General features: G+C 70.0%; 31 protein-coding genes (1 of these 31 running past the window's edge). 14 read left to right on the top strand and 17 right to left on the bottom strand.

Annotated elements, in window-relative coordinates:
• Together ACFXJL_RS26140 and ACFXJL_RS26135 are read left to right on the top strand one after the other, a co-directional pair.
• Positions 1-1,388: the 3' portion of an amino acid adenylation domain-containing protein gene (locus ACFXJL_RS26140; RefSeq protein ID WP_384696237.1), read on the top strand. The gene continues 3,223 nt to the left of window position 1, outside the view; only the last 1,388 of its 4,611 coding nucleotides appear in the window; the start codon falls outside the window, past its left edge; it ends in the stop codon at positions 1,386-1,388.
• On the top strand, positions 1,385-2,200 hold the full coding sequence (locus ACFXJL_RS26135; protein ID WP_384635401.1) for an alpha/beta fold hydrolase: 816 nt from the start codon (positions 1,385-1,387) through the stop codon (positions 2,198-2,200). The genes ACFXJL_RS26140 and ACFXJL_RS26135 overlap by 4 nt, the downstream gene beginning before the upstream one ends.
• A gap of 369 nt (positions 2,201-2,569) precedes the next feature.
• Here the strand turns inward: ACFXJL_RS26135 and ACFXJL_RS26130 are convergent, their stop codons facing one another.
• Together ACFXJL_RS26130 and ACFXJL_RS26125 are read right to left on the bottom strand one after the other, a co-directional pair.
• Positions 2,570-3,085 carry a lytic polysaccharide monooxygenase auxiliary activity family 9 protein gene (locus ACFXJL_RS26130; RefSeq protein ID WP_329026590.1) on the bottom strand — a complete coding sequence of 172 codons (516 nt, stop codon included), beginning with the start codon at positions 3,083-3,085 and terminating at the stop codon, positions 2,570-2,572.
• Between the two features lie 528 nt (positions 3,086-3,613).
• Positions 3,614-4,222, bottom strand: a complete 609-nt coding sequence (locus tag ACFXJL_RS26125; RefSeq protein ID WP_384696234.1) for a TetR/AcrR family transcriptional regulator — start codon at positions 4,220-4,222, stop codon at positions 3,614-3,616.
• A gap of 62 nt (positions 4,223-4,284) precedes the next feature.
• Here ACFXJL_RS26125 and ACFXJL_RS26120 point away from each other — a divergent pair, with 62 nt between their 5' ends.
• Positions 4,285-4,779 (top strand): SRPBCC family protein, encoded by a 495-nt coding sequence (locus tag ACFXJL_RS26120; RefSeq protein WP_384696231.1) that lies wholly within the window; start codon positions 4,285-4,287, stop codon positions 4,777-4,779.
• Positions 4,780-4,816: 37 nt separating this feature from the next.
• Here ACFXJL_RS26120 and ACFXJL_RS26115 read toward each other — a convergent pair whose 3' ends face one another.
• Positions 4,817-5,128 (bottom strand): STAS domain-containing protein, encoded by a 312-nt coding sequence (locus ACFXJL_RS26115; protein WP_358880990.1) that lies wholly within the window; start codon positions 5,126-5,128, stop codon positions 4,817-4,819.
• Positions 5,128-9,297 carry a SpoIIE family protein phosphatase gene (locus ACFXJL_RS26110; RefSeq protein WP_384696228.1) on the bottom strand — a complete coding sequence of 1,390 codons (4,170 nt, stop codon included), beginning with the start codon at positions 9,295-9,297 and terminating at the stop codon, positions 5,128-5,130. The genes ACFXJL_RS26115 and ACFXJL_RS26110 overlap by 1 nt, the downstream gene beginning before the upstream one ends.
• Before the next feature lie 240 nt (positions 9,298-9,537).
• Here ACFXJL_RS26110 and ACFXJL_RS26105 point away from each other — a divergent pair, with 240 nt between their 5' ends.
• On the top strand, positions 9,538-10,854 hold the full coding sequence (locus ACFXJL_RS26105) for a PP2C family protein-serine/threonine phosphatase (RefSeq protein WP_384696291.1): 1,317 nt from the start codon (positions 9,538-9,540) through the stop codon (positions 10,852-10,854).
• Positions 10,851-11,207 carry an STAS domain-containing protein gene (locus ACFXJL_RS26100; protein ID WP_358880987.1) on the top strand — a complete coding sequence of 119 codons (357 nt, stop codon included), beginning with the start codon at positions 10,851-10,853 and terminating at the stop codon, positions 11,205-11,207. The genes ACFXJL_RS26105 and ACFXJL_RS26100 overlap by 4 nt, the downstream gene beginning before the upstream one ends.
• Positions 11,208-11,396: 189 nt before the next feature.
• Here ACFXJL_RS26100 and ACFXJL_RS26095 read toward each other — a convergent pair whose 3' ends face one another.
• Complete coding sequence (locus ACFXJL_RS26095) at positions 11,397-11,993, bottom strand: hypothetical protein (protein WP_384696224.1); 597 nt, start codon at positions 11,991-11,993, stop codon at positions 11,397-11,399.
• A 586-nt stretch (positions 11,994-12,579) separates the two neighbouring features.
• On the opposite strand from ACFXJL_RS26095, the gene ACFXJL_RS26090 reads away from it, so the two are divergent.
• The 3 genes from ACFXJL_RS26090 to ACFXJL_RS26080 all read left to right on the top strand — a co-directional run bounded on the left by ACFXJL_RS26090 (position 12,580) and on the right by ACFXJL_RS26080 (position 14,234).
• The gene (locus tag ACFXJL_RS26090; protein ID WP_384635384.1) at positions 12,580-13,206 is read left to right on the top strand and encodes an STAS domain-containing protein; all 627 of its coding nucleotides are present in this window, start codon (positions 12,580-12,582) and stop codon (positions 13,204-13,206) included.
• A gap of 177 nt (positions 13,207-13,383) precedes the next feature.
• Positions 13,384-13,803 carry a cold shock domain-containing protein gene (locus tag ACFXJL_RS26085; RefSeq protein WP_358880984.1) on the top strand — a complete coding sequence of 140 codons (420 nt, stop codon included), beginning with the start codon at positions 13,384-13,386 and terminating at the stop codon, positions 13,801-13,803.
• A gap of 107 nt (positions 13,804-13,910) precedes the next feature.
• The gene (locus ACFXJL_RS26080) at positions 13,911-14,234 is read left to right on the top strand and encodes a hypothetical protein (RefSeq protein WP_384696220.1); all 324 of its coding nucleotides are present in this window, start codon (positions 13,911-13,913) and stop codon (positions 14,232-14,234) included.
• 179 nt (positions 14,235-14,413) lie between these two features.
• Here ACFXJL_RS26080 and ACFXJL_RS26075 read toward each other — a convergent pair whose 3' ends face one another.
• The 5 genes from ACFXJL_RS26075 to ACFXJL_RS26055 form a co-directional block, all read right to left on the bottom strand.
• The gene (locus ACFXJL_RS26075) at positions 14,414-15,283 is read right to left on the bottom strand and encodes a 3-hydroxybutyryl-CoA dehydrogenase (RefSeq protein WP_384696217.1); all 870 of its coding nucleotides are present in this window, start codon (positions 15,281-15,283) and stop codon (positions 14,414-14,416) included.
• Entirely contained in the window at positions 15,280-16,272 is a 993-nt protein-coding gene (locus tag ACFXJL_RS26070; RefSeq protein WP_384696214.1) for a 3-oxoacyl-ACP synthase III family protein, read from the bottom strand. The genes ACFXJL_RS26075 and ACFXJL_RS26070 overlap by 4 nt, the downstream gene beginning before the upstream one ends.
• A complete protein-coding gene (gene ccrA / locus ACFXJL_RS26065; protein ID WP_384635369.1) occupies positions 16,269-17,630 on the bottom strand; it encodes a crotonyl-CoA carboxylase/reductase in 1,362 nt (453 codons plus the stop codon). The genes ACFXJL_RS26070 and ccrA overlap by 4 nt, the downstream gene beginning before the upstream one ends.
• A gap of 170 nt (positions 17,631-17,800) precedes the next feature.
• Entirely contained in the window at positions 17,801-18,028 is a 228-nt protein-coding gene (locus ACFXJL_RS26060; protein WP_358880979.1) for a ferredoxin, read from the bottom strand.
• The gene (locus ACFXJL_RS26055; protein ID WP_384696209.1) at positions 18,025-19,251 is read right to left on the bottom strand and encodes a cytochrome P450; all 1,227 of its coding nucleotides are present in this window, start codon (positions 19,249-19,251) and stop codon (positions 18,025-18,027) included. Before ACFXJL_RS26055 ends, ACFXJL_RS26060 begins: the two co-directional genes overlap by 4 nt.
• Before the next feature lie 143 nt (positions 19,252-19,394).
• On the opposite strand from ACFXJL_RS26055, the gene ACFXJL_RS26050 reads away from it, so the two are divergent.
• From ACFXJL_RS26050 to ACFXJL_RS26040, 3 genes are read left to right on the top strand one after another with little or no spacing between them, the layout of a single operon-like run.
• Positions 19,395-19,853 (top strand): group II truncated hemoglobin, encoded by a 459-nt coding sequence (locus ACFXJL_RS26050; protein ID WP_358880977.1) that lies wholly within the window; start codon positions 19,395-19,397, stop codon positions 19,851-19,853.
• Positions 19,850-26,578 (top strand): amino acid adenylation domain-containing protein, encoded by a 6,729-nt coding sequence (locus ACFXJL_RS26045; RefSeq protein ID WP_384696206.1) that lies wholly within the window; start codon positions 19,850-19,852, stop codon positions 26,576-26,578. Before ACFXJL_RS26050 ends, ACFXJL_RS26045 begins: the two co-directional genes overlap by 4 nt.
• Positions 26,575-27,321 (top strand): thioesterase II family protein, encoded by a 747-nt coding sequence (locus ACFXJL_RS26040; RefSeq protein ID WP_384635360.1) that lies wholly within the window; start codon positions 26,575-26,577, stop codon positions 27,319-27,321. Before ACFXJL_RS26045 ends, ACFXJL_RS26040 begins: the two co-directional genes overlap by 4 nt.
• On the opposite strand, the gene ACFXJL_RS26035 is transcribed toward ACFXJL_RS26040, so the two are convergent.
• The 6 genes from ACFXJL_RS26035 to ACFXJL_RS26010 all read right to left on the bottom strand — a co-directional run bounded on the left by ACFXJL_RS26035 (position 27,287) and on the right by ACFXJL_RS26010 (position 54,100).
• Entirely contained in the window at positions 27,287-28,513 is a 1,227-nt protein-coding gene (locus tag ACFXJL_RS26035; RefSeq protein WP_384696203.1) for a beta-ketoacyl synthase N-terminal-like domain-containing protein, read from the bottom strand. The two genes, ACFXJL_RS26040 and ACFXJL_RS26035, sit on opposite strands and share 35 nt — an antisense overlap.
• The gene (locus tag ACFXJL_RS26030; RefSeq protein WP_329026546.1) at positions 28,510-28,800 is read right to left on the bottom strand and encodes a phosphopantetheine-binding protein; all 291 of its coding nucleotides are present in this window, start codon (positions 28,798-28,800) and stop codon (positions 28,510-28,512) included. Before ACFXJL_RS26030 ends, ACFXJL_RS26035 begins: the two co-directional genes overlap by 4 nt.
• On the bottom strand, positions 28,787-30,040 hold the full coding sequence (locus ACFXJL_RS26025; RefSeq protein WP_384696199.1) for a hydroxymethylglutaryl-CoA synthase family protein: 1,254 nt from the start codon (positions 30,038-30,040) through the stop codon (positions 28,787-28,789). The genes ACFXJL_RS26030 and ACFXJL_RS26025 overlap by 14 nt, the downstream gene beginning before the upstream one ends.
• Positions 30,037-52,104: an SDR family NAD(P)-dependent oxidoreductase gene (locus tag ACFXJL_RS26020; RefSeq protein WP_384696196.1), complete on the bottom strand. Its 22,068-nt coding sequence runs from the start codon at positions 52,102-52,104 to the stop codon at positions 30,037-30,039. The genes ACFXJL_RS26025 and ACFXJL_RS26020 overlap by 4 nt, the downstream gene beginning before the upstream one ends.
• A gap of 93 nt (positions 52,105-52,197) precedes the next feature.
• Positions 52,198-53,850: an AMP-binding protein gene (locus ACFXJL_RS26015; protein WP_384696192.1), complete on the bottom strand. Its 1,653-nt coding sequence runs from the start codon at positions 53,848-53,850 to the stop codon at positions 52,198-52,200.
• Between the two features lie 4 nt (positions 53,851-53,854).
• The gene (locus ACFXJL_RS26010) at positions 53,855-54,100 is read right to left on the bottom strand and encodes a phosphopantetheine-binding protein (protein ID WP_358880970.1); all 246 of its coding nucleotides are present in this window, start codon (positions 54,098-54,100) and stop codon (positions 53,855-53,857) included.
• A gap of 125 nt (positions 54,101-54,225) precedes the next feature.
• Here ACFXJL_RS26010 and ACFXJL_RS26005 point away from each other — a divergent pair, with 125 nt between their 5' ends.
• The gene (locus ACFXJL_RS26005; protein WP_384696188.1) at positions 54,226-55,551 is read left to right on the top strand and encodes an alpha/beta fold hydrolase; all 1,326 of its coding nucleotides are present in this window, start codon (positions 54,226-54,228) and stop codon (positions 55,549-55,551) included.
• Positions 55,548-56,297, top strand: coding sequence for a methyltransferase domain-containing protein (locus ACFXJL_RS26000; RefSeq protein WP_358880968.1), 750 nt, complete (start codon positions 55,548-55,550; stop codon positions 56,295-56,297). Before ACFXJL_RS26005 ends, ACFXJL_RS26000 begins: the two co-directional genes overlap by 4 nt.
• A 38-nt stretch (positions 56,298-56,335) precedes the next feature.
• Here the strand turns inward: ACFXJL_RS26000 and ACFXJL_RS25995 are convergent, their stop codons facing one another.
• Positions 56,336-57,046 (bottom strand): PIG-L deacetylase family protein, encoded by a 711-nt coding sequence (locus ACFXJL_RS25995; RefSeq protein WP_384635336.1) that lies wholly within the window; start codon positions 57,044-57,046, stop codon positions 56,336-56,338.
• A gap of 159 nt (positions 57,047-57,205) precedes the next feature.
• Between ACFXJL_RS25995 and ACFXJL_RS25990 the strand changes: the two genes are divergently transcribed.
• The gene (locus tag ACFXJL_RS25990; protein WP_358880966.1) at positions 57,206-57,568 is read left to right on the top strand and encodes a VOC family protein; all 363 of its coding nucleotides are present in this window, start codon (positions 57,206-57,208) and stop codon (positions 57,566-57,568) included.
• Positions 57,569-57,671: the final 103 nt, after the last annotated feature.

Raw genomic sequence — 57,671 nt, 5'->3', positions numbered from 1 at the left:
AGCCCGCCCGGGTGCGCACTCCTGCACTGGATTGGATGCAACGGCTGGGCTCCTACCGTCGTTTCGCCCAGTCCCAGTTGATCTCCCTGCCCCAGGGGATCTCCGAGGACGAGCTCACGCGTGTGCTGGAGCGGCTGCGCGCGGCGCATCCGCAACTGTCGGCGCGGACCGTACGGGAAGCGGACGGGCGGCTCGCCCTCGTCGCCACGGCACCGGACGCCGTGCCCGAGGTGCTGGTGGTGGAGGAGCATCCACGACTGACTCCGCAGACCGTCCTGGAGAGCGCGCACCGCGTATGGGACCGGCTCGATCCCGCCACCGGCGCGATGATGGTGGGCGCGTTCCTACGGGAGACGGAGACCGGGGTGGGGCGGTTGTTCCTCGCCGTTCACCACGCGGTGGTGGACATCGTGTCCTGGCACGTCCTGCTGGAGGACCTCGCGGCCTGCCACGGCTCCGACCCGGGCGCACTGCTCACGGAGCACACGACCATGGTGGAGTGGTCCCGGGCGCTGGCCGCCCGGGCAGCCGGGGCCGAGCCGCGCGACCAACTGCCGCACTGGGAAGGCGTGGCACGGGAGTACGAGCGGGCGCCGAGGCTGGCGCGTCGGCTAGCCGAGCCTGGTGTGCACACCCGCGGGCGGTTGGTGTCCCACCGGGTGACGGTGGACGCGACCACGACGGCGGCACTGTTGCGTTCGGCGCTGACCACTCCTGAGGGCGCGCTGCTCTCGGCGTTGGCGCTCGCGGAAGCGGGTTGGCGGGAACGTCACGGACATCGGGTGGACAGTGGACTGACCGTGGTGCGGGAGGGACACGGACGGCGGGACGACCTGGTCGCTCCCTTCGTGGACGGCATGGTCGACAGCTCTCGGACCGTGGGTTGGTTCAATGTGTTCCACCCCGTCGTGCTGGACGCGGGCGCGGACGGGCGGTTGACGCCCGAGGGTGCGCGGGCGGATCGCGGAGCCGCGCTCGCGTTGGTGCGGAAGGTGGCGTGGGAGTTGGCTGCCGTACCGCAGGGCGGGTTCGACCACGGTCTGCTCGGTGCGGCGGTCGCGGTACCGGCCGAGGTGTTCTTCAGCTATCTCGGCCGTTTGGACCAGGTCGTCGCGGCTGATGACGACCGCCCGTGGACGCTGGTGGTCGACGACGCACTGCGGGAGGTCTTCCCGCAGGACAGCGAGCCGGATGCGGCCCAACCGTATCCGCTGGAGCTCATCTGCGCCGTCCATCCAGGGCCGGACGGCCCGGTGGTGGAGGCGTTGTGGCGGTACGACCCCGGCATCTGTGACGCGGGGGACATCCATGATCTGGCCGCTCTGTGGCGAGGGGCGCTCGATGCGCTGGCCGTCGCAGTCGCGGGGAATGAGAGGACGGGCGCATGACGCAGACCATCGACCTCGGTGGAACCACCCTGGCGTACGAGGAGTTCGGCAGCGGGGACCCCGTCGTGCTGGTCATGGGGGCCGGTTCGCCGGGGCGGGTGTGGCGTGCCCATCAGGTGCCCGCGCTGGTCGCCGCCGGGTTGCGGGTGATCGTCTTCGACGCCCGTGGAGTGGGTGGCAGCTCCGCCGGCCCGGAGGGGTTCACCCTGGACGACCTGAGGGACGATCTCGCGGGCCTGCTGGAGAAGGTGGCCGGAGGTCCGGCCCATGTGGTGGGGACCTCCCTGGGTGCACGGGTGGCCCAACATCTGGCGCTGACCCGGCCAGAGCTGGTGAGACGTCTGGCCCTGCTGGCGACCCGCGGACGCACCGACGCGGCACTCTCAGCGTTCTCGCATGCCCAGATCGCCCTGCACGACCATGGCGTGGTCCTCCCCGAGGAGGTACGGGCGGCACTCGGCGCACTGGCGAACCTGTCGCCGGCGAGCCTGCGGGAGGAGATCGAGGCGGAGGACTGGCTCGCCATCCTGGGCATGGCACCGGCGACGCCTTCGGCAGGGGTCCGAGCCCAGTTCGCCGCCGCGCTCACGGGGTTCCCGCCGAGTGTGAGCGCCTTCGCCGCCATCACCGCACCGACCCTGGTGGTCTCGTTCGCGGATGACAGGCTGTCCCCGCCGTACCTGGGTGAGGAGATGGCGCAGGTCATTCCCGGCGCCCGGCTGGAAGTGGTGGCCGACGCCGGTCACTTCGGGTACCTGGAGCGTCCGGCCGAGGTGAACCGACTGCTCGTGGAGTTCTTCACCGCACCGTGAGGGTGCGGGGTGCGATCGCTCGGGCGGACCTTTCCAGGTGCGCCCGAGCGATCGCTTTCCCCCCTCGGGTGACGCCCTGATCCGATGCGACCTGCGGGCGTTTCGGTGCTCTGCACCAAAGCGCCTGCGGGTGGCATCGAGGCGCCCGTCAGGGGGAGCGGACCGGATCCGGCTCGGTGGCCCGGCCGCACCGGAGTCGATCGGTTGGAGCCTTCCATCGGATGCGGTTCCCGAACCTGCGGCTCATCAGGTCCGGGAACCGGGCGGCGAGCTGTCAGCTGGAGCACCTGACCGTGCCGCTTCTCCCTGGAGGGATAGGGGTTTCGGGTGGCGCGGGCGAAGGACGTCCGACGCCACCCGGGACCGGTGTCAGCGCACGTCGACGTCGACGCAGTTGTAGAAGGCCATCGGGGTGTCGGCGATGTTCCACACCGCGAGCACCTTCTGCTTGCCGCTCAGCGAGCCGAAGTTCACCTGGTGGGTGACCGACGCACCGGGCCGTGCACCACCGTCGTTGAACTCCGCGATCTTCCGACCGCCGACGTAGTACTGCCAGGTGCTGGTGGCGTGGCGCGCCGTCAGTCGCCAGGTGAAGCTGGTCGACTTACCGACGGGCGAGACCTTCCATCCCTTGCCGTCGTTGTCGAGCTCGGAGAATCCGGCGTTCCCACCGCTACAGCTGGTGAGCCCCTTGGGTCCTTCCACGCTCTGGGGCTCGTACTTGATGGCACCGCAGGGGACGGTATTCGCGGCACACTGGGCCTGCCGGCTGGCGGGCGAGTTGATGTAGCCGTGCGCGCCCGCATTGCTGGCGGGCAGGCTGAGAGCGAGGAGTGGGGCGATTCCCGCACCGATGGCCACGGCCATCTTCCTCTTTCCGTTCATGTCGGCTCCTTCTGTGGGGGGCCTGCACGTGTGCAGGGCACGGAGGGGACAGGGCAGCGACGTTGAAGCGCGTCCGTCCGAGCCGGTGACGGACCGTGGGGGGTCTGTCGTCCGTGCTCACGACGTCGGCTCGATCCCGTCGTTGCTTGGTCTAGACCGTAGCGTTTGACGGCTCACGGTCAAGAGCAATCCTTGGGCACACCCTCGCCCCAAGCCGTTTCTTGAGCCCCACGCCCCCCAGGGCCAACTGACGAACCGGTAATAGAACATTGAAGGAACGAGCCTGGTTGACCTGGGCAAACATCTAAATCTCCTTGCATTAGCCCGGAATCCTCAACTCCGGCCTCGCGCCCCCACATCTGGCCGAAATTCAACCTTCGATCATCCACTTCGAGTCGCAGCAGGTTTCACCACAGAAGATCACGATCGGCCCATCAGGTACGTCGGCCCATCGGGCGACCCGAACCCACGGAAAGGCCGAACCGGACCTCGCCAGCACCACCCGGAACGGGACTTCGCAGACCCGACCTAGGCAGGGATCTCCCCCGAGAGGAGGCCGGTGAGCAGCACCGTCGCGCACTGCTCGGCGAGCCCCTCGGCATGGACGGGCAGCAGCTCCCCGGCCCTGAGATGGCGACGGACCAGCGAGAGCGGCAGATCGACCAGGGCGAGCGCCACGCACTCGACCGCGCCGGGGCCCTTGGCGCCCAGGGACGCCGCGAGGGCGGCGAGGGCCGTGCGCACGCGCCGATTGCCGAGGTCCGCGCGATCTCCGTGCTCTTCGGACCAGTCGGCCCGCCCGAAGTCCTCCGCGCCGTAGAGAAGGAGGGCGGCCTCTTCGGGATGCGCCCGGCTCCAGGCGACGACATGACGGGCCGCGGCGCGCCCCGCACACCGGGGATCGTCATCTGCTTGCAGGGCCCTGAGGTATCCCTCCTGGAAGCCCTCCACCGTTCGCAGCCACACCTCGGCGAGCAGGGCGGACCGCCCGGGGAAGCGGTGGTAGACCGAACCGCTCGGCGCGCCCACGTCCTTGGCGACGGCCGACATGGTCACCCCTGCCGGACCTGCCATCGCGGCCCTTCGGACGGCGGCGTCGAGCAACTGGTCAACGTCGAAACGGGGTGGCCTGGCCATGGTCGAGAGGCTACCCTCCACCGTATTAGAGAGCAGTCTCTATTAATGCTTCAGGAGGACGAATGGGCGTCTACAACGTGCACGAACGACTGCTGCCCGCCAAGGAGGAGGACGTGGGCGCGCTGATCGACGCCCTGGCGAGCGACGACGACCGGCTCTGGCCGCACGGATCGTGGCCCCGCATGACGCTCGACGGTCCGCTGATGACCGGGGCGACCGGAGGCCATGGGCCGATCCGCTACACGGTCGCCGCCCATGTGCCCACGCTCTGGGTGCGGTTCGCCTTCAGCGCGCCGCGCGGCTTCGACGGCTTCCATGAGTTCACGGTCCTGCCCGCCGACGACGGGAACACCCTGCTGCGGCACACGCTCGCCATGCGGACCCACGGCCCGGCCCGGCTGACGTGGCCGGCCCTATGGCGGCCCCTGCACGACGCACTGCTTGAGGACAGCCTCGATCGCGCCGAACTGGCCTGTACGGACTCGGTGGCGCGCCCGGCCCGCTGGAGTGCGTACGTTCGTCTGCTGCGGCGCCTCGGCCGGGCCCGAGCCCGATGAGCCGGCTGCTACCCCCGTAACCCCGGTCCTGGCCGGCTCAGCTCCCGGCCGAAGGGGGCGCGTCGGGGCCGTGGACGACGGCCAGGTCGGCGAGTCCGGAGAACGTCAGTACGGGATCCAGCAGCGGGCCCGAGATGAGTTCCAGTCGGTGGGCGTGGGCGAACAGGACGCTCAAGCCTGCGCTGTCGAGGTACTCCACCTCGGTCAGATCGACGACCACCCGATCCGGAATGGCGTCGAGCGCGGCGGCGAAGGCGTCGGTGTTGCTCATGTCGATCTCGCCGACAGCCTTGAGGACCGCCGTTCCGTCCGGCCGGTGTCCGGAGGCGAGGGTGAGCGGTGTGGTCATCAGCTGATCCTCGTATGCATGTCGACGATGGTGCCGCTCGGGCCGGGGGTGATGGTGACCTGCTGCATCATCGCGCGCATCAGGGTGACGCCCCGACCGCGGTGAGCGTTGAGTTCGGGCTGCGGTGTCTTCCAGTGCCCGCTGTCGGCGACGGACAGACGCAGATCGTTGACGAGTGCTTCAGCCCGCAGCCGGACCGTCTTCTCCGGACTGTTGCGGTGGCCGTGCTCGATGGCGTTGGCGCACGCCTCGCCGGCGGCGACCAGGACGTTCTGCACGGTCTGGGGCGGCAGGTCGCACTGGTCCAGCCAACTGCGCAGAGCCCTGCGCACGGGCGCCAATTGGCCGGACTCCGCGCGGAAGGTCATTTCGAGCGGAGCGGGGTGACGGTAGAGCAGGAGGGCGACGTCGTCGTCGTAGCCACCGGCCGGCGCAAGCCGCTCCATGACCTGGGTGGCCAGATCCTCGACGGCGGCATCGCGTCCGTCCTGGACCGCTTCACCGGCCTGGTCGATGCCAACGGTCAGTGGCCTGCGTCGGCGTTCGACCAGCCCGTCGGTGTAGAGCAACAGGGTGGCACGGGCGGGCACGGTGCACTCCGCCTCGGGCCGTTCGATGCCCGGCCTGACGGCGAGCGGGGCGAAGCGAGCACTGTCCAGGAGCCTGGTGGTGCCGTCGGAGTACGCGAGGATGCCCGGCGGGTGCCCTGCGCTGGAGTAGGTCAGCCGTCCGGACTCGGGATCGAGCACGCCACAGAACACGGTCGTGCACAGCGCACCGGGGACCCCTGCGGCAAAGTGGTCCAGGGCCATCAGGGCCCGGGCGGGACTGGCGTCCTGGAGGAGCAGGGCGCGGCAGGCACTGCGCAACTGCCCCATGACCGCGGCTGCCGCCAGTCCGCGTCCGACGCAGTCGCCGACGATGATGCCGATGCGGCCGTCGCGCAGCGACACCGTGTCGTACCAGTCACCGCCGACCTCCAGCGGTCGGGTCGCGGGCTCGTAGCGGACGGCGAACCCTTCCGGGAGGCTGGACGGGCCGAGGATGGCGCGCTGGAGTGCGAGGGCGGTCTCGCGTTGCTGGTCGATCTGGTGCGCGCGGTGCAGACCCTGCGCCAGATGGCCCGCCAGCAGGGACAGGAGCAGTTCGTCCTCGCTGGTGAACGGCCGGTGCTCGCCGAGGTCCACCCAGAGCGCCAGCGGACCGTCGGGGTGCTCCAGGAGGATGCCGGCCCCGGTGTGGTCGACGATCTGGGTGAGCAGGGGTCGCTGGCTCAGTTCGTGGAGCGTACGGCGGCGCTCGTCGGACAGTTGCTGCCAGCCGACCGCCGGATCGGTTGCGGTGAGGGTGGGTCGGTCCCCTCGGTCGAAGACCGCGGCCACGACATGGCGGGCACGCCACAGCCCCTTCAGTTCGGTCAGTGCACCAGCGAGCGCATCGGGAAGGTTGGTGGCCCGGGACAGGAGGGTGCTCAGGGAGGCGAGGGCGCTCTCGCGCTGGATGGCGTAGTGCTCGGCGGTGACGTCCCGGAAGGTGCCGACGGTCGCGCGCCGCCCGGTGTCGGGGTCCTGTGCCTCGTTGAACGTGGCGCTGATCCACAGCCGGTGGCCGTCGCGGTGGGTGACGGGGATGGTGTAGCTGCCCTGGGTCTGGCCGAGCAGTTCGGCGAAGGCATCGGTGACCTGACGATGGGCCTGTGGATCGCGGGCGGCGTCAGGCCACCACGGGTGGATGGGCGCGTAGGGCAGACCCTCCGGTCCATAGCCGAGGATGTCGGCGAAGGCGGTGTTGACCTCGATGACCGTGCCGTCCTCGTCACAGACGAAGAACGCCTCCTGGAGCGAATCCACCAGTGCGGTCCGCCAGCGAACGTGGTGGCTGCGCAGGCGTGACAGCTCGACGTTCGCCCGGACCCGCGCCAGCAGTTCGGCGGCGGCGAACGGCTTCACGAGATAGTCGTCGGCCCCTGCCTGCAAGCCCTCGATGGAAGCTTCCTGACCGGCGCGTGCGGAAAGCAGCAGGACCGGTACGGACGCGGTGCGGGGGTCTGTGCGCAGCGCCGCCACCAGGGCCAGACCGTCGAGCCTGGGCATCATCACATCGCTGACGACCAGATCGGGCGCCTGGTGGCGGATGGCGTCCAGCGCGTCCTGACCGTCGTTGACGGCACGGACCTCGTAGCCGGCTCCGGACAGCAGCCGTACGAGGTACTCCCGCATGTCGGCGTTGTCGTCGGCGATGAGCAGCGTCGCGGGGGCGGCCCGGGTGGCGGGGGGTGCGGTCGGGTCGAGTTCCGCGCCCCGGATGTCCTGGGGAGTCCCGTCCGACCGGGCAGCGGGTAGCCAGCGCAGCGCTTCCTGGATGTAGGGGTGCGCCGTCGACGATGCGCCCGGCGTATCGCCGACGGGTGCGAGGGCGTCGGGCGGCAGATGCTCGGAGCCGAACGGCAATCGGATGGTGAAAGAGGTGCCCTCGCCCTCGGTGCTGTCGGCGGTGATGCTGCCGCCGTGCAGACCGATGAGCTCCCGCACGAGCGCAAGTCCGATTCCGCTGCCCTCGTTGGAGCGGGAGCGGGCGTTCTCGATGCGGTGGAACCGCTCGAACAGTCGGGGTATCTCCTGGGGCGAGACACCGATGCCGGTGTCCGTGACCGTCACCACCGCTTCCCCGTCCGCTGCCCGCAGCGCCACACTGATCGAGCCGTCGAACGTGAACTTGAGTGCGTTGCTCAGCAGGTTGAGCACCACCTTCTCCCACATCTCGGCGTCGATGTAGACCGGCTGGTCCAGGGGGAGGCAGTCGACCTTGAAGTCGAGTCCGGCCTGCTCGACCGCCGAACTGAAGACGCTGGCCAGTTCGATGGTGACGGCGGCCAGGTCCACGGGTTCGTACCTGGCCTGCATCCGTCCGGCCTCGATGCGCGAGAAGTCGAGGAGGGTGTTGACGAGCTTGCCCAGGCGCAGCCCGTTCCGGTGCATCACGTCCAGTTCTTCGCGCACCTGCGGATCGGCGTCGGCCGACCGTCCGCGCAGCTGCTCCAGCGGCCCCATGATCAAGGTGAGCGGGGTGCGGAACTCATGGCTGACGTTGGAGAAGAAGGCGGTCTTCGCCCGGTCCAGCTCGGCCAGTTCCTCGGCCCGCCGCTGCTGGGCCTCGTAGCTGCGGGCGCTCGCGACCCCTGCCGCGACATGGCCTGCGACCAGTTCGACGAACCCCCGGTAGCCGTCGTCCAGGAGTCGGTACCGGTTCAAGGCGGCCACGACGAAGCCGTACGGCCTGCCTCCCTGCTGCAACAGCGGCACGACCAGTGCCTGCGTGGGCGGTTCTGGCCAGGCACCGGTCGGCAGTTCGACGAACGCGGGTCCGTCGAGGGACATCAGCACGGATGCGCCCTCGGCCAGGGCCGGCGCCGGCCACGCCCCGTCCGGGTCGTCGATCGACAGCACCGCCGGCGCCGCGGGGTGTCCGGCGGCCATTCCGGTGGCACCGGCGAGCCTCGCCGAGCCGCCCTCGTCGAAGAGGTAGGTCAGTGTGAAGGGCAGGTCCAACGGATTGTGCCCGAGTTGCTGGCCGCAGAAGGCCAACACCTCCTGCTCGGTGCGTACGACGGTGGGGTCGGAGCCGAGGTCCCGCAGGGTCGCCATGCGTCGCTCGCCGATGACCCGCTCGGTGTCCTCGCTCACCACGCACAGCATGCCCACCACATGGCCCGCGTCATCGCGCAGGGGGCTGTAGGAGAACGTGTGGTAGCTCTCCTCCGTGAACCCGGACCGTTCCACGAAGAGCAGCAGCGCCTCGTCCCAGGTCGCCGTCCCCGTGGCCAGCACGGTGTCGATGCGCGGTCCGATGTCGCCCCAGATCTCGGCCCACACCTCGCTCGCGGGTCGTCCCAACGCCCACGGGTACTTCTGGTCCAGCGTGTCGCGGCGGTAGGACGCGTTGCAGAAGAACGTGAGCTCGGGTCCCCAGGCCATCCACATCGAGAACCGCGAGGAGAGCAGAATGCTCACGGCCGTCCGAAGGCTCTGCGGCCATTGGGCGGGCGGCCCGAGCGGAGTGGCGTCCCAGTCGACCACGGCGAGGTGCCTGCCGACCTCCTCGTCCGCGGCGAACACGTCCGCTCCGTCTGTGGCCGGCAGCCCGCCCTCAGCGCCTTCGGAACCCGCCATGGGAAACCCTTCGATCACGCCGACCAGCCCCCGGACGACTCGACTCCTCGGCCGCACCGGGAATCAGCGACTTCAACCCGTGCCGTGCGCGCTTTCGCACTGCTCGATCCCTCGCACCGCGTCTCGGCCACTGCCTCCACTGTCGGAATCGGGGTACGCGATCCGTAGGATAAGGCAGCGGTCCGGCCAGCGGGTACGCGGGTACGGGACTCGGGACGGGCGGAGACAGCGGTGACAGTGATGGACGGTGTCCCTGGCCAGAACGCGATGCCCAGGCCCTCGATCGAGGGCCGGCGGTTGGCCGCGGTGCACCGCTACCAGATCCTGGACACGCCGCCCGACGGCGCGTTCGACAAGGTGGCCTCCCTCGCCGCCCGGATCTTCTCCGTGCCCTTCGCCGCCGTGGCCATCGTCGACAGTGATCGCGTGTGGTTCAAAGCCACTTTCGGACTGGGCGGGACCACTCAGATGGGGCGGGACCCGGGTCTGTGCGCCTCCGCCATCCTGGAAGGCACGCCCTACGTCGTCACGGACGCGGCCGTCGACCCCAGGACCGCGGCCCATCCGCTCGTGCGGGGAGAGCTTGGCATCCGCTTCTACGCCGCGGCCCCCATCACCACCCCGGACGGGGTCCATATCGGCACGGTCAATGTCCTGGACACCCGTCCTCGCGAGGTGAGCGCCGCACAGTTGGCCGCCCTCCAGGACCTCGCCGCGCTCGTGATGGACCAGTTGGAACTGCGCCTGTCGGCCATGCGCACCCTCGCGACCGAACGTCGGATGCGCACGGACGCCGAACGTCTGGCCACCGCCCTCCAACGCACGCTCCTGCCACCGGCGCTCCCCCGGGTACCCGGCCTGCATGCGGCGGCGGCCTACCACACCGCTTCCCCGGACGAGGTCGGCGGCGACTTCTACGATCTGTTCCCCCTCGACGACGGGCGCTGGGCCTTCTTCCTCGGGGATGTCTGTGGCAAGGGCGCCGACGCCGCGGCCCTGACCTCACTGACCCGCTACACCCTGCGCGCCGCGGCCATCTACGATCCCGACCCCTGTGCCGCCCTGGCCAATCTCGACAGCGTCCTCAAGGGCGAGTACCAGGGCGACAACCCCCGCTACTGCACCGCCCTGTTCGGAGTGCTGCACTCCGAGGACGACGGTGGGGTCCTGGTGACGCTCGCCGGTGGGGGGCACCCTCCGGCGCTCGCCCTGCGTACGAACGGCACGGTCGAGCCCGTTCCCACTGCCGGCGGGCAACTGATCGGCCTGCTGCCAAACCCGCACTTCGCCCGGACCAGCGTCCGTCTGGGGCCCGGAGATGCGCTGCTGCTCTACACCGACGGCCTCACCGAGGCCCGGGGCGCCGATGGCACCATGCTCGGTGACGAGGGGCTGGCGGCCCATCTGGCGACCGCCACCTGGCAGGATGCGGACAGCCTGCTGTCCGCAGTGCACAAGCTCCTCACCGATCTCGGTGCGGGCGTCCATGACGACACCGCACTGCTCGCTCTGTCCGTTCCCGTCCGCCGCACCGAACCCTTGCAGGAGACCTGGTGAGCGACCGCACCCTGACCGTCACCGCTCGACCCCACCCCGTGGGCCCCCATCTGCTGACCCTGGCCGGGGAACTCGACCACCACACGGGGCCCCGGCTACGCGAAGCCCTCGACGAGATCCCCTTCGACTCCGGTGCCGGGCTGGTGATCGACCTCTCCGGTCTCACCTACTGCGACTCCACCGGGATCACCCTGCTGGTCAGCGCATACCAGCGGGCGCAGAACACCAGCAGTCCGCTCTCCCTGGCCGGGTTGAGCCCTGACCTGCTGAGGGTCTTCCGGATCGTCGGGCTCGACCAGGTCTTCACCCTGGAGCCCAGTGTGGAACACGCGATGAGCTCGCTACGCCCCTGACCCATGACCGACCTGGCCGTTCCCTCGCGGCAGTCGCATCTCCCGCGTCCGTCGCATCCGTCGTCCCTCTCGCGGCCGTCTCGCAGCCGTCTCAACTGACTCGACTTATCATCCGGGGGAAGCGGGTCGGTGGGGGTGCGTGCGGTCGCTCGGCGGCTTCTCCTGCGCCCCCCTAGGTGGAGGGCGGCCTCAGCCGGACGGCTCGCCGATCTGGTGGTCGTAGAACACCCGTGCAAGGGAGCGGATGAGGTCTCGCTGCTTGTCACAGTCGTCGATGACGTCGCCGCTGGCCATGAAGACGAGTTCCTGGGTGTTGGCTTCCTGACCGCCCTTGCGGGCGAAGCCTGCGCTCAGCCGGCCGGTTCCCGGGTCGCCCGGGCAGCTGGTGCGGAAGGAGGCTTGCCGCCCCACGTCGGGCAGGGCGCCATAGCCGTCGGCCGGGCTGCCGACCGCACCTGCCTGATAGCCGTCACGCTCCGTGTAGACGTCGAGGCGATGGCCGAGGGGGTTCCTGGCGGCCGGTTCATAGCCGCAGTGCCATCCGCCGTCGTGCCAGTCCCCATGAGCCGAGAGCGAGAACGCCGGACTGCCCAGGATCGGCTCCAGGAGCTTCGGGTCGGGACAGCCCGATGTGTTCGCTTCGGCCGCCGCCCTACTTTCGCCTTGAGGGGCTTTCTCCTGGTCGCCCTCTTGGTCACCCTCTTCGCCGGAGGAGCCACAGGCCGCCAGGGCGACGACCAGAGTCACGGCGGTGACCAGGCGGAAGGGCTGTCTGAGATGGCGCACGGAATCGTCTCTTCTCTGACGCGGAGTTGAACGTCCGCGATGATGTCAGACGTGGTGGATGACGTCAGGAGAAGTGATGATTTCGTAGACATGGCGAAGCCGCCGTCCTGGCAGCGGCCCAGGGTGGTGAGTCGGGAAGGTCCTCGGACCGGGCCGTGGGGCCGACCTCCGGGGATACAGGCCGACCGGGACGACGCCACTTCGAGCCGGGCGGCCCAACCATCGCACCTGACAGGGAAATTGACACAACATCACCAATCAACGCTGGAGTCACTGTTGTCATCACCGACCACATGATCCTCATGGGTCTTCAACTGTTCCGACCAGGCCGAATGGGGCGATGGAGCCGAATGGTCCACCGAGACGGGGGCACACGAGGTGATAGGCCGCTGCGGGGCATGGATCGTCCGGGTGCGGCCACCAGGTACGGACCCACCTCGGCCATCGACACTCGATCCCACCCTCTACCCTCGGGGCCGCGAGCCCGGTGGATTCTGGAGACGAAGCACGACAACGGCCTGACGGCCCGCACCACGGCAAACCGGCGGGCTCGCACCCCTCAAGCACTCGGCACGGAGCAGTCGTCATGATCACTCCCCCGTTACCCCCGTTCACCCACCGAACCGTCTTCATCCCCCGCACCGATCGCCAGGGCGAGGGGGATCATGCCGTCATGCACGTGGCGGGCGAGATCGACATGTACACGGGCGAGTGGTTGAAGGCTGCCCTCACCCTCTGCATCGCCTGCCGACCGGCGACGATCCATCTCGACATCACGGACGTGACCCTGTTGGACTCCGGTGGGCTCGACTCACTCACCTCCGCCCAGCAGGACGCCGCGGCGACCGGTGTCACCCTCCTGCTCACCGGACAACCCGCACCCATCGTCGAACGCCTCCTTCGTCTCAAGGGGGCTCCTCCCCTGCCCGGCTACACCGAGCCCGGCACCCGGGTGCACCCGCAGCCGCGCTGGGCGCGCTGGGACCGCATCCCCCGTCCACCACAGCCGAAGCCCGGCCCTGCTCCGCACTCCCCCGCCGGCCGAAACCACCGAAGACACCTCGGCGCTCCGGAAACAGCGTGTTGGGTCAAGGAACACGGTCCGTTCGGTTCGCGGCGCCCTGGTCGGAGCACTGCTGCCGCGGCGCTGGTACTCGCCCTCGCCGCGGTCACAGGGCTGGTGCTCGCCCTGTTCGCCGCCCACCGGCGTTGACCGTCACACCGCACCGTGTGCAGTGTGTAGCGCCGGATCGAGCCAAACTGCGACGACGCCCATGGGCCACAAAGGACACTCCTGTAGCCTTCAGGTGGCGTTGTACAGGACGCCTGAAGCGGTCAGTGCCCAGTGGTTGTGGTTGAGGTTGGGGTGTTTTCAGTGGTGACAGGAAAAGTGCTCAGTTTCGATGACGTGCGCGGCTACGGCTTCATCGCGCCGGACAACGGAACGGACGATGTCTTCATGCATGCGAACGATCTGCTGGACGACAAGTATCTGTTCCGTTCCGGGTCGCAGGTCGAGTTCGAGGTCGAAGACGGAGATCGCGGGCTCAAGGCATCGCGTGTTCGCATCATCGCCTCCAGTGGCGGTGCTCCGGCGCGCCAAGGTGCTGTGACAGCTCAGCGGCCGTCGGGTCACAGCAGGAGCGAGATCGAGGACGGTGACTGCGATCTGTTGTCGGCCGCCGAGTTCACACAGGAACTCACCGAGGCGTTGCTCGTCGCCTCGCCGTCCTTGAGCGGGGAGCAGATCCTCCAGGTGCGCAGGCGCATCGTGGAGCTGGCCCGCACCCACAACTGGGTCGAGTCCTGACCCCAGCGCGGCCGGTCGGCTGACGGACAGACAGGAGTGGTCGAAACCGTAGTGCACGGTTTCGACCACTCCTGTGTGCGACATGGGCACGTTCTATCGTGGTGCGCATGAATCCGAACCATCGCCTCGTCCGGGAGGAATTCCCCGAACTCGTGACGGAACTGGTCTCCCTGCTGGAGGCGGCGGGGGACCATGAGCTAGCCATCTGCGTACACGATGTGCAACTGGCCGCCTTGTGCGACTGCGGTGACGACTTCTGCCAGAGCATCCATACGGTGGTGCGGGAACCCAGGGTGCCCTACGGCGAAGGGCATCGGTGTGTTCCTCTCCTGCCCGAGCAGGGGATGCTCGCCCTGGACGTCGTGCACCACCGCATCCAGTACATCGAGGTGTTGCACCGCCCCCCGATGCGCCGAACCTCCTCGGCGTAGCCCGCAGAGGCGATATCCGTGACCGTCCTGCGTGATCGTCGCGGAACCACCGCCCGTCCGGCCCCTGGGGAGGCGCGGGGCGTCGCCGCCTCCCAGCACCGTGGGATGGACGTGGACGCCTGGGCGGTGTGCAAGCTTCCATTGGGCCGCATGCGGCGGCGGGCGCTGGACACCGCGGTTCACTGGGCGTGGCTGTGGAAGCCTCGGCCGGTCTTCTTGCCGAGTGCACCCTCCTCGACCAGACGCAGGAGTATCGATGGAGGCGCGTACTGCGGTTCGCCGAACTCCTGGTGCAGTGCTTCCGCCACCGCCTTGACGACATCGAGCCCGATCAGGTCAGCGAGCCGCAGCGGGCCCACGGGATGGGCGCATCCCAGGGTCATCCCCTGGTCGACCACATCGGCCGTCACCCGGCCCGACTCGATCATGCGCATGGCGCCGAGGAGATAGGGCACCAGGAGTCCGTTGACGACGAAACCCGCGCGGTCGGGAGCGTCGATGGGCGTCTTGCCGAGGGTGTCGACCAGAAGGTCGTGGGTCCGGGCACGGGTCCACTCGCTGGTGTGGAGGGCACTGACCAACTCGACGAGCGGCATAACGGGCACCGGACTGAAGAAGTGGACGCCGATGAATCGGTCCGGGTGGCGGGTCGCCCGGGCAAGACGGCCGATCGGAATGGAGGAGGTGTTGGTGGCGAGGATGGCATCGTCCTCCTTGAGGATCTCGCCGATCCGGGAGAGCTGTGTCACCTTGCGGTTCTCGTCCTCGGGGATCGCCTCGATCACGAACTCTCGATCGGCGAGCCGTTCGATGTCCGCGGTGACCTCGATGCGGTCGAGTGCGGCGTCCCGGTCCACCTCGCGGAGCCTGCCCTTGCGGACATCCTGCTCCAAGGTGCGGCGGATGCGATCGAAGCCGATCGGTACGCCACCGGGTCCGGACACCACCACCCGTACATCCAGGCCGGCCCGGGCCGCGATGTGGGCGATGCCCGCGCCCATCACACCGCAGCCGACCACGCCCACGCGGGTCATCGGTTCTCGGTTCATGAAGGCTCCTGCCAACGCATCAGTGTCGCTCCGACCGACATGCCACCGCCGAAGCCGGCCAGGAGGGTCAAGTCCCCACCGTGGATCCGACCGGATCGGCAGGCGTCGTCCAGGGCCACCGGTACGGACGCGCTGCCGATGTTTCCGTACCGTTCGAGAGTGCGATGGGTGTGGGCGCGGGTCATTGCACACCGCTCGACCAGGCGGCGCAGCAGAACCCCGTTGGGCTGGTGCGGGACGAGGTGGTCGACGTCGTGCGCCTCGATTCCGGCGCGCTGCAACAGTCGGTGCAGGATCGGCGGGACGTTGTCCATCACGAAGTCACGGACGCCACGGCCGTCCATGCGGAAACAGTGGCGGCCCTCCGCGACGGACTGTGCGGTGGTGGGCATGCGGCTGCCTCCCGCCTCGACCCGGATGAGGTGGTGCGCCGCCCCGTCGCTGACCAGTTCGGTGCCGAGGAATCCATAGCCGTCGGGAACGGGCCCGACGACGGCAGCGCCGGCACCGTCGCCGAGGAGGACGGCGGTGCGGTGGTCGCCGTAGTCGAGGATGCGGGAGTAGACGTCGGCGCCGATGACCAGCGCATGGCCGCGAGGGTTTGCGGCGAGCAGTCGCCGGGCCACTTCCAGGCCGTACACGAATCCGCTACAGACCACGTTGATGTCGAAGCAGGCAGCGGCACGGGCTCCGATGGCGTCTTGGACCAGATAGGCCGTGGGTGGTTGGGGTGAGTCACCGGTGGAGGTCGAGACGATCACATGGTCGAGTTGGTCTGCCGTGATCCCTGCTGCCCGGAGGGCTCGGGTGGCGGCCGTCGCAGCGAGGTCGGAGGTGGCTTCGTCGGGCGCCGCGTACCGCCGGGTGAGGATCTCGGTGCGCTCCTCGATCCACTCCGCACTCACACCGCACCACTCGGCGACCTCCTTGTTGCTGATCTCCCGCTCGGGCAGATAGGAACCGGTGCCGACGATGCCCCACGCGCTCATCGTCCGGCCCCCGTTGCCGTCGGGGCGGTCGCGTACTGCCGCCAGGCGGTCAGTCGATCCTCGCCGATGCGTGCCCGGGCCGCCGGGTCGGTGATGCCAAGACCGTCGCACGGTGCCAGGCATCGCACCGCGACCTTGCCGATGTGCTGGTTCTCCTGCACCAGTCGAGCGGCGTCCGCGACGCTCTCCAGCGGGAACACCCGGGAGACGACGGGTACGAGTCTCCCCTGGTCGAAGAGGCGCAGGCACGCGGACTGTTCCTGGAGGTTCGCGATGTGACTGCCGATGACCCGCTTCAGATGCATCCATAGGTAGCGGTTGTCGTAGGTGTGTTGGTAGCCGGTGCTGGACCCGCAGGTGACCACGGTGCCACCGCGTCGGACGACGTGCACCGAGGTGCCGAAGGTGGCCCGGCCGACGTAGTCGAAGGCGATGCTGGGGTCCTCGCCGATCTCGGCACGTATGCGCCGGCCCAGACGCCGTCCCAGTTCCGCGGCGTCGGCACTTCGATCCGCTGTGTCGCCCATGCCGATCTCCCGGCGGTCGATCACCACATCGCACCCCTGCTGGCGCAGCACTTCGGCCTTCGCCGTGGAGCTCACCACACCGACGGCGATGCCGCCCCCGTTGCGAACCATCTGCAACGCGTACGCCCCCAGACCACCGGTGGCACCCCAGATCAGTACGACATCGCCCTGCTTCATCCGGGCCCCGTGGTCGCTGACCAGCATGCGGTAGGCCGTCCCCGCACACAGGGTGATCGTTGCTGCCTCCTCCCAGGTCAGATGCGGTGGTTTGGCGACCAGTTGGCTGGCCCGGACCACGGTGTAGTGGGCGAGACCGCCGAAGTTGGTCTCGTACCCCCAGGCCCGCAGATGCTCGCCCATCACACCGTCGTCATGGGAACCCGGGTCCTGGTCGTCGACGTAGGCGGGGCTCACCACCACATGGTCGCCGGGCCGCCAGTGCCGGACCCCGGCGCCGGCCCGCACCACGACACCCGAGGCGTCCGAGCCGATCACCTGGTACGGCAGGTCGTGGCGGGTGGTGTATCCCCCTTGCCGGGCGAAGCGGCGCAGTGTGGTGAAGGTCGAGATCGGTTCGAACATGGCGGACCACACCGTGTTGTAGTTGATGGAGCTCGCCATGACCGCGACGACGACCTCGTCTGGTGCCAACTCGGGCATGCGCACCGGTCCCACCCGGATGGTCCTTCGCACGTCCTTGTCGACCGCGTCGGCCAACGACTCGGCGTCATCGGCCCGCAGATGACCGGCGAGGAACTCGTCGGGCAGGGGCAGGCTTTCCAGTTCCTCGGGAGGCGCGCCGTTGAGGGCCGCCTTGCTGAGCAGGTCCATGGTGTTCCTCGCGATCGACGTCGAGATCCTGCCGGCTGGCGCCGACGGGCGATGCTGGGGCGGCATGCCCGCCGCACCCGACCGACGGCTGCGGCCGTCCGTACGGCCGCGGCGCGGCGGCCTGTTCGGCGGGCGCCCGCCGTACTCGCCTTTGGTCGGCGACGGCCCGGTCAGCCGGTCGGGGGGTCCAGTCGGATGGCCGAGACCGGGCAGTAGTCGGCTGCCTCTTCCGCGGCTTCCCGCAGATGGGCGGGCGGGCGGGGGTTCTTGAGCACCACCTTGCCGTCGTCGCCCTGGTCGAAGAGGTCGGGTGCGACCAATGAACAGGCCCCCGATCGACAGCAGGCCGCGTGGTCCACCCGGAGCAGCAGCGGTTCCGAATCGGCCGGAGCGCTCATGCCGGTGTCCCCGTACGCGGCTCGCCCCAGGTGACCGGCAGGTCGATGGTGCCGAAGACCAGGGTCTCGTAGCGGAAGGGCACATCGGAATCGGGCACGGCGAGCCGTAGATCGGGCAGGCGGGTCAGCAGTCGCTCGAAGGCGATCTGTAGCTCGATGCGGGCGAGGCTGTGTCCGACGCACAGGTGCGGGCCGTGTCCGAAACTCAGATGGGGGCGGCTGCGGCGGCGCACATCGAGGACGTGCGGGTCCTCGTAGACGTCCTCGTCCCGGTTGCCCAACAGCGGCGATACGACGATGCCTTCGCCCGCGGCCACCATCTGGTCGCCGACCCTGACGTCTTCGGTGGCGATGCGTGTGATGCCGAACTGGAAGATGCTCAGATAGCGGAGGAGTTCCTCGACGGCGCCGCGCAGGAGTTGCGGTTCGTCGCGCACGGCCGCGAACTGTTCGGGATGCATCAGCAGTGCCGCGGTCCCGGTGGTGATCATGCTGGCGGTGGTCTCGTGCCCCGCCGCGAGCAGCAGATAGCAGGTGAGCAGGAGTTCGGGCCGGTCCACCTTGCCGGGCACCAGATAGTCGGCGACGAGCCGGCTGATCATGTCGTCGCCGGGCTCCTTCTGCTTGCGGGAGACCAGTTCGTCGAGGTAGCCGCTGAGTGCGACCTTGCTGCTCGCGATCCGTTCCGGAGCGCCCGCCCGGTGCGGGTCGAACAGGGCCTCCAGATGGGTGGTGAAGAAGTCCGCGTCCTCGTAGGGCACACCGAGCAGTCGGCAGATCGAACTGGACGACACCGGAATGCCGTACGCCTCGTGCAGATTGGTGGGCGGCCCCTGGCGCACCATGTCGTCCAGGAGTTGGTCACACGCCTGCTCGATCTCCGGGCGCATGGCCGCGACCCGTTTGACGGAGAACTCCCCGGCGAGCATGGTCCGGTAGAAGGCGTGTTGGTCACCGTCCATCCTCATGAACGACCCCTTGAGCACGGGGCGCATCTTCTGCCGGTACAGCGTCGGGAAGCCCTCCCTGCCCATGTCCGAACTCATCCGCGGATCGTCGAGCAGGGCCCGAGCCGCGTCGTAGCTCGTCACCAACCAGGCTGGTCCGGTGGGGAGTTGCACCCGCACCAACGGCGCTTGCCGTTGGAGGGCCAACAGGCCGGCGGGCGGTTCGTAGGGACACGTGCGGTCGGTTATCGGGTACGTGGGCAGCTGGTCAACCACTGCGATCCTCTTTCCTGCTCGGACGGCAAGATCCGGAACCCCCGCGGGCACGGACCGAGGTTGGCACAGTGCTTCGCCGCGAGACGCTCAATCGTGAGCGGGCGTCGTGGATCGGCGCGCCTATCGTCGCCATGGACTCCCCTGTGGCGCCAACGACCCTGGAGGTCGCGGTGACGATGTACGACCACGTCGGTGGCGAGGGCCCGTTACGGCGCCTGGCCGAAGCGTTCCACCGAACTGCGGTGGCCGACCCGTTGCTCGGGCGCATGTTCCGCTACACCGGTGACGCCCATGTGCACCATCTGACCGCCTACCTCGTCGAGGTCTTCGGGCACGGAAGCGCCTTCACCGATGAGATCGGTGGGTTCGAGCACGTCAAGAGGATGCACGCCGACCTACGGATCACCGACGAGCAGCAGGACCGTTTCGTGGAGTTGTTGTTGGCCGCGGCGGACGAGGCGGAGCTGCCGGGCGACGAGGCGTTCCGCAGCCGGTTCGAGCAGCAGGTTCGCCGGGCGGCTGCGATCACCACGCGGGCTTCCCGGCTGAGCAAGGCAGAGCTCGAAACCCGGCACGGCCGGCTCGGAAGGTGGACCTGGTGACCCGGACGTATCCGAACCCGGTCGACGATGTGGTGGCCGCGATCCGTGAGGCGTGTGACGGGCGACAGCCGGGGGCGGACGATCCGGTGCTACCGTCCGGCGCCGACTCGATGACGGCCGTACGCCTCGCGCTGGCCCTGGAGGATCGGCTCGGCGTGCCGGTTCCCCTGAGCTGGTTGCGTGCCGGACACAATGCGACCGCGCTGGCCGGCCTGGCCGCCGAGGCACGGGGTGCGACCTCGTCCGGGCGGCGGCTGACGGCGCCTTCGGGTGCTACGGGCCACGAGGAGCCCTTCGCCCCGACCGCATTGCAGCAGGCGTACCTGGTGGGGAAGGAAGACGATCTGGTGCCCGACGCCGTCGGCTGCCACCACTACCGGGAGTTCGGTGTGTCCGGGCTGGACGTCGATCGGTTGCGACGGGCCTGGGCCGCGGTGCAGGCCCGGCATCCGATGCTGCGCTGCGGGCTCACCACGGACGGAGAGCTCCAGGTCCGCGCCGAGCAGGGCCGTCGGCCGACCGTTCATTCCGCAGGTCACGCCCCGGGCGAGGCTCGCGCCCGACTCTCGCGACGCCGGTACTGCGCCGCCGACTGGCCCCTGCACGAGATGGAGGTCACCCCGCTCCCGCATGACGAGTGGGCGGTGCACCTCGCCGTCGACGGATTGATCTGCGACGGCCGGAGCCTGCGGATCGTGTTGCGGGACCTGTGGCGTGCGTACGAGGGGACAGCCCTGGCGCCGGACCCGGAAGCGGTGTCCTTCCGTGACTTCGCACGCGCGGTGGCCGAGGAGACCACGGGCGACCGCTATGCCGAGGACCTGCGCTACTGGGACGGCCGGCTGACCGATCTACCGGCGGGACCCGGCACTGTGCACTCCCCCGCCCGGGAGGACTCGGACGTCGGTGGTGGACCGGAGCGGCAGCCACTGACCGGCTCGCTCGGCCCGGCCGAGTGGGCACGTCTGCGTGAGATGGCGGTGGAGCGCGGGGTGACCGCGACCGCGCTGCTGCTGGGCGCGTTCTGCGACACCCTGGCCGCGGCGGGGGCGGCCCTGCCGTTCAGCCTCGTCCTCACCACCAGCGATCGGGCCCGGATGCGCGGGACCGACGACACGGTGGGCACCTTCACCTCCACGATGGTGCTGCCGGTGTTCGACACCGACGTCCATGTCATGAACCGGCATCTCGCGGAGGACCTGGAGCACGGGACCGTACCGGGTGTCGCCGCGCTCCGGCGCCGCCGCGGGCGGGTACCGGAGCTGCCGGTGGTGTTCACCAGCATGCTCGACGACCAGGAGCCCGCCGAGGGGTTCGCCGCGGCCGAGTGTCATGCGGTCGGTCGTACCGCCGGGGTCTCGCTCGACCACCAGGTGTGGGAGGCGGACGGGGCACTGCGCATTCGTTGGGATGTGGTGGAGCGTGCCTTCGCCGCTCCGGGAGCACGAGCCCTGTTCGATGCGTACCTCGGTCGGCTGCGGGCGCTGGCTGGGAGTGTCGAGCCGGCGGTGCGTCCGCTCAACGACCTCCAACAGGCGTACGTCGTCGCGCGGGAGTTGGGCGCGGCCGATGCGGGCGGCTGTCGGCTCCAACTCAGCTATGAGGTCGATGATCTGGACCATGCTCGGTTGACCCGGGCTCTGGAGCGCCTGGTGTCCCGCCATCCGGTGCTGTCGGCCACGATCGACGCGGAGCACGGCCTGCGACTGCCCCGGAGGGCTGCGGCACCATCCGTACCCGAGGTGCCTTTGACACCGCAGGTCGGGCGAGATCTCTTGCGCCAACCGTTCCCCTTGGGGAGGGGACACTTGGATGTTCGGGTGGGCCGCGCTGAACGCGGCGCGGACGTCGTGTTCCTGACCGTCGATCTCGCCCTGGTCGATGCGCGCAGCATTCACTTGGCCGGGCGGGAGTTGATGGCGCTGTACGCGGCCGACGGCAGCGGCAGCGGCAGCGGCAGCGGCAGCGGCAGCGGCGGAGTCTTCCGCGCCGATCCTCGGGAGGTGCTCCCGGCGCAACTGGACGAGTCGGCGGCGCGCGAGCACTGGCGGCAACGGGTGACCGCGCTGCCGACGGGTCCTCAGCTGCCGGCGGTGTCTGACGACGGCGGGCGCAGACGGTTGTGCGGCAGTGTGTCGCGGTGGCCCGAGGTGGTGGCCGCCGCCGCGGAGCGTGGTTGCTCTCCCGACGGTCTGTTGCTGGCCGCGTTCGCGCGGGCGATCTCTCCGGGTCTCGGTGATGTGTTCGCCCTCCCGGTGGTGCGCTGGTCGGCGGGCAGCGACGCGGACCGCCCGGCGGAGGTGACCGCGCTGAGCTGGGTGACGGTCACGGCAGATGGATCTCCCCTGCTCGATCTGGCCCGCCGCTATGACGCGGTACTGGGTGCGGATCGGGAAGCAGACGTGGCGAGCGGTCTGGCCGAGCTCCGCCGTTCCCGCCGTGCTGACTCCGCCATGCCCGTGGTCTACACGAGCATCTTCGACCTCACGGGGCATCCGCTGCCCGACGGCGTCACCGCCGGCGACTGGGCGACGACCACACCGGGGGTGGCACTGGACTGTGTGGCCACCCTGGACGGGGATGTGCTGGAGTTTGCGTGGGACGCGTTGGAGGAGCAGCTTCCGGGAGGCTGGCTCGACGGGGCGTTCCTGCGCTTCGCCACCGAAGTAGCCGCTCTTTCCGAGCTCGCGAAGGATCCGCCGGACGACCCTCGGTTGCCGCCGGCGCGGTGGAATGACACCTCTCGGCCGTTCCCGGCCGATCTGCCGGTCCAGTGTCTGATCGAGGACCAGGCGCGGATCAGACCGTCCCAGGTGGCGGTGCGTTGGGCCGGGGGCGCCCTGACCTACGAGGAACTGGAGCTGCGGGCCAACCGGCTGGCCTGGACCCTGCGCGATACGGGTGTGGGCAGGGGTGATGTGATCGGTGTGTCCGTGTGCCGGGGCCCGGACATGGTGGTGGCGGTCCTCGGCATTCTCAAGGCGGGCGGTGCCTATCTGCCGGTGCTGCCGTCCCTGCCGCGCGACCGTGCGGCGGTGATGCTCGGGGATGCGGCGGCCCGTCTGCTGCTGTGGGACAAGGCGTGTGCCTGGGCGACGGAGCTACCGGACGTACGGCCCATCGATCTGAACGAGGTGCTCGCCCGTCCGCACGCGCAGGAATCCACCGCACCGGAACCGGTCAACGACGTCGACGACCTGGCGTATGTGATCTTCACATCGGGCAGTACCGGTCGCCCCAAGGGGGTCGCGGTCACGCATCGTCCGATGCTGAACCTGTTCGAGTGGTGTCAGCGCACCTTCGGCTTCGGACCGGGGGACCTCGGTCTGAGCGTCACCTCACTCGGCTTCGACCTCTCCGTCTTCGACATCTTCGGACTGCTCAGCATGGGGGCGGCACTGTACGTCGCCGACGAGGAGCAGCAGCGCGATCCACAACTGCTGCTGCGGGTGCTGCTGACCGAGCCGGTGACCTTCTGGAACTCCGCGCCGACCACCCTCGCACATCTGGCGCCGGAGTTCGCCGCCGTCTCCGATCGCCGTACCGAAGACACGCTGCGGCTGGTGTTCCTCAGTGGGGACTACACCCCGTTGTGGTTGCCGGACCAGCTGCGGACGGCGTTCCCCGGTGCGACGCTGGTCAGCCTGGGCGGGGCGACCGAGGCGACCGTGTGGTCCAACTACTTCGTGGTGGACCGGGTGGACCCGCAGTGGCGCAGCATCCCGTACGGGCGGCCCATCGACAATTCCCGGTACCACGTACTGGATGACTCGCGTAGACCGGTGCCGATCGGGGTCGAGGGGGATCTGTACATCGCCGGGGCGTGCCTGGCCAGCGGCTACTACCGGCAACCTGCGCTGACCGAGGAACGGTTCGTCACCGGTGACTTCCCGGGGGTGCCCGAGACGCGGATGTACGCCACCGGTGATCGGGCCCGGTATGGTCCCGACGGTGTGCTGCACTTCCTGGGGCGCTGCGACGGGCAGGTCAAGGTGCGTGGTTTCCGGGTGGAACTGCCGGAGATCGAACACCGGCTGCGGACACATCCCGGTGTCGAGGACGCGGTGGTCCTGCTGCGGAAGAGCAGGTCCGGCGAAGAGCGACTGGTGGCGTACGTACTGCCGGACGGGCCGCCGCCGTGCGCGGAGGAGGTGCGGGCCCACGCCGCCGCTGCCCTGCCCGACTACATGGTGCCGGGCGTGGTGGCCTTCGTCGCCGCCTGGCCGGCCACGACCAACGGCAAACTGGACCGGGACGCGCTGCCCTGGCCGATCGCCCCGACGGCGGCGCCGACCGACGACACGGCCGATGCCACGAAGCCGATCGCGGCGATGTTCGGCGAGTTGCTCGATCTGCCGCCCGTGGACCCTGCCGCAGACCTGTGGGACCTGGGCGCCACTTCGTTCACCATGGTCAGGGCCAGCCGTATGCTGCGCGAGCGGTACGGCCGTGAGGTTCCGGTGGCCGTACTGCTGGCCGAACCGACGGTCGCGGCCATCGCCCGGCATATGTCCAGCACTCCGAAGCCGGCCGCCGTCGCCCCCCGTACATCTGACAGCTCACCCACTCCCGACCCACCGCTCACATCCGACAGCGCGCGCACCCTTGACCCTTTGCCCAGCTTCGCCGCACCGCCCACGTCCCACGCCTCACCCGCATTCCTCTCCCCGCCCGATGCCTCACCCGCCTCCGTCTCCCCGGGCCGCGGAGTCGAACCCGCACAGGTGGACTTCTTCGCGGAGGACGAGCGGCGCCGTTTCAAGGAAAGCGACTTCGGCCAGCGGCCGAGGTCCGGACGGACGCAGCCGCTGGCATTGACCGGCGATCGGCCGACGGAAGCACAACGACGCTGGCGCTCCAGCCGCCGCCCGGTCGTCGAACGGGCACTGGAGGGTGCCCGGCTCGGACAGTTGCTGAAGGTGTTGGCCAGGACGAGCGAGGAATCGGGCGCCGGCTCGCTCTATCCGTCCGCCGGTGACACCTGCTCCGTGCAGGTGTACGTGCTGGTCCGCAAGGGCGCGGTGGACGGGCTGGAGGGCGGCGCCTACTACTACCGGCCACGCGAGCACACCCTGGAACCCCTCGACACCGGCGTCGAGGTGCCGGTGAACGCACATGTCTTCTACAACCGGCCCTTCGCGGCCCGGGCTGCCGCCGAGATCTATCTGATCGGCGAGTTGCAGGGCATCGAGCCCTTGTACGGTGCCCAGGCGCCGCGGTACCTCGCGCTGGAAGCCGGGCACATGGCCCAACTGTTGATGCAACAGCAGGTGCCGTCCGGGGTCGCGCTGTGTCCGGTGGGTGATCTGCGTCAGAGTGATCTCACCGAGGCGTTGGGGCTCGGTACCTCCCACTCCTTCCAGTTGGGATTCCTGTGCGCTCCGCTGGATGCGACGGGTGAGAACGACCCCGTTGAGCCGCTGTGGACCACGGCGAGCGGCCCGCCCCGGCAGAGCTCCACCGATATCGCGGTCGTCGGCATGGCGGGGCGGTTCCCCGGCGCCGGAAGCCCGAATGCGCTGTGGGGGCTGCTCCACGAGGGGCGCTCCGCGATCGGCCCGATGACGCCCGAGCGGGTCGTGTCGCTCGGCTGGAGCGGACCGCCGCCGGTCGGCGGATTCCTGGACGCACTGGGCGCGGTGGACCTGCGGCCCCTGCGGATCTCCCCGGCCGAGGCCGATGTGCTCGACCCCCAGTTGCGGCTGCTGCTGCCCACCGTGTGGGAGTGTCTGGAGCGTGCCGGCCACACACCGCGGTCCCTGGCCGATGGTGGAGCCCGGGTCGGTGTGTACGTGGCGTCCATGTGGGACGACCACCTCACCACGGCGGGCGACGGCTGGGAGCGCGACGGCACGGTGGAGGTCGTCGCCACCCGGGCGACCCTGCCCAACCGGCTCTCACACACCTTCGGTTGGCAGGGTCCGAGCATGGCGGTCGACACCTCGTGCTCGTCGTCGTTGACCGCGCTGCACCTGGCGATCAACGCACTGCGCGCCGGTGACTGCGACAGTGCCGTCGTCGCGGGCGTCAATCTGGTGACCCACCGCCGCCATGTGGGACTGCTGTCCGCCCTGGGCTTGCTCGCCGATCAGGAGGCCGCTCGCCCCGGCGTCGCCTACGACGGAGCGGCACCCGGTTGGTATGTGGGCGAGGCGGTGGGGGCGCTGCTGCTGCGGCGCGCGGACACCGCGGCCCGGGACGTCGACCAGGTGCTCGGTGTGCTGGAGGAGTCGTGGTGCGGCCACGCGGGCGGGGACGGCAGGTTCGGAGCACCGGGCCCGGCGCCGCTCATGGACTCGCTGGCCCGGTTGCTGCGGAGCGCCGACCTGGAACCGACGGCCGTGTCCTATGTGGAGAGTGCCGCGGCCGGCGCGAGTCTGGCCGATGCCGCCGAGGTCGCCGCCTTCCACGAACTGTTCGGCGACGGCTCACATCCGGTGCCGATGGGCACGGTCAAGCCCAACATCGGCCATGCCGAAGCGGCGGCGGGCATCGCACAGTTGATGAAGGTGATGTTGCAGCTACAGCACGGGCGCATCGCCCCGACCCTGGTCTCCGAGCAGCTCAATCCGCTGGTCGAATGGGGCGGTCGCGCAGTGTACGCGCCACGGCGGGTCATGGAGTGGGGGGCGGATCGCGGGCCGCGTCGGGCGATCGTCAACGCCGTCGGCTCCGGTGGCTCCTACGGGCATGTCGTGGTGCGCGAGGCGGGAGGATCCCGATGAACACGCGGTGGACCGTTGGAACCCGTGAGCCGAACGCGTCCGTGCGCATGATCTGCTTCGCCCACGCCGGCGGCGGCAGTGCCCTGTTCCTCCCCTGGCGCAGGATGCTGGCACCGCACATCGATGTCTGTCCGATCGTGCTGCCGGGTCGGGAGCGACGCATCCATGAACCACCGCACACCCGGATGGACGACCTGGTCGAGGAGCTCGTACCCGCCCTGGAGCCACTGTTGGACCTGCCGTACGTGTTGTTCGGGCACAGCATGGGCGCGATGGTGGCGTACGAGGTCGCCAGGCGGTTGCGGCCGGCCCCGGCGATGGTGTTCGTCTCCGGCCGACGGGTCCCGGGAGTGACGGGAGCGCGCCATCTGCTCGACGACGAAGAGTTCCTGGAGGTGTTGAAGGGGCTCGGCGGCACCCCTTCGACGGTGCTTGACTCACAGGACCTGGCCAGGCTGTTCCTGCCCTGTCTCAGGGCCGACTACCGCCTGGTGGAGACCTACCGTCCGACGGTCACACCGCCGCTGTCCTGCCCGCTGGTCGCCCTCACCGGCGATGCGGACCCCGAGGTCACCCCGGCGCAGATGGCGCGCTGGGGCGATCTGGCCGCCGACGGCTTTGGGCTGCACGTCTTTCCCGGCGACCACTTCTACCTCAAGGGCCTGCCGGAGGTGCTGCGGCGAACGCTGCTGGACACGCTGGGGCCGATCACGGGCAGGCCCGCCATACGAGGGCGGAGTTGAACCCGCCGAAGCCGAAGGCGTTGGACACCGCCCAGCGCAACGGAGTGTCGACGGCGGTCGCTCCCACCAGCCGGGGCGCGTTGTCGATGGGGGCGCGCAGCCATGGGTTGGGGTGCACGAAGCCGTCGCGCAACTGGACGGCGACGGCGGCGGCCGTCAGTGTGCCGGCCGCCGTGAGCGCATGTCCGGCCAGCCCCTTGGGTGCGTTGACCCACGGCGAGGCCGCGCCGAACACCCGCGTGATCGCCTCGGCCTCGACCCGGTCCCCGAGCGGCGAGCCCGTGCCGTGGGCGCTGATCAGGTCCACATCGCCAGGAGACACACCGGCGTCGGCCAGTGCCCTGGTCATGACTTCGGCTTCCCCGTCGACCGTCGGGTCGGGCTGGCTGTTCGCGTCCAACCCGGCTGCGTGACCGGCGAGTTCGACGAGGGGCCGCACTCCACGGCGAAGGGCCGAAGCAGCCGATTCCAGCACCATGGCGACGGCCGCGGGCCCATGGACGAACCCGCGGTGGGAGCCGTCGAAGGGGCCACCGGGGCCGCCGTCCGTGGTGGGCACCATGGCACCCAGATTGAGGAAGCTGCGCAGTTCGGCGGGTGAGGGTTCAGCCAGTGCGCCGACGACCAGACAGATGTCCGCGACGCCCCAGGCCACCAGCCGGGCGCCCTGGATCAGTGCCAGATGACCGCTGGCGGACGCACCGCCGACGGTCATGCCCTCGCCGCGGATGCCGAATGTCTCGCTGAGCGCCCCCACCTGGTCGGTGTCCTGGAACTGCAGTGCCAGCCGGGGCGGCACCAGCATCGGATCGCGTTGGAAGCGACCTGCGGCAGCGGCGCTCTGGGTACCGTTGAGGTTGTGCCCGCCGACGACCACACTGAGCCGCCGCGGGTCGAAGTCCCCGTGGCGCAGCCGGGCCTCGCGCCATGCCTGGCCGGCGACGGCCAACGATGCGCGCACCGGCCGCGACGCACGGCGGAGCGCCGCGGACGGCAGGTCCAGCGCCGCCGCCCCTTCGTCGACCACGGCATCCGACAGGGCAGCCCGGTAGGGCACGAAGTCCCCGGGCCCGGTGCGGGCGATCGCGGTACGCCCTGCCCGTAGCGCCTCGGTGAACCGGGGCACATCGGGCCCGAGCGGCGATACGACACCGAGCCCGGTGACGACCACTCGGGCGCCGGACGCCGTCACCGGTACCGCTCGAAGAGGTCGACCAGGTCCGCCACCGGCATGGCCTGACGGAACTCGGTGATGGGAACGAGTACATCGAGGTCGTCCATCACATTGGTCACGACCTCGCTGCGGTCCACGCTGTTGAGGCCGAGTTCGGCGAGGGTGATCCCGGGCACGAAGTCCCCCGGCTTGAGGTCCGGCAGGATCGCGGTGGCATGGTGGCGGATGGCAGCCAGTACGGCCCCGTCGAGGTGAGTCATGGTGTCCTCTCGGTCTTGGATCCGCTCATGCTCAGATCCACTCATAGCGGCGGTGGTAGTTCTCGATGCCTTGGAGCGCGAGCATCGGCGCGACCTCGGTGTGAGGGGTGTTGGGCCGCCATTCGCCGTGGGTCTCGACCTTCAGGTGCTGCCGGGGCACGAGACACGCCTGCCCCAGGGGAAGGAGGTCCCGGTACTCCGCGAAGGTGAGACGGCGACGGGCGGCCAGTCGCGGACCGATCCCCCGGGCCGACACCGCACGTCGGGCGTCCTCGCCCACCGTGCCGCTGAGGAACTCGGATGAGCAGCCCGACCCGTAGGAGAAGAGCCCGACGCGAGCCCCGTCCGCCGCTTCCGGGAGCCGGTCGACGAGGCTGCTCAACGCCAGGTAGAGGGAGCCGGAGAAGAGATTGCCGACCTGTGCCGGGTAGTGGAGGCTCGGCTCCACTCGCTGGGTGAAGTCAGCCGCGACGGCCGCCGGGTCCCATCCGGTGAACTCGCGCATGGCCCGCCGATGGGCAGCCCGCACCATGCCGGCGAACGGTGTGTGGAAGGCCAGGTAGTCGAACGTCTCGTCGAAGGACACATCGGCGACCCGCCGACAGTAGTCGGCGAAACTGCGGACCGTGCACTCCAGATAGGCGACGAGCGACAGGTCCGCGTCGGCGAGTTCGATCTCCGGGCCCGGCCGGGCCGTGTCCATCGTCTCGAAGCTGTGCAGCCCGAACGCGCCGAGGTCCAGTTCCAGCACCCGGGGGTGCTCGCTGAGGAGCAGGGCGACAGCGCCGCTGCCGGTCGCCAGTTCGGCGTACTCGGCGCGCTCGTCGGCCAACCCCACATCGGTGGCGATCAACAACACCCGGGCATCGGGGGACGCTCCGGACGCGAGGTATCCGGCGGCCAGTTGCAGGGCGCCCGTTGCCGCGTAGCAGGCTTGTTTGACCTCCAGCAGTCGGCACTCGGGGCCGAGGCCGAGATAGCGATGGACGTAGGAGGAGATCGACTTGCTGTAGTCGACGCCGGACTCGGTCGCCACGAGGACGAGTTCGATGCGGGCGCGGACCTCGGGGTCAAGATCGTCGATCAGGCCCTTGGCCGCGTTCACCGCATGCGTGACGGGGTCTTCGAAGGGCAGGGCGACGGAGCGTCCCTCCAGCATCAGATTGGTGACCCTGGCCGGATCCAGATTGCGGCCGTAGGCGAGGTCGGCGGCGCTGATCCAGGCACTGCCGGCGTAGACGTCGAGCGCCTCGACGCCCACCGTCACCCGTGGTGACTCGGTCATGTTCTCTCCTCGGTGGGCCTGGGGGCCGTGGTCGTCGCGATGACCTCGCGCAGCAGCCGGTTGATCTCGTCGGCGTGGGTCACGCAGGGGAAGTGGCCGGCGTCGGGCAGTTCCGTGTAGCGGGCCCCCGGAATCGCTCCGGCGAGGCGCCGTGCCGTGTCCAACGGCACCACGGTGTCCAACCGGCCTTGGATCACCATGGCCGGCAACCGCAGCTCCGGCAGGCGGCGCAGCAGGTCGGGTTCACCGACGAACAGGTCCAGATAGGACAGTCCGACATAGGCGTCCATGCTCTCGCAGCACAGGAGGTCGGCCGCGAGCTCCGGTAGTCGGGCATCGTCGCCGGTTGCCGCCGCGACCGCGGCCAGGTCCTCCGCCACGACGACCTCCAACCGGTTCACCTCCCCGACGCGGTTGGCGTAGCGGTAGGAGCCGCCGATGGTGGTCAGCGACGCCACGCGCTCCGGGTGTCGCAGGGCGAAGGTCTGGGCCACCAGTGAGCCCCAGGACGCCCCGACCAGATGGAGGGGTCCGTCGATGCCGAGTTCGGCGAGTGCGGCGGTGTGGAGGTCGACGATGTGATCCAGGGACATGGTCCCCCGGGTACGGGTGGCACCCACCCCTGGGTGGTGGAGGACCACGAGACGGTGATCCGTTCCGAGCCCGGCGAACTGGCCCGCGAAGATGCCGGCGCCGATGTTGAAGGGATGCATGAGAAGCAGGGTCGGGCCGGTGTCACCGTGGATGAACGCCTCGACCGTCGCGGTCTCCGACTCGACCAGCCGGCGCCGGACGGCCGGGGCGTGCCGGGTGAGGACGGCGAGGTTGTCACCCGTCCGCTCATACCCTTCGGCCACCGCCTTCCGTACATCGTCAGGAATCCGGTCCACCGGTTCGAAGCGGGCCCGGGCCAGGGCCATCGGTGAGTCGGCCTGTTGCATCGGCATCAGGTCGACCACGTCGGCACGGTCGCCGAAGCGGTCGGCCAACCGGTCGGCGAGGGCTTCGGCTGCGGTGTCGGAAAGGCCGACGGGCAGGGCGAGCCGGATCAGACCGGCAGGGTCGTCGCCGAGGTGCGGACCACCACGGACGCCGGTGCCGCGATAGAGCCAGGCGAGCAGCGCCGGCCCGGGTTGCGTCAGGCCGCCGAACGCGGCGTCGCGTCGCGGGTCGAGCAACAGGCAGTGGGTGCCGGGTGCGCCGTACAGCGGTGCTCCGGCCTTCGCGAGCCGTTGGTGCACCAGTCGTACCTGCTGGGCCCTGCGTTGGATCAGCTCGCCGACGACCGTTGTGTCCCCGAGTGCGGTGGTGAGGATCGACTGTTGTTGGAGCCCGAGTTGTCGGCCGTACGCGTCCTCGTCATCGGCCAGGCGTTCGGCCAGGTCGGTGCGGCGGGTCGCGACCATTCCACCCGTGGCGACGGCGAAGTTCTTCGACAGGCTCAGGGTCACCGCGTCCGCGCACTCCAGCAGCTCACGGACGGTCCGCCAGACATCGGCGCCGGGTTCGGTGATCGCCCATGCGTTGTCCACCACACGGGTCGCGTCCAGTACGAGCGGCACCCCATGGGTGCGCAGGAGGGCGGCCGTCTCACGGAGGGCGGTCAGGGAGAGGGGAAGGCCGCCGGCGGCGTTGGTGCTCAGTTCCAGACAGACGAACGAGACATCGGGGCCGTGTTCGTCCAGCAGCTCGGGGAGAGCGGTGAGCCGGGCGTCACCGCTGTGCGCCGCCCCCTCGGCGCGCGGGAGTCGAATCGCTCGCAGCCCGGCTTCGGCCAGCGCGAACTGCCAGGTCGGGAAGAGGTCGTTGTGGAGCACCACACCGCGGCGACCGGGCCATGACCGACAGAGCCGGATCTCAGCCGACCGCCCGGACGTCGTCCAGGACACCTGTCGTTGTGGCAGCCATACGGGCAGTTCCTGCCTGGCGTCACCCGTCTCCGCGACGCGGGCGGCCAGCGCGGCCATCCGATCGGTGACGAAGGGGTCGAGCCGTTCGAACCATGAGTCCGTGAGGAGGTCGGTCTCCACGTCCAGGTGATCGAGCAGGATCGGATTGTGTCCGGCGCGGATCAGCAGGGTGTCGCGCCCCGGGGTGTCGGGGTGTGACGGCGATTCGGTCTCGGCGCTGGATTCCGCGGCGTTGGCGATCATCATGATGAGGTCGACGGCATCGGTCCGGCCGGTGACGGGCTGGCAGACGTAGAGCGGTACCTCGATCGGCCGGAACTTCTTCTTGAACCGGTAGTTGCCCTCGTCGAAGATGCCGACGGACCGCAGTTCGGCCAGGGCCTGCCGTACGTCGTCGGCCGGGTTGGGCGTCTCGGCCACCTCGACGCCGAAGCTCCCGCCGAAGCTGAGCACTTCGACCCCCTCGGCGGCCAGCCTGCCGATGATCTCGACCAGTGAGTATTCGAGTCCGCCCAGGGGCATGTCCCGCCGATAGAACTCCACGTCCAGCAGATAGCCGTTCTCGGCCGGCAGCGCGGTCAACACGATCGCGCTCAGCAGCCGGTCGTCCCGATGGGTCAGGAACACCCGGTGCCGGTCGGTCAGCCTGCCGCCCCGGATCTGCTCCCGTACCTCGGCGACGTACGCGTTCACCATCTGCTTGCCGTCGGACCACTGGTCGACGAGATCGGCGATCGCCTCGTCGGTCGACGGACGGGAGCCGCTGGTGTACTCCTCGACCCGGTTGTCGCCGTCACGGCCGAACTTGCGCACCAGATAGCGCAGCTTGCTCCGCTGACCGCCGGCGAGCGAGAAGGACCCGATGTCGTCGAGCCTCTGTACGACGCCGAACGCCGTCGCCAGCATCGGGGTGCCGGCCAGTTCGGTGAGCGGCTCGGTGGACAGCAGATTGAGCCGCAGTCCACTGCGGGTGCAGTGGTCCAGCAGTTCACCGGCCGCGGCGGAGAAGCGCTCCGGCGCTCCCGTGTACCTCCACACCAGTACGGAGTCTCCGCGGCGACCGATCGCCAGGTAGCCGTCACGGGTGGAAGGGAAGAACAGCAGGGGGGCGATGCTCAGCCCGGCAAGACCGGACTCCAGGCCGTAGCGGCGTTCGACGTCCTGTTCCAGTCGGAGCAGCTCCGGGTACCGGGGCAGGTCGACGCGTGACACGAGAACGGCGCCGGGTCCTGACGGCTGAGCCTCGACGGTGTCGGTCGGTGCAGCCGGCGAAGCGGCGGTTGTCGGCGCCACGACGGGTGGGTGCGCGTCATCGGCGAGGCGGACGACGGCGGGGGCACCGAAGCGCTCCACCAGATGCGCGGTCAGGGCGGGGCAATCGGGGTGGTCGAACAGCAGGGTCTTGGGCAGTGTGCCGAGCGTGGTTTCCAAGGAACGCACTGCTCGCAGCATGTCCAGCGAGCTGAGACCGCCCTCGGTGAACCGGCCGTCGGGGCCGAGTTCGACTTGGGCGGCTCGCTCGACGGCCGCGCGCACAACAGCGGCCAAGTCGACGTCCTTCTCCTCTTCCCTTGCCTCTGCCTCTGCCTCTTCCCTTGCCTCTGCCTGCTCCTGCTCCTGCTCCTGCTCCTGCTCCTGCTCCTGCTCCTGCTCCTGCTCCTGCTCCTGCTCCTGCTCCTGCTCCTGCTCCTGCTCCTGCAACGGTTCGTCCGTGGTGGCGGCTACGGTCGCGGTGCCCATGTATCCGGCCAGTTCGGCGAGCGTGTCGTGTTCATAGAGTTCACTCGCCGGCACGGTGAGGCCGTACGACGTGTGCAGCCAGCGGACCAGTTCGACCCGCATGATCGAATCAAGACCGAGCCCGGTGAGGGAGTCCCGGTCACCGATCACTTCAGCGGGCAGACCGAGCGCGGTCGCCACCCGTTCACGGAGCACCGCCGCGCTGACCGCACCCACCGTCGGTCCTAACTCGGGCGTGCGTGGCTCGGTGCTCTCCGCCGCGGGCATGGGCGACTTCTTGCTCGGACCCGTCGGCAGCACCACCGACGGGGTTTCCGCCGTGCGCAGGGGGATGGGTTCGGCAACAGCCCTGCGGCGCACGGGGGTCAGCCGGACCGGACCACGGGCCGCTGGGCTCAGTGGTGCGGTCTGCACGGGCCCGGGCTCCGGCAGCGGGGATTCGAGCGCGGCGCCGTCAGTGCGGTCCGCGTCCGTGCGGTCCGCGAGGCGTGGGAACCAGTGGGCCGTTCCGGTGAACTCCGGCGCGGGCAGCGACACCCGCCCGGGGACCGTTGGCCAGTGGGCAGCCCAGTCGACGGCATGACCGATGCACCAGGCGGCGGCGATCTCCTGCGGGGTGCCCTGTGCCCTGGGGGCGAGTCCACCAGTGGCGATGCCGCGCAACACTTCACCGCCCGTACTGCGCAGCAGGGCAATGAGCCCGGAGCGATCGGTGACCACCAGTGCCAAGCGGTGTGACAACGCCTCCCTGCCCGACTGGAGGGTGTAGGCGACGCGTTCGACGTCCAGCCCTGGGTCACGTTCGAGGGCCTGTGCGAGTCGTTCGCGATAGTCGGCGAGCCCTTGTTCGTCCCGTGCTGACAGCGGCACCACCAGTGTGGCGCCGCTGGTCACCGGCGAGGCCGGAGCCGTGCCCGCACTCTGCAACACCACATGGGCATTGGTCCCGCCGAAGCCGAACGAGCTGACGCCCGCACGTCGCACCGGCTGCCCCGACTCGTCCTGGACCGGCTGCCACTCACGTGCCCGGTCGGCAAGGAACAGCGGAGTGCCGGCCAGCCGCAGATACCGGTTGGGCTCTCGTAGATGCGGGTTGGGCGGGATCAGACCGTGCCGCATCGCCAGCACGGTGGCCAACAGACCGGCGATGCCGGCCGCAGCCTCCAGATGACCGATGTTGGCCTTCACCGAACCGACGGCGACATGCGGCTCGTCTGCGGCGGGAAGGCCCCGGTCCTCGTACAACCGGGCGTACGCCTGCTTGAGCCCTTCGATCTCGACCGGATCGCCCAGTGCGGTACCGGTGCCGTGGGCCTGGACGAACCCGATGGTCCGTGGATCCACGCCCGCCTTCCGTACTGCATCGACGATCACCTGCGCCTGGGCCTGTGGATTGGGTGCGGTGAGCGACGGCGACCGACCGCAGTGGTTGACCGCCGTGCCGAGCACCACGGCGTGGACGTGGTCGCCGTCGGCCAGCGCGCGGTGCAGCGGTTTCAACACCACCACTCCGGTGCCCTCTCCGCGGACATAGCCGTCTGCGGAGTCATCGAAGCTGGCACATCGGCCTCGCGGGCTGAGCATGCCGGCCCGGTCGAAGGTGGCGAACAGGGCCGGGCTCAGGGTCAGATTGACTCCGCCGGCGATGGCCAGGTCGCAGTCGCCGTGTTGGAGCGCGCGAACGGCGTGGTGCACGGCCACCAGGGAACTGGAGCACGCGGTGTCCACCGCCTCGCTGGGTCCGTGCAGGTCGAGCAGGTGTGAGACCCGGTTGGCCAGGACCGCATGGGCGACCCCGGTGGCCATATGGGCCTCGGGGGCCCCGGCGTGCGCCGTCATCAGCTCGTTGTAGTCACCCGTGGCCACACCGACGAACACACCGGTCGCGGAGCCCGCGAGCTCGCCGGGGCGGCGGCCCGCGTCGTACAGGGCCTGCCAGGTCACTTCCAGCAGGTGGCGTTGTTGTGGGTCCATGAAGCCCGCCTCACGCGGGGAGATGCCGAAGGCAGCAGCGTCGAAGTCGGCGACCCGCTCCACGAATCCGGCGCGCACCTGATGCATCTGGGGGTCGGCGAGCAGATCGGTCCGGTCCGCGGGGACCGGCCCCACCTGATCGGCTCCGGTCGAGACGATCCGCCAGAGCGCGGCCAGGTCGTCGGCCCCGGGGAACCTACCGGCCATGCCGACGATGGCCACCGGCATCCCCGACCCGGTATCGGGAGCGGGTGCCGGGTGGACCGGTTCCAGTTCCGGTGCCGGCGCGGCAACGACGGCCTCCCGGGCCGGCACCGAAGCCTCGGCCTCCCGACGGGGGGTGGCCAGCGGCACCACGATGTCGGCTGCGACGGCTGGCGCGGAGGGAGATGCCGGGTTCTCATCAGCAGGCGTCCCTTGGGCGGTGACACTCCGTCCGACCTGCGGATGGTCACGCAGCAGACGGTCCGCCAGCGCCCGGAGGGTGGGCGTCTCGAACAGCACCGTGGGCAGCAGGTCCAGTCCGTAGCGGGTGTTGACCTGGGTGATGAGCTCGGTCAGTGAGATCGAGTCGAAGCCCAACTCCATCAGGTCCGTTTCGGTGTCCACATCATCGTCCGCCACCATGAGGAACCCGGCCGCGATGGTGCGCAGCCCCTGCTCGACGGTGCCGGGGTCAACGGTTGGTGGTCGCTCGACCCCGACGGTTTCGTTGCTCTGCCGCGACGCGGTGTCATAGGCGATCAGCGCGGGGCGAGTCTCCGTACCGGCCATGACCGCATCGAAGGCGCGCAGCGCATACGGGGTGGGTAGCGGCACCATCCCTCCGTACTGCGCCATCAGCGTACGGCTGGCTTGCTGTACCGGCATTCCGCCGTCCTCCCACAGCGGCCAGCCGATCGAGATCGTGCGCCCGGGGCACAGCCCTGTGGTGTGCAGGGCTGCCCGCTCCTCGGCGAAGGCGTCGAGGAAGGCGTTGGCGAAGGCGTAGTCGGATTGACCCAGGTTGCCCGTCGTGGCGGCCACGGACGAGAACAGCGTCAGGAATTCGAGCGGTTCGTCGCGCGTGGCCTCGTCCAGGTGGACGGCGCCCCACACCTTCGGTGCGAGCACCTCCACGATCTCGTCGGGGCTCTTGTGCACCGCGCGTGAGTCACGGGTGACACCGGCCGAGTGCACGATCCCGTGCAGCGCGCCGAATCGCCGTCGGACCGCCCGCAGGAGTTCGTCGACCTGCTGGCGATCGCTGACGTCGGCAGGGTGGTACATCACTTCGGCGCCGATGGCGCCGAGTTCCTGTACGGCTGCCGCAGTCGTGGCGTCGGGAGTCCTGCGTCCGGACAGGACGAGGTTGACCGGGCCGCGTTGGGCCAGGTGCGCGGCGATCGTCACTCCGATGCGGCCTGCGCCCCCGGTGATCAGATAGGTACGCCGGGCTCCGGCCACCGCAGCGGGCGCAGCGGACGGTTCGTACTCCTCATAGGTCAACTCCTGCCGCTCGTGGGCGGCTGACAGCCGGACGTCCCCATCGGTGGTGCCGAGCAGTTCGTCGACCAGGAGTCGAGCGAGGGGGACGGTGGGTGCGTCGATGTGGAGATGCACACCGGAGAAGCCGGTGTGTTCCAGCGCGAGCGTACGCATCAGGGCACCGATGGCGGCGTAGGCGGGCCGTGGCCGCCCGGTCCGTTCGTCGTTGTGGTGGGCGACCAGCATCCGCAGGGAGCCGCCGGCGGGCAGGGTGCTGGTGGCCAGGGTGCTGGTGGCCAGCCGTAGTGCGGTCGAGAACCCTTCCCGCAGTTGGGCGGGAAGGTCCGGTTCGGTCCCGGGGCAGATCTGGAGGACCGCGTCCATCGGTGCGCCGGTGGCGTTGGTGTCCCAGTCGATGCCGCGGCGGGCGAGCTCACCGGCCAACTCGGCACGCAGAGCGGGGTCGAAGCAGTGGACCAGGACGCGCTTCAACTCCCGCCGGGACGGTGGGAGGGCGGCCGGCTGCCAGCGGGGGCGCCGGTGCCGCACCTCGACCTGGCCCTGTGCCTCGTCCTCGTCCTCTGCCTCTGCCTCTGCCTCTACCTCTACCTCTGGCATCAACAGGGGGCGGGGCAGGGGTAGGGCAGGGGTCGCGGGGAATGCGGTCTTGGTGGGCACGGCGGTCAGCCGTAGCCCCTTGATGGCGAGGACCCGTTCAGCACCGTCGTAGATGTCCACGTCGATGGCGCGGGCAGCGGATTCCGTGGCGGGTGTGACATCGCGGGCGTGGACGCGGCAGCGAGCGGGAAGCGGACGGCTGCTGATCAACTCGTCGATGGACGTCGGCAGATATCCGGTGGTGTCGTCGAGCACGGCAAGCGCCTGGAGCGCTCCGTCGAGCACGGCCGGGTCGATACGACGTCCGGCCGCGGGCGATGCAGCCAGATCGGCCAGGCACTCCCCCGGACCGGCCCATAGGGCGCCGAGCACTTGCAGGCCGCTGCCGTGGTGGACGCCGCCCGCGGTGAGACGGGCATAGACCACGGCGGGCGCCACCGGATCGCCGATGTGCTCGGGGGCGGGGACGGCGGCCGTCGTCAGATCCACGTCGGGCAGGGCCTCGACCGTTCCCCCGGCGTGGACGACACCGCTGGTGGAGGTGATGGTGAAGGGGATCGGCTGCTCCGAGCCGTGTTCACCGGGGATCACGCGGACCTCCCCCGACTCCCCCAGGTCATCGAGGTCGAGGGGTCGCCGCCAGGTCAGGCCGGTGAAGCGCAGGGGTCCCGACGGGTTGGGGAGAACGGAGGTCAGGGCGGTGTGCACCAGTTCGGGCACCGCGGCCCCGGGCAGGATGCGACGGCCGCCGACACGATGCTGTCGCACGACCTCGCCGAGTGCCCGCACGGGCACGGCCACCGCTGCGGCCGGATTCGACCGGGTCGGCGCGGGTGTGGACGCCGCCGGCTGCCACCAGGTCCTACGGCGCTGCTGTGGGTGCCCCGGGAAGGCCGCCACCCGTGGCGGACTGGGCCAGTGCGCCGCCCAGTCGACGTTCGCCCCGGCGACCCAGTGGCGCGCTGCATCCGTCCACTGATCGCTGTGACCAGTGCCTGTGATCGCGGAAGTGGTGCGGCCGGGGCTGGCAGTGCCCCGCCACACTCCCGGCACGTCCTCGCCACGGGCGGCCGAGGCCAGCCGTGCGACCAGTTCCGGCACGCTGCCGCAGAGCACGGCGAGACGTTCACGGAACTCGGGCCGTCCCCGCTGACTGGTGTGGGCGAGTTCGCGCAGCCCGGTCCCCGTGGGCAGCGGCTCCGCAAGTGCGGTGGCAACCTCTGACGCGTACTGGGCCAGCAGTTGCGGGGAGCGCGCCGAGAGGACGAACAGTTGGTCGTCGTCGGTCGGGGAGGGTTGCGGGGCGAGGGGTGGTCGGTACTCCTCGATCACCACATGGGCGTTGGCGCCGCCCGCACCGAACGAGCTGACACCGGCCCGTCGCGGCCCCGGGCCCGCCTCCCAACTCCGCAGCTCGCGCGGCAGGTCCAGGCGGTCGCCGAGGTCGATACGGGGGTTGACCTCGCTCAGGTTGGCGCATGGGGCGATGGCCCCATGCCGCAGTTGGAGGAGGACCTTGGTGAGGCCGGCGATGCCCGCCGCCGCCTCCAGATGGCCGACGTTCGCCTTCACGGAACCGACGGCCAGCCGTGCCACACCCGCGTCTACCTGGTCGAAGACCCGACGCAGGCCGGCGATCTCGATCGGGTCGCCGAGGGCCGTACCCGTGCCATGGGCCTCCACATAGCCGATCGTGGCCGGATCGACGCCGGCCCCTGCGAGGGCCTGGCTGATCACCGCGGCCTGGGCGTTCGGATTGGGGACGGTGTACCCGGAGGTCCGACCGCCGGCGTTGACCGCACTGCCCTTGACCACGGCCCAGATGTCGTCCCCGTCACGGATCGCGCGGCTCAGCGGTTTCAGCAGTACCGCGCCGACTCCCTCGCCGGGGACGAATCCGTCCGCCTCGGCGTCGAACACCCGACACAGGCCCTGCGGTGACAGCATGGTCAGCGAGCAGAGCGCAACGAAGTGCGCGGGGTGGATGATCACGTTCACCCCGCCGGCGATGGCGGTGTCGCACTCACCTCGGCGCAGGCTCTCGCAGGCCAGGTGCAGCGCCGTCAGGGAGGACGAGCACGCGGAATCCACCGCATAGCTGGGTCCGGACAGATCCAGCAGATACGACACCCGGTTGGCGATCGACCAGTACGAGGAGTGGGCGCCCGTCAGTTCTCCCTGTGGCCAGGCGGTCGCCCCGAGTTGACCGTACGTTCCGTACATGGCGCCGGCGAAGACCCCGGTACGGCCGACAGCCCGTTCACCGAGGTTGCCGGTCTGCTCCAGCAGGTCCCAGCAGGTCTCCAGGAACAACCGCTCCTGCGGGTCGATGGTGACGGCGTCGCGGGCAAGGATGCCGAAGAAGGCGGGGTCGAACTGGTCCACGCCGTCGATGAAGCCGCCTTCGGCGGTGTAGAGCCGGTTTGCCGTGCCCGGCCGCGGATCATAGTGCTCACGCCAGGGGAAGCGTTCGTTCGGGACCTCGGATATGGCGTCCTTGCCGGACGCGAGGAGTTGCCAGAAGGCGTCGAGGTCCGGCGCGCCCGGGTAGCGACCGCTGACGCCGATGATGGCGATGTCGGATGCATCACCAACGCCGTCGGAAGCTGCCGGCTGCGGCAGTGCGGCGGGCGAGAGGGCCGCGGCCGGGACCCGACCGGTGGGTTCGCTGTCCACGGGCGCGGATTCTTCGGCGGCGCCGCGGATCGTCGCGGCCAGTCGGTGCCCCTGATGGGTGTGCAGATGGTCCGCGAGGGCGGCGATGGTGAGGTGTTCGAACAGCAGGGTCGACGGCAACGGCCCGAGGTCCACCTCGAACCGGGCGATGATGCTGAGGCTGACGAGCGAGTCGATGCCGAACTCGTCGAAGGCGGCGCCGTCGCCGAGGTCGTCGGGATCGTGCTTGAGCACCTCGGCGAAGACCGCTCGGACGTAGTGGCGGACCGTCTCCGGTGTCACACTGCCGGCTGTCTCGTGGGCGGGGGCCCGTCGGGCGATGATCGAGCAGGGACCGGCGTGCCCGTCGACCGAACCGTCCCGTACCTCGACCCCGGTGAGCCCCACCCGCCCGGCCACCGTGCGCCATGAGTCCGCCGACAGCAGCGGGGAGTTCGGCAGGCGCAGGGCGTGGTCCCGGTGGCGCCACCATCCCTCGGTCAGACCGAAGGTGAGGGTCAGGAAGTCGGAGTGGCCGGTGGTCTCCTGGACGAGGAGCAGACCGCCCGGCCGCAGCAGCCGGGTCGCGTTGCGCAGTGTCTCGGTGACGTCCGATGTGGCGTGCAGCACTCCGGCGACGACCACGGCGTCATAGTCGGCTGCCAGCCCCTGGGCCGCGGGATCGATTTCGGCGTCGAACCTCTCGTACCGCATGGTGACCCCGGTCGGCACGTGGGGCCGCAGCGATTCCTCGCCCTGTCGGAGGAAGGCCGGTGAGAGGTCGGTGAAGGTGTAGTCGACCGTCGGTGCGCCGGACAGTGCGCCGAGCATGACGCGGGTGGTGGCGCCAGTGCCGGCGCCGATCTCCAGCACACGGGCGCCAGGTCCGCGGGCATCGACCTGGCGGCGCAGTCGTGCGGCGAGGTCGGCGGCGGTGGCGCGTTCGGCCGTGCCGCCGCTGTAGAACCGGGCCAGCAGGGCGGTGGAGCCGCCCGGGAAGAGGACCTCCAGCGGATTGCGGCGCCCCGCCAGTACCTCGGGAAGCGCATGGACGCAGCGCCGTAGGAGGCTTTCCTGCTCCGGTGGTACGAGGCGGGCCGGGGTGGCGACCGGGCGGGCGACGCCGATGAGGTGGTCCCCTTCGCGGCGGACGGCCCCCGCTCGTTCCAGTATCGGAGGCAGCGCGTTGAACAGTCTCCGGTACGCGGGGATCACACCGAGTTGCTCCGCCAGGGCGTCCACGGAGCGTCGCTCGCCGGGCGGCGGCAGTGCCCCGACAGCAGCCAACTCGACCGTCAGCAGGGCACCGGCCAACGATTCGATGGTGTCATCGACGGAATCCGTCACGGTCACTCCGAGTCTGTGCAGCGCCTCGGGCGCAGCACGGGAGACGAGGGCCTGCGGTACGCGCACCGCCAGGAGTTGCTGAAGTGCGGCGAACCCGTCGGCCGGCCCGATGGAGCCCACCCCGGCTTCCGCCATGGCCCGGGCCCGCTCGGGATCGGCGACCGCGCCCACGGTGCCCCAGTAGCCCCAGTTGACGATGGTCACCGGGAATGGCCCCGCGGTATGCAGCGCCTGGCCGAGTGCGTCCTCCGCGGCGCTCGCGGCTGCATAGGTCGCCTGCCCGGGTGAGTCGATGAAGGAGGCGGCCGACGAGAAGAGGACGAAGTGATCGAGGGGTTCCTTGCGCAGCTCCTCGTGGAGCACGCGGACACCGCGGGTCTTGGGACGCAGTACGGAGGCCAGATCGCACGCTTCGGCGAAGGCCAGCGCCCTGTCACGCAACTCGAAGGCCGCATGGACGGCACAGGTGACCGGGCCGAATTCCGTACGGGCGACGGCGAGCGCGGCCCTGACGTCCCCTGGTTCGGCGACATCGCCCTGCACGTACCGGGCGCGTCCGCCGGCCGCTTCGACCGCGGCCAGACGCGATCTGACGGTGGCGTCGACCGGGCGGCGGCCGAGCCAGACCACGTCGGCTGCGGTGTCACGGGCCAGTTGGAGACTGAGCGCGAAACCGATGCCACCGGCGCCGCCCGCGATCAGATGTACCCCCCGCTCCCGCCATGGGCGGTGCGATGGCTCGGTGTCGGCCGATGACAGTGGACGAAAGGCACGGGTGAGCCAACGTCCGTCCCTTCGGGCGAGCACCGAGTGGCCCACGGGGGCACTCAACAGCGACTCCACCCCTGCGTCCCCGATGTCGAGGCTGCGGACCTGCCAGCGGGGGTGTTCGGCGCCTGCGGCACGCAGGACGCCGAGGGCGGCGGCGCGGGCCGGGCGTACGACATCGCCGTCGACCGCGGGCACCACCGTGTCCAGGACTGCGGTCAGGTTCAGCGCGCGACGGGCCATGGGTCCCCGGGCCAGTGCGCGGACACAGTCGAAGATCTGGGCGACAGCGGTGTCCGTGTCCGCATCGTCGACCGTGGTGCCCGTCGCCATCAGGTAGACGCTGTCGAGGTCGGACGATGCCAGCCGCTCGGGACCGCTCGCCAGGGGAAGGGCCTCACCTGCGCACCGGGCGGCGAGGTCACGGGCGGGTGACTCGGCCCCGGTGGCGTACAGCACCAGCGTCCGCCCCTGCCCGACCGGTGCCGTACGGTCGTCGTCGACCGGTGTCCAATGGGGGATCAGCACGGAGAGCGCAGGCTCCGGGCGCTCCGGGCGGCGGGCGGCACGAGCGACGAGACCCTCAATGCGGGCGCATTCCGTCCCGTCCTCGCCGGCCAACCGTACGGTGATGCCGTCGTCATCCCGACTGATGTGCGCCCAGATCGGCGCTTCGGAGACCGGATGGACCACGATCCGCTTCGCTGCGAACGGCAGGAGCAACTCGCCCTCACCGGCGAGGACGGAAGCAACCTGGATGGCGCTGTCCAGCGCTGCCACATCGACCAACGTGCTCCAGGTGCCGGCGGGTCGGGTGGTGCTCAGCCGTCCAAGCGCCTCGCCTTTGCCGACGCGTACCTCGCTGACCAGGCGGAACGCGGGGCCGTACTGGAGTCCCGCCGCCTCGAACCGTGCATAGAGGTCGACGCCCGCGCGCTGTTCCGTGCAACGGTGGCTGATCTCGTTGAGGGGCAGCAGTACGGCAGGCTCTGTCAGCGGCCGGACCGTGCCGGTGGCGATCTCTTCTTCGGCGCAGTGGAGCGTGAAGCGCTGGCCGTCCCGCTCGACCCGGACTTCCCTGGCGGTGTCAGCGTGCAGCGGCCGGAGCCAGCGCACGCCCGAGAACTCCAACGGCCCCTCGTCCCCCGCGGCGGCGGCGACCAGGGCCAGGGCACCGGTGCCCGGCAGTACCGGGATGCCGGCCACCCGGTGCTCGGCGACCTGCCAGACGTCCGGGCCGATCCACCAGGTGACGCCCGGCACGGACACCGGTGCGCTGGGAGACACCTGCGCATTGGCCGGTGCTGATGCACTGGCTGGTGCTGATGCACTGGCCGGTGCCGGTGCATGGGCGGATGCGGACCAGTGGCGGGTACCACGGAGTGGGTGCGGCGGCAGCGGGGTTCGACGGGCTTGGACCCCGTCGAACTGGGCGATGAGGTCGGGGAGACCGCCGGCCGTGAACTCCTCGACGAGTCGACGCTGTACGGGGGTGGCATCCGCGAGGGAAGGCCCGGCGCCCCCGCGGACGGCCCTCAGCCCGCCGATGAGATCATCGATGGAATGGGCGACAACCGCCGTACGCATCTGGTGGTGACGGCGTCCGGCGCACAACGTGTACGCCACGTCGGCGAGTTCCCGCCGTCCCGTTCCCAGCGCGTCCGCCAGGGCGTCGAGGGTCGTGTCGAGGTCCTGGGGAGTGCGGGCCGACACGGGGACGACGAAGCCGTTCGGATCGAGGTGCCGCGGTCGTCGCGGCCCATCGGAGACGACCAGATGACAGTTGGTACCACTGACACCGAAGCTGCTCACCGTGGCGATCCGCGATCCATCCGGCCCCGGAGCCCAAGGCGCTGATTCGGTGAGGACGTGGAATGGGCCCGCTTCCAGGTCGAGCCGCGGATTGGGCGCGCTGAAACCCGCGGTCGGCGGCAACTCGCGGTGTCTGAGCGCCAGTAGCACCTTGAGGAGGCTGGCAATTCCCGCGGCCATGGTGGTGTGGCCGATGTTGCCCTTCACCGAGCCGATCGCGCAGGAGGCCGATGCTGCGCCGCCCCGGACGAACGCCTCGGTGAGCGCCTTGGCCTCGATCGGATCGCCGAGGGGGGTCCCGGTGCCGTGTGCCTCGACCAGCCCGATCTGTCCCGGGGTGATGCCGGCCCGTGCCCAGACCCGGGTGAGGAGATCCGTCTGTGCCCGGCCGTTGGGTGCGGCGATGCCGTTGCTGCGCCCGTCACCGTTGGTGCCGCTGGCACGGATGACACCGTGGATGTGATCTCCGTCGGCGAGCGCCTTCGCCAGGGGTTTGAGCACCACGGCGCCGACGCCCTCGCCGAGCACGATGCCGTCGGCCGTGGCGTCGAACGGCGCGCTGCGGCCGGTCGGCGACAGGATGCCCGCGGCGCTGGTCTGGACGTGGATGTCGGGGCCGAGCATCAGCGCCACCCCGCCGGCGACGGCCAGTTCGCAGTCACCGGTGATGATGCTCTGACAGGCCAGATGGACCGCAAGCAGGGACGACGAACAGGCGCTGTCCACTGCGGCGGTGGGGCCGGTCAGATTGAGGAAGTAGGAGATGCGTGCGGCCAGTACCGAGGGGGCGCCGCCGAGGAAGCTGTGCGCGGTGTCGTGCCGGCCGGCTTCATGGCGGATGCGCCGATAGTCGCTCTGGGTGCATCCCACGAAAACGCCGCAGGCCAGGGCCTCGTCGGGACCTACCGCATATCCGGCGTCCTCCAGCGCGCGCCAGGACTCGGTGAGGAACAGTCGCTGCTCGGGGTCCATGTCCTCGGCTTCCAGCGGGGACACCCGGAAGAACGGCGCATCGAACCGGTCGATGTCGGACAGGGTGGACGCCCATTTGCTGACCGTGGTGCCGGGGCGCCCCGACGGGTCGTAGGAGGCGTCGACGTCCCAGCGGTCCGGTGGGACCTCCTTGGTGTGTTGGCGCCCTGCGGCGATGTTGAGCCAGAAGTCATCGAGGGTGGGGGCGCCCGGGAACTGACCGGACATGCCGATCACGGCGATCGCATGATCCGTCTGACCTGCCTGATCGGCCTGATCTACCTGACCTGCCTGATCCGTGTGTTCGGCTGGTTCGGCTGGTTCGGCTGGTTCGGTGCGCGGCACGGTGTGCTCGGCGTGTGCAGTGTGCTGGCGCTGAGCGGTCTGAGCGGTCTGAGCGGTCTGAGCAGTCTGGTCGACCGGGGCGGAGCGGTCGGAGCGGTGACGCGGTTCGACGGCAGAAGGGGCTGCGGGGAGCGCGGAGGGGTCGCTGAGGGTCAGTGAGCTGGCGCCACCCGTCGAGAGCCCTTCTTCTGTCCCCCGATCGCGGGTCGCCGCACCGCGCAGCACCAACGGTGGCGCCGCCGAGGACTCGACCGACGGCCGCGGCACGGGTCGGGCGGATGGCTGCTCAGAGCCAGTGGCGACCTTGGGTGGTGCAGTGACCGGATCCCTCCCCGGCACCGGCACCGGCACCGGCACAGCGGACGTCTCGACCGCTTCCGGAGGTGGTTCGGTGGCCGTGGCCGCCTCGGTCACCCGGTGCTTGTGCCGTACGGCTGCGGCCACCGCATCGGCGAGTTCGGATACCGTCGGCCGGTCGTACACCAGCACCGACTCCAGCGGGACCCCCAATCGGGTGCCGAGGATGTTGGTGACCTCGACGGCTCCGATCGAATCGAGCCCCATGTCGGAGAAGGTCTGGCGCGAATCGACCTCGTGTGGCTTCAGATACAGCTGCGCGGCCACCACCTCGACGACCACGTCCCGCAGATCGTCGCCCGTCGGCCCGGTGGGCAACGGCTCTACCAGCACGGGCACGGCCGAGGGCTGCGGTGCAGTGGGTGTGTGAGGCTGGGCGGTTAGCGACTTGGGAGGTGGGACCGGCGAAGGAGTCTCGGCGGAGGGTGCCACCTCGCGTACCAAACGGCTCTGCACCCGTTCGACGGCCTCGCCGCCCAGGACACGATCATGCATGCGCAGTTCCCGTTCGATCACATCGGACAGGGCCGTGAGGGTACGGCCGGCCAGTTCCCGTTTGAGCTCGGCCGCGGCGGTCCTGGACTGTCGTGCGATGGATCGGGCGTGGCCCAGTGCGATGTCCAGTACCTCCGCCCGCGGCCGAATGTCGACGGAGGCCCCGCGCTCGCGGAGTTCCCCACCCGTGAGTGCGCCTCCGGTGTAGAAGAGTTGCTCGGCCACTGCGGTACCGAGTTTTCGCTCCAGGAAGAACGTGGATCCGGCGCCCGGAGTGAACCCGTAGGTGAGGAAGGGCGCGCCGTAGCTGGCTTCCTCGGCCATCACCACCACATCGGCATACAGCCCGAACACCAGGCCACCGCCACGGGCATGGCCCTGTATCGCGCTGATGACCGGCTTGTCGCACCCGAGGATCAACTCATGCAGAAAGGAGACCTCGGCGAATGTCCCCTGTTTCGCCGCCAGTTGTGCCATCGCCTCCGGGGTGGCTCCCATGCTGAACACCTCGCCACTGCCGGTGATCACCACACAGGACACCGATTCGTCGGTGGTGGCCATCGTCAAGGCATCGCGGAATCGCGCCAGCAACGCATCGGTGAAGGTATGCCGGCCGAGGGTGACCAGAAGGATGCCGTCCGGCAGCCGGCGTACCTCACAGGCCGGTCGACCCTTCTCCGGCACCGGGACGGGCGGGCGAACAGGCACAAGCGGCTCAGAGGCGGTGGCGGTGGCGGTGGTCCCGGCAGCTTCTGTGTTGGTCTCGGCAGTTTCGGTAGTGGCGTTCTCCGCGTGCCAGAGCCCCGGCCAACAGCGTTCGCCGCGGAAGGGGTACGGCGGAAGCGAAACCCTTCGGCCGCCGTGCGGATGGCACAGCTCCCACGGCACGTCCGCCCCGGCAACCCAGGCCGCGGCGAGTTCTTCCCAGCGCTGCTCACGGGCCGCTTGATCCAGGTCCCCGTACGCAGTCGGTTCCGTCACCACCCCCCAATGGGCACCAGCGGGGGGTGCCTGACCGTCGAGGTGTGCGCGCAGCGCCTTGCGGGCGGCATCGACGTCCGTACAGACGACGGCCAGCCTGCGTTCCCTCGGGGTCCGGCCGACCTGCAAGGTGTAGGCGATGTCCCCGAGCGGCGCGGGGGCGCCGTCCGGGCCCAGTTCGTCGAGGGTGCGGCGGGCGAGTTCATCGGTACGCAGTCCGGCGGCGGTCGCGAGGAGATCGAGGTCGACCCGACCCATCCCAAGTTCACTCAGTGGCACGGTGGTGGGCACATCATCGGGCTGCACCCCCAGCAGCCGGGCCAACGCGAAGCGCACCACCTCTCCACCACGGTCGAGCTGGGCCAGCAGATCTGCCGTGAGACGCGCCAGTTGCTCGTCATCCTCGGCGGAGAGCACCAGTACGTCGGGGCCATCGGCCGCGGTCGCCCCCCCACGCGGTGGGGTTTCCTCCAGTACGAGATGGGCGTTGGAGCCGCCCGCACCGAAGGAGCTGACACCGGCCCTCAGTACGCCGGCCGCCCCCGGTTCCCACGGTTCGGCACTCCTCTGGAGTCGGAAGGGGCCTTCGTCGATGGCCAGCGCCGGGTTCGGCTCGTCACAGTGCAGGCTCGGAACAAGCGTCCTGTGGCGCAACTGCAACAGCACCTTGGTCATCGCGGCCACGCCGGCCGCGCTCTCCAGATGTCCGATGACCGACTTCACCGAACCGAGCGCGCAGCTGGTGGCCACTCCCGCATACGCTTCACGCAGTCCTCGTACCTCGATCGGATCGCCGAGGGAAGTGCCCGTACCGTGCGCCTCGATATAGCTGACGGTGTCGGGGGCGACACCGGCCGCAGCCAGTGCGCCGGCCACCACCTCGGTCTGAGCACCCGGGTTGGGGACCGTGAAGCCGCTGGCCCGTCCGCCGTGGTTGAGACAGGAGCCCCGGATGACCCCGTGGATGTGATCGCCGTCGGCCAATGCGGCGGTGAGCGGCTTGAGCAGCAGTGCGCCCACGCCTTCACCGGGTACATAGCCGCTGCCGCCCGCACCGAAGCTGCGGCAGCGGCCGTCCTTCGACAGCCACTGCCCGGCGGCGAGTTGTAGGTACTTCTGCGGGTGCGGCATCAGATTCACACCGCCGGCCAGTGCCCAGGTGCACTCGCCTGCACGGATGGACTGCACCGCGAGGTGGATCGCGGTCAGCGACGACGAACAGGCGGTGTCCACCGCCATGCTGGGCCCGCGAAGATCCATCCGGTATGACACCCGATTGGCAACGGAGGAGTGCAGGGCCAGGGGCAGGGTCTCGTCGGGCGCACCCTCCACGAGTTGGAAGTGGGAGGACATCACCCCGACGAACACCCCGAGCCGACGGTCGGCGAGTCGGTCGGGGCGGTAGCCCGCGTCCTCGACCGTCTGCCAGGCCGTGGTCAGGAAGAGTCGTTCCTGTGGGTCCATGCGTTCGGCCTCCCGTCGGGAGATGCCGAAGAAGGCCCGGTCGAAGCGGTCGATGCCGTCGAGGAAGCCGCCCCACTTGCCATAGGTGCGGCCCGGGGTGTTGGGCCGGGCGTCGAAGTAGTCGTCGTGGGGCCATCGCTCCGCGGGGACCTCGGTGATCGCGTCCCGCCCGGCCAGCAGATTGCGCCAGAACGTATCGAGGTCGTCCGCCTGCGGGTAGCGGCCCGCAATGCCGACGATCGCGATCGCGTCCGCGGGGACGGCCACATCTCCGGCCCGGTCGACGGCGGACAGGGAGCCAGAAGCAGTGGCGGTGGCGGTGGTGCTGACACGGGGTGACTGAGGGGCGGGCGGGGATGCCGGGTTGAGGACGGGTGCGGGATTGGGGTCGGGTGCAGGATTGGGGTCGGGCGCGGGTCGAAGAGCGGTCCGCAGTCGACCCGGTGTGCCGTAGCCGATGAGGAGATGGGACGCGCCGGAGGAGCTGGCGAGGGCGAGCGCGCTGCTCAATGCCTGGATGCCGACGGAGGTGGGCATGGGTTCCAGGCCGTGTGCCTCCCGGTCGTGCCGAATGGCTGCGGGTGGTGCGCTCATCCCGCCGTCCGCCCAGAACGGCCATTCCACTACCAGCCCTATGCCGGGACCGGTGCGTCGGCGCATCAGTTCGGGCAGGGCCGCGTTGGCGTAGGCGTAGTCGCACTGGCCGGGACTGGGCAAGGTGGCGGCGAGAGAGGAGAAGGCCACGAAGAGATCGAGGTCGTCGGTGGCGGTGGCGCGGTCGAGGAGGGTGAGCGCATCGATCTTGGCGCCCAGTACGGTTGCTGACCGCTCGGGCAGCTTGCGGAAGAACACGGCGTCGTCGACCACTCCAGCGCAGTGGAACACGCCGTTCAGACGTCCGTGTTCGCGCCGGGCGGCGGCGGTCAACCGGGTCACGTCGGTGGGCACGGACAGATCGGCGACCACGTAGTGGGCCCGGATTCCGAGTCTGCGCCACTCGACGAGCTGCCGGGTCACCTCGGGAGGTTCGGTGCGCCGACCGGTGAGTGTGAGATCGGCCCGGTGGTGGCGCGCCAGCCAGTCGGCGACCTGGAGACCGATCCGGCCGGCTCCCGCGATGAGGTATGAACCTCCGGTGCGCACCAGGGCACCGTCCGCAGGGGGAAGCGGTACGGACAGATGGCGGCGCACCAGGCGTTCGCCGGCTGCGAAGCGCACTTCCGGCTCATGGTGAGGGTCCTCGGCTTCGGCGAGTACGGCCTCGGCGTCCGGAACGCCGACCGGCAGGGTCAGCACCCGGCAACGCAGCGCGGGCAGTTCTGCGCTGATGGTGCGCAGCAGGGCGCCGAGGGCGTGATGCTCGGCGTCGGCTTCGGGGCCGTGGACCACGAGGAGGCTGTGCGGCCCGGGTCTGCGACTGTCGACGACGGCACAGGCGAGCGCCCAGACCCGCTGGTAGGGGGCAGGCGCCGGCCACATGGCATCGATGAAGGTGGCCGGGGCGATCCCGTCGGCGGTCATCCGGTGGAGCAGTTCGGTGAGGGCCGCCCGGTCGTGTCGGTCGATGCGGTATCCCCCGAGCGGTACGGGGCCGTCCTGGACGACCGGTACGATCCGGCGGCCGGGACGGGCGGTGCGCAGGGCTTCGGCGAGCGTGGCACCGAACACGACGATGTCGCCGTCGTACGCCGCTGGTGCGGGTGGTCCGGTTGGTGTCCAGACCGGGGCAAAGGCGCTGAGCTCGCCCATGGGCCGTGTGTTGCCGGGCGCGGTGTCGCCGTCGTGGGTACCACCGTCGTGGATACCGCCGTCGTGGATACCGCCGTCGTGGATACCGCCGGGCTCGCCGCGGTGGGGCGCGCTCGCGCCGTGGTCGACATCGTCGAGCGCCATGTCGTCGAGCGCCTTGCTATCCGGCTCGGCGGCGAGTCGACCGATGTCGTGGTGGGCGCTGAGGAAGGCGACCACGGAGTCCACCGTGGTGTGTTCGAAGAGCAGCGTGGGGTAGAGGGTCGAGCCGACGAGTTGCTCCAACTGTTCGGTGATTCGCAGCACGTCCACCGAGTTGAGGCCGAGTTCGTAGAAGCCCACCGTGGTGGGCACCTCATCGGCGGCCCGCCCCAGGTGTTCCGCGATCAGCGCCCGCACCCGGTCCGTCAGCGCATCCCCTGCCGGTGCCGTACGGACCGGGGACTGGGGGCGGGCGCGAGGAGCGGGTGCCTGCTCCTCAGCGGGGACGGGAGCCGCGACCCTCGCGCCGGGCCGCAGTCGCTTGGAAGCGAACCCGACGATCTCGGCGATGGGTTCTCCGTCGCGTCCGTAGACGCGGACGTCGTTGGTGAGGAGTTCACCCGAGTCGGTGAGCCGTTCCGCCGCCGGCACATGGACCAGGGCGGGGCCGCGCAGGGCACGTACCGCGCGGAATCGGCTGACGAACATGGGGACGAACGGTTCCTCCTGCGGTGGTACCTGGCAGAAGCCGAGCAGAGTGGCCGCGTCCAGCCTGGCCGGGTGGAGGTGGAAGTCCTCGGTGCCTTCGCCGCCACCGTCCACGGCGGTGAGGTCGATGTCGGCGAGGAGGCCGTGGTGTCCGCGCCGGACGGTGCCGGCACAGGTCATCCGAGGCCCGTGGTGTACGTCCTGGGCCCGGGCCCTCCCGTACACGGCGTCCATGGTTCCGGCGTGTGCAGCATGACCGGTGTCTCCGGTGTCTCCGGTGCTCCCGTTGCTGTCTGGAGTCGCCGTGGTCTCGAAGGCGTCCTTGATGTCGGCGGCCAGCGAGGGCAGTTCGTCATCGGTCCAACTGAGCTCGGCACGGAGGTTCTCCTCCCACGCCCCTTCGGGGATCAGTGAGCCGATCCGCGCGCCGACCGGGCGACTGGTGGCACGGACCTGCGCAGTACCGCGCTCATCGGCCTCCACGACGACACGGATCTCGCGGCCGATCCCCGGAGCGGTGGTGACGGGCTCGGAGAACAACACGTCCGTGAGCACCGCCCGAGCAGGATCGAGGTCGCGGGCCTCCAGCAGCCGCCAGATCACATCGAAGAAGGCACTGCCCGGCAGCAGGCAGACATCACGCAGCCGGTGTTCGTGGACGACGAAATCGGTCGGCTCCAGTGCTATTTCTGCCTCGACGCGGGAACCCGGACTGAGCATGACTACCTCCCGTGCGCGATCCGGTGTGGCCCGGACCGGCTCAGCATGATCGGCGGCTGCGCTGGTGCCCGCTCAGATCTGAGCGGACCGTTGTCACGAAGACTGCATGGACGCCAGCCGTCGTTCGGCGACGCGGCGCAGGTACGGTCGATCGACCTTGCCGTTGGCGTTGAGGATCGGCTGCGGCACCCACCAGAGCAGGCGGGGCAGCATGTAGGCGGGGAGGCTACGGGCCGCCCTGCGCAGGACATCGGCCTGTGCGACGGGCGGCCCACCCATGAGACAGGCGACCAGTTGTGGTCCGCTGTCACCTGCAACGGCGAGGACGGCCACCTCGGCGCCGGGCGCGGCTGCACGCAGGGCGTTGCCGACCTCCGCCGTCTCGACCCGATAGCCCTGGATCTTGAGCTGAGTGTCGGTGCGGCCGAGGTGGGCGAGCCCCCGCGGCCCCCGACGCACCAGGTCTCCGGTGCGGTACCAACGGTGTCCGCCGTGGTCAAGGAAACGGCCCTCGTCCTCGGCCGGATCCAGATATCCGGTGAACACCTGCTCCCCGCTCAGACAGAGTTCGCCGGTGTCGGCTGGTGCGCCCGCCTCGTCGACGACGAGGATACGGACGCCGGGCAGGGGCTCACCGATCGAAACGACGGTGTCGGCGCACAGGTTGTCTTGGTCGTTCTCGCCCCCTGTGTCGCCCGCATCCACACGTTTCGCGTTGTTCTCACGGTCGACGTGGTCGACGTGGTCGACGTGGTCGACGTGGTCGACGTGGTCGACGTGGTCGACGTGGTCCTCCCAGATGTGTCCGGTACAGGCCACGCTCGCCTCGGTCGGCCCGTACAGGTTGTCGATGAGCGAGCCAGGGGCGGCTCGGCGCCATGCACGTGCGGTGCCGGTGCTGAGCGGTTCGCCGCAGAAGATCGTCGTCCGGGCATCCGGGAGACAGCCGGGGAGCAGCCGTCCGGCGATGCGCAGCGAGGCGGCGAGGCTCGGGGTGGCGTGCCACACCGTGATCCGCTGGCCCGCCAGCCGGGCAGGGGCGAGCGCCTGCAATCGGTTGAGTGCGCACAGACAGCCGCCGGATCCCCAGGCCAGGAAGAGTTCGCTCATCGACAGGTCGAAGGTGAGCTCGTAGATCTGGCTGAACCGGTCGCCGGGTCCGAGGGTGTGGCGTGCGAGGGCGGCGCCCACGTAGGCGCTGATGTTGCGATGGCGGATCGGTACCCCTTTGGGCACTCCGGTGCTGCCCGAGGTGAACATCAGATAGGCCAGGTCGTCCGAGCAGCGCAGGGGTGTGCTCAGCGGGCCGGGCGGTCCCGGCCTGCGGATCGGCACTCCCGGCGGGAGATCGGTCAGATCGGTGGCGATGACCGCTTCGGGATCGAGCAGCGGCAGCAGTGCGGGCAGACCGGCCGCGCCTGTGGCATCGACCACGAGTGCGTCGAGACGGGCGGCTTCGGCCACGGCCCGAAGCCGTTCCGTCGGCGCGTCCGGGGCCAGGGGAACAGCACAGGCCCCGGCCCGTAGGGCGGCGAGGAAGCCTGCGTACGCGGTCACGCTCTTGGCGGCCAGGATGCCGACCCTGCGGCGTCCCGCGGCGGCGAGCGGTCTGGCGAGTGCTGAGGTCTCCTCGTCCAGGGCGCGGTACGTCAGGGTGCGCCGACCCACGCTGAGGGCCGGCCCGTCGGGGGCGATCGCAAGCCCCCGGTCGAACCACTGGTCGAGGAGGGTTGCGTCGGCGGGCACCGGGTCAGCCACTGGTCAGCCGGTCGAGGACTGCCCACAGCGAACCCGGGGTGTCGAAGGTGGCGGGAGCGATGTCCTCGTCGGGGAAGGTCACTCCGAGGATGTCCTCCAGGGTGTCCATCAGGACGACCGATCCGACGGAATCCAGTCCCACGGTAGCCAGCTGTAGGTCCTTGGGGACCGGATCTTCGTGTTCCAGCGCGGGGAGTTGGGCGCGCAGGATCTGTTCCAGGGTTTCGTACGTGATCATTACTACGACGCCCTTCCACTCGATGACACGCCCAGCGAAGCGGCGCGCGCCCAACGGCGCCGCTCACTACTGAGCAGCACGGCTTCGGCGGCCGGATCATGCTCGTCATCGACCGTTGGAGGAACATGCCCGAGAGCATCGAGTCGTTCCTGTCAGCCGTGCACCGCACGTTCGCGGAGGTGACACGCAGGGCGCCCGACTACTTCACAACGCAACCGCTGCGGGCGAGCACACCCCCGGTGGGTGCGGTGGCGGCGGTGGCCGATGCGTTCGGGGCACGGCTACTCACCACCACCGCCGAGGAGTTCACCGCGATCGACGAGCTGGTGGAGCGCAGGAGGTGCGACCCGACGGAATCGATCCCCGGCGGCGAACCGGCCGGTGGATGGGCGCGGTGGCGGCTCGACCAGGACCGGCGCACCGCCCTGCGCGCCGCGCGGGCCGCGCATCTGGCCCGAGCGATGGATCGGCGGACCGCGCGGCACGAGGGACGCAGTGTGCACTACCGGGTCTGCGGACAGGGTCCGTTGCTGGTGCTGGTGACCGCGTTGGGTCACACCGACGAGGTCTGGTACCCGCTCGCGGAACGGTTGCTGCACGGTCGGCGGGTGGCGATGTGGGACGCCGGGGAGCGCGATCCGTGGGGGCGACCCTGGACACTGGCCGGTCAGTTGGCCGACGTCGACGCCGTGCTGCATGCCGAAGGGGTGCGCTCGTGCGATGTCATCGGATGGTGTTCGGGTGCGCAGGTGGCTTTGGAGTACGCGCACCGACGACCCGGCGCGGTCCGTGCGGCAGTGCTGCTGAACGGGTCATACCCGCGGGCAGGAGCGGACGCGGCCTCCCGCTACGAACGTGACCTGGCCGCGGTGTGCGCCTCCGTCGTGGCCCGGCCCGAGCGCGCGTCAAGAGCGTTGAGAATGCTGGCCGGCGCGGGGGCCGTCCTTCCGCTCCCCGCGGACGAACACCTGGCGGCCGTCGAAGTGCTGGCCCGGACACCGCCCGGGTTGGCGAGCGTCCTGCGTCGCCCCTTCCGAGATGCCGATGCCCTGGTCAACTACAGCCACCAACTGTCCGAGCTGTGGGGGCGCCGGCTACCGGGCCCGGGTGCGAGTCTCCCACCGCTGTTGTCGTTGGCGGCGGGATTCGACCGGGTCGCCGCTCCCGAACCGCCACGGGCTCTGCTGCCGCTGCTCTCCCGGCGGCACGGCGAACTCGTCGGCGCAACGCACTACAGCATGCTCGATCGCCCGGAGGTGGTGGCCGCGGTGTGCGCGGCCTTCTTCGACGATCCGACCCACGATCCGGCCCACGATCCGACCCGTGAAGCAGCCGGTGAAGCAGCCGGTGGCCCGATCGGCGCGCCGAGGGAGATCGTCTGGGGAGCGCCGGTCGCGGACGTGTCCCCACCAGCCGTCCAGGAATCCATCAACGAGGGAGTGACACCATGACCCAGTCAGTGAAGTTCGACAAGCTCGCCGCGACCTACGACGCGGCCCGCGGGGGTGAGGGGCGCGGACATATGACAGCGGCCACGATCTCACCGCACCTCGTACCGGGCTCGGTGCTCGAAGTGGGGGTCGGTACCGGTGTGGTGGCGGCGGGTCTGGCCGCGCTCGGTCACACCGTGCGGGGTGTGGACGTGTCCCAACCGATGCTGGAGGTCGCCGCCAAGCGCTTCGACGGCGAGCTCGTGCTCGGCGACGGTATGGCGCTTCCGTTCGAGGACGCCTCACAGGACAATGTGGTGTACGTGCATGCGTTGCACCTGATGCCTGACATGGCGTCGGCGCTGGCCGAGGCGGCGCGGGTGCTGCGGCCTGGCGGACGCGTGGTGGTGCGGCACGGAGACCCGGTGGCCGACGCCGATGACCTGGTGTTGATTCTGCGTCAGGTACAGGGGATGCAGCCGGCGCGGCCGGACGAGCCGGCCGCGGTGCGGACTGCTGCCGAGGTGGCCGGGCTCCAGATGTGCCAGCAGGGTCTGGAGCCGGAGTACGAGAGCGGGATGAGCCCCGAGACCTTCATCGCCCTGATCGTCAACCGGCAGGTGCCCTTCCTCCAGCGGCTGGCGCCTGAGCGGGCGGCCGAGGTCGTCGAGCCGATCCTCAAGCAGTTGTACGCCCTGCCGGAGCCCCAGCGGGTGCGCCGACAGGCGTGGTCGTGCTGGTTGACCGTGGCACAGAAGCAGGTGTGAGGGCCACCGTGTCGGCGGTGGCCCCCGGGCGGGTCCGATCAGCAGGGGATCATCTCGAAGGCCACCGCCGGCACACCCCCGAAGCGGGCCCCAACTGCCTGCGCCTGCCCGCTGACCGCTGGGCGCACGGCTTCCTGGCTGTAACCGAGCGCCTGGAGATAGGTCTTGTGCGCCGCCAACGAGGCGACCGCGGCGTCCAGACCGGTGGAGATGTCCACGGCGTGGGTGGGCTCGGGGGCGTTCGCCACGGCGATGTACTGCACCGACCAGGGCTCGCCCGCCGACGGAAGGATCCACCGGTTCCCGGCGTCCATCAGCGCGTCCAGTGCGCATTGGCCGAACTCGCGGTGGTCGGGAGCGTTCCAGCGTCCGGTGCCGGTGCGCTGGTGGTGGTTGAAGACGACCACCAGTTGGGGTCGGCGTCGACGGATCGCCGCCACCAGATCGCTCCGCAGTGCTTCGCCCGCGCGCACGGCGCCGTCCGGGTGGTCGAGGAACTCGACATCGCTGACGCCGACCCGGGCAGCCGCCTCCCGTTGCTCGGCCTCGCGGACCTTCGCCGCCTCCGCGGGCGGCAGGGTGTCGATCCCGGCTTCACCGCGGGTGGCCAGCAGATAGGAGACGGTGTGACCCTTGCGGGTCCACACCGCGACGGCGCCGGCGGAACCGAACTCGACGTCGTCCGGATGGGCGGCCAGGACGAGCGCGCTTCCCCAGTCATCGGGCATGCGTTCCAAATTCTCACTCATGATCCGACGGTACGGCCGAGAATTGGTGACGACCGCTCAATAGTGCGCTGTCGCGTGCCCGTGGGAGCAAATCGTGGAGCTGCCCACTCCATATCGTCACATGTGAAAGACTGCGCGTGGGCGTAACCGCCCAGAAATAAACTTCGTGAAAGGTGGATCATGGCAGCGATTGCCGAGCCCGGGGCCGTGACGTTAAATTGCCCCGACCCAGAATCACTGGCGGAGTTCTACGCCCAGGTGACCGGGTGGCAGAAGATCTTCAGCAGCGAGTCTGCGGCCTATCTGGCCGGCCAGAACGGCATGCGCCTCGGATTCGTCAAGTCTGATGGATTCGAGGCTCCGACGTGGCCGAACGCGACGAACCGCGTGCACATCGACTTCAGCGTCGCGGACCTCGACAAGGCCGAGGCCGAACTGGTGGCGCTCGGCGCCAGCAAGCCGGAGGTGCAGCCCGGCGCGGGGAAGTGGACGGTCCTCCTCGACCCGTCCGGCTATCCGTTCTGCATCACCACGATGGGCTGATCCTGGCCTGACGGCCGAGGCCCCCGATGGCCGCCCGCGCGGAAGGGGGCGTCGGCCGTCGGGTGTCGGGAGGTGCGGCGAAGATGCCGGGTAGCCGCAGGCT

It is taken from the genome of Streptomyces sp. NPDC059256, from assembly GCF_042753785.1.
Lineage (GTDB): Bacteria > Actinomycetota > Actinomycetes > Streptomycetales > Streptomycetaceae > Streptomyces.
The sequence above is the reverse complement of the archived record's forward strand: the minus strand, read 5'-3'. Positions and strand labels throughout refer to the sequence as shown.

What these genes read in the sequence shown, in the direction of transcription:
- ccrA (WP_384635369.1), bottom strand. Translation starts at nt 17,630, where the DNA reads ATGGACCTGCTCAGCAAGGCGGCCCTCAACGGCGCGCCTCCCGAGGAA.
- ACFXJL_RS26120 (WP_384696231.1), top strand. Translation starts at nt 4,285, where the DNA reads ATGGGCGTCTACAACGTGCACGAACGACTGCTGCCCGCCAAGGAGGAG.
- ACFXJL_RS26080 (WP_384696220.1), top strand. Translation starts at nt 13,911, where the DNA reads ATGAATCCGAACCATCGCCTCGTCCGGGAGGAATTCCCCGAACTCGTG.
- ACFXJL_RS26000 (WP_358880968.1), top strand. Translation starts at nt 55,548, where the DNA reads ATGACCCAGTCAGTGAAGTTCGACAAGCTCGCCGCGACCTACGACGCG.
- ACFXJL_RS26010 (WP_358880970.1), bottom strand. Translation starts at nt 54,100, where the DNA reads ATGATCACGTACGAAACCCTGGAACAGATCCTGCGCGCCCAACTCCCC.
- ACFXJL_RS26075 (WP_384696217.1), bottom strand. Translation starts at nt 15,283, where the DNA reads ATGAACCGAGAACCGATGACCCGCGTGGGCGTGGTCGGCTGCGGTGTG.
- ACFXJL_RS26115 (WP_358880990.1), bottom strand. Translation starts at nt 5,128, where the DNA reads ATGACCACACCGCTCACCCTCGCCTCCGGACACCGGCCGGACGGAACG.
- ACFXJL_RS26040 (WP_384635360.1), top strand. Translation starts at nt 26,575, where the DNA reads ATGAACACGCGGTGGACCGTTGGAACCCGTGAGCCGAACGCGTCCGTG.
- ACFXJL_RS25995 (WP_384635336.1), bottom strand. Translation starts at nt 57,046, where the DNA reads ATGAGTGAGAATTTGGAACGCATGCCCGATGACTGGGGAAGCGCGCTC.
- ACFXJL_RS26105 (WP_384696291.1), top strand. Translation starts at nt 9,538, where the DNA reads ATGGACGGTGTCCCTGGCCAGAACGCGATGCCCAGGCCCTCGATCGAG.
- ACFXJL_RS26060 (WP_358880979.1), bottom strand. Translation starts at nt 18,028, where the DNA reads ATGAGCGCTCCGGCCGATTCGGAACCGCTGCTGCTCCGGGTGGACCAC.
- ACFXJL_RS26070 (WP_384696214.1), bottom strand. Translation starts at nt 16,272, where the DNA reads ATGAGCGCGTGGGGCATCGTCGGCACCGGTTCCTATCTGCCCGAGCGG.
- ACFXJL_RS26125 (WP_384696234.1), bottom strand. Translation starts at nt 4,222, where the DNA reads ATGGCCAGGCCACCCCGTTTCGACGTTGACCAGTTGCTCGACGCCGCC.
- ACFXJL_RS26020 (WP_384696196.1), bottom strand. Translation starts at nt 52,104, where the DNA reads ATGCTCAGTCCGGGTTCCCGCGTCGAGGCAGAAATAGCACTGGAGCCG.
- ACFXJL_RS26030 (WP_329026546.1), bottom strand. Translation starts at nt 28,800, where the DNA reads ATGAGTGGATCTGAGCATGAGCGGATCCAAGACCGAGAGGACACCATG.
- ACFXJL_RS26090 (WP_384635384.1), top strand. Translation starts at nt 12,580, where the DNA reads ATGATCACTCCCCCGTTACCCCCGTTCACCCACCGAACCGTCTTCATC.
- ACFXJL_RS25990 (WP_358880966.1), top strand. Translation starts at nt 57,206, where the DNA reads ATGGCAGCGATTGCCGAGCCCGGGGCCGTGACGTTAAATTGCCCCGAC.
- ACFXJL_RS26110 (WP_384696228.1), bottom strand. Translation starts at nt 9,297, where the DNA reads ATGGCGGGTTCCGAAGGCGCTGAGGGCGGGCTGCCGGCCACAGACGGA.
- ACFXJL_RS26135 (WP_384635401.1), top strand. Translation starts at nt 1,385, where the DNA reads ATGACGCAGACCATCGACCTCGGTGGAACCACCCTGGCGTACGAGGAG.
- ACFXJL_RS26130 (WP_329026590.1), bottom strand. Translation starts at nt 3,085, where the DNA reads ATGAACGGAAAGAGGAAGATGGCCGTGGCCATCGGTGCGGGAATCGCC.
- ACFXJL_RS26005 (WP_384696188.1), top strand. Translation starts at nt 54,226, where the DNA reads ATGCCCGAGAGCATCGAGTCGTTCCTGTCAGCCGTGCACCGCACGTTC.
- ACFXJL_RS26025 (WP_384696199.1), bottom strand. Translation starts at nt 30,040, where the DNA reads ATGACCGAGTCACCACGGGTGACGGTGGGCGTCGAGGCGCTCGACGTC.